This window comes from Synechococcus sp. GFB01 (genome assembly GCF_001039265.1).
Lineage (GTDB): Bacteria > Cyanobacteriota > Cyanobacteriia > PCC-6307 > Cyanobiaceae > NIES-981.
Window position 1 is genome coordinate 1 of the sequence record NZ_LFEK01000001.1, and the last position, 41,245, is coordinate 41,245.

Sequence of the window (41,245 nt, forward strand, 5' to 3'; positions counted from 1 at the left end):
CTGCCGGCCGCCAGCACCACCAGATCGGCGGGCCCACCGCAGCGCAGCACGCCATCCCAGGCCAGCCCCAGCACCGCGGCCGCAGCTGTGGTGAAGGGAGCGAGGCCGAGGCGCTCCCAGGGGTGCAGATGGGCCGCCACCACGCTGAAGCGCAACAGGTCGATCGGGTCGAAGTCACCGCCAGGAAACCAGGGATCCTGCACGTTGTCGCCACCAACCGCCACCGCCACCCCGGCCCGCTGCAGGGTGTGGATCGGCGCCTGGAGGCGCAGCAGCGGGGTGCGCCCGGCGCGTCGCCCGAGCAACCAGGCATTGGTGGTCGGCAGGGCCACCACAGTGATCCCGAGCTCGGCCAACTGCTCGGCCAGCTGTTCCTGGGAACGCTCCCTCATCAGGGACAGGCTGCTGATGTGGCTGCAGGTGATCGGCACGGTGGTCCGCAGTCGCCGGGCAGCAGCAGCCACCAGCGCCAGGCCGCGGCCGGGGTGAGACTCCGCCTCATCCACATGCACATCGATGCCGCAGCCAAACCTCTCCGCCAGACGCAGCAGCGCCTCGATCGCCGGGAGTTCCTGGCTGCCCGGGGCATAGGGCGGGCCGATCACACCGCCGAGCAGACCGCCATGGCCCGCCACCCTTTGAGCCAGCTCCTGGCCCGCGCCGGTGAGCCAGTGGTTCACCGGCGCAAGGGCGACCAGCTGCAGGTCCAACCGCTCGGCCCAGCGGCTGCGCAGCTCCAGGAGAGCCTCCCAACTGGCCTGTGCCGAAGGCCCGACGCTGTCGATGTGGCTGCGGAGGGCGCGCAATCCCTGCAGCCAGGCCCGTTGCAGGGCACGCTCGGCCCTCTCGAGCACGAGCTCCCGGGTGCGCGCCTCGTGCTCGCGCAGGTTGAGCGCCAGGGCCGCCGCCATGGTGCCCTCCCAGTTGGGATAGGCCTCGGCCGTGAAGCACTTGTCGAGGTGGGCATGGGGCTCCACCAGAGGCGTGAGGGCCAGCGGCAGCCGCTGCTGAGGCCAGCCGGGGGTGCCAGGCAGGGGCTGGAGTGCCGCGATCCGGCCGTGCCGCTGCTCCAGCCGCACGGCGACCAGTCCATCGGCACCCACCGGCCCCAGATCGAGGCGAGGATCGAGCAGCGCCCGGGGGAGCCGCAGATCCAGCGGGGTGGACAGCATCGTCATGGGGGCTGCCAGCCGAGTGGCCCTGCATCGTCGGTAGCGCCGGCCTCCTTCCCGCTGTCGAGATCCACCCACAGGGGCACGAAGCTGCCCGCCACACCGAGCACGAGGGAGCGCAGACGGGGCACCCGCCACTCGAGCACCCTCTGGCCGCCGATCTCGCTGCGGTAAAGGCTGAACAGGCCCAGATTGATGCGCCGGCTGTGCTGCCGCACCACGGCGGCCAGGGCTGCCCGCTGCTCGCTCACCATCCGCTCGCAGTCGGGCATCGCCAGGCGCAGCATCAGCGGCAGATCGGCCTCCCGGCAGAGCTCTTCGGCGATCTCATCCACCAGACGACCGGCCACGAACTCCTGGAAGTCGGTCATCTGCGGATTGCTGAAAACCAGCACCACGAGCGCCACCCCGGCAGCAGCGAGGGGCGTCGGTGGCAGACGGCGCACTGGGCTCACAGGCAGAGCCGACGAACGAGCAGGGATCCCTGCGAACAATGGCACCGGATCCCGCCCTCTGCAGCAATCGGGCGACGCCGGCCCGGTACCCCGGCTTGGTACATTGAGCGCACCGCGGCGGGCGTAGCCAAGCGGTTAAGGCAGCGGCTTGTGGCGCCGCCATTCGGGGGTTCGAATCCCCTCGCTCGCCCTCCCGATCCGGCCGCCATCGGCTGCCCTCCATTACCCCAGCAGGGCGTCCAGCAGGAGCTCGGCGCCTCCCCTCACGGCATCGGCACAGGGCAGTCTCGTGGCGCCGCTCAACTCGGCAACGGCACGCGCCGCTTCATCCGGGTCCAGATGAGCGGTATTGAGCGCCACGGCCCGCACCCGCGGCCGCAGGCCATCGGGGCGTCCCAGGGCCGCCAGGGCTTCCACCGCTGCGATCAGCTCCGGCAGGGGTGGGATCGGCAGCTCAGGCAGCCCCTTGAGATGGACCTGGCCGGCCCGGTGCACGAGCAGCAGGTCGGTGGGCTGACTGCCCCGCAGCAACGGCAGGGTGGCGGTGGAGCCGGGATGGGCCAGCGAGCCCTGGCCTTCCACCAGCAGCAGCCCAGCGGCGGGCAGACCCTGGGCGGCAGCCAGCACCGCCGCTTCCACCGCGCCGGCGGCGTAGTCAACGCGCACGGCGTCGAGGGCCACGCCCCCACCGCTGATCAGGATCCCGGCCTGGCCGGTCCCCACGAAACGCGCCGACAGGCTCGCCCGCGGGCCGCGGCCGTCAGCTCCAGGCAGGCGCTCATCTTGCCCACGGCCATGTCGGTGCCCACCGCCAGCCAGCGCCGGCAGGGCAGCGCCGCCGCCCGCCCCACCCCCACCGTGAGCCCGGCGGGCTCGCATCGCAGATCCCAGATCCAGGCGGGATCGCGCCGCAGCGCGGCCAGCTCCGGGTCGTCGCCGATGCGGCTGTGCAGGCCGCTGGCCACCGACAGCCCGGCCTGCAGCGCCATCACCAGGTCGGTCCGCACCGGCTCCGGCAGGCGCCCCCCCGAGGGGGCCAGTCCCACCACGGCCACGTCGGGGGAGTAGGGCAGTGCCTCGGCCAGCGAGGCGACCACCGGCACATCGCGTGCGATGCCCGTCACATCCTCGAGGGAACGGCCGGCATGGGCTGGATCCACCACCGCCGCCACCGGGCCGGGGCGGTAACGCAGCAGCGCCAGACCGGTCTTGCCGGACAGATCCGCCAGACCGCCGTGCAGCAGAACCACCACCCGATGCTCGGGCTTCAGCATCACCGCACCTCCTCGGCCAGAGCCGGCCCGGGGAGCACCCCCAGTCCCGGCCCGCTCGGCGGCAGCAGCACGTCATCGCGGCGGTCAAGGCCCAGGAAGGGATCGTCGATCAGGTTGAGATGGCTGTCCAGGTCGGGCCAGTGCACCAGCGGCAGCAGCTGCGCCGCCGCGCCGTTGAGCAGCGAGCCATCGGAGTAGCAGCCCAGCATCACCCCGAGGCCCAAGCGTCGGGCAGTGCGCGCCATCAGCAGGGCCTCCGCCAGCCCGCCGCTCTTGAGCAGCTTGATGTTGATGCCATCCACATGAGGCGCCAGCCGCAGCAGATCGGCCAGATCCCAGCAGCTCTCATCGGCCACCAGCGGCAGCGCACAGCCATGCTGAAGAGCGGCGAATCCCGCCGTATCGCGGTCAGGATCGGCGAGCGGTGCCAGCGGTTGCTCCAGCAGCACCACTCCGGCCCGCTGCAGCTGGGGGAGCATGGCATGGGCCACCTCAAGATCCCAGCCGCCATTGGCATCGACCTGCAGCTCACAGGGCGCGCCGGCGATCTGGCGGCGTTGCTCGAGAGCCGCCGCGACAGCCTCCAGGAGGGCCAGATCGTGAGCCAGGCCTGACGGGCTGCCGAGCTTGAGCTTGATGCGGCTGGCGGGGAGCAGCGCCCACCAGCGCTCCAGCCGGGCCACAACGGCCTCGGGCTCGCCGAGCCCGAGCGTGACGCTGGTGGCGACACAGGCTTCCGGATCCAGTCCCCAGAGCCGGTGCAGCGGGCAACCCAGACGCCGGCCCCACCAGTCGTGCAGCGCCAGATCCAGACCGCAGCGGGCCGGTGGGGAGAGAGCTGCCAGCCATGGCTCGAGCGACTGGAGCGGCTCGGGCGCCAGCGGCGCCAGTCGTGGGACCAGAGCCTCCAGTTCGGCGGCGATGGCATCGGTGTCGTGGTGGCGATGCCCGGTGTCGAACCCACCGGTCTCACCATGGCCGACCACCCCATCGTGCTCGATGGTCACCAGCAGGTGCTCCACGGTGCTGCTGACGCCGCGACTGATGGCCAGGGGCACAGCCTTGCGAAGGGGGAAGCGGCGCAGGCTGAGGCGCATCAGGCATGGGCGCTGGGCTGGCGGCTGATCCAGGCGCTGCCCTCAAGCTGGCATGGATCGCCAGCGGCGTCAGCGCCGCTGCGGTCGGCGACACCGACAAACTCTCACGATCCAGTCGATCTCCAAGCCCTTCGCCTACGACCTGGCTGTGCGGCGCCTGTCCGTGGAGGCTTTCATCGCGATCAGCCTCGATCCGCCATACAGCTGCTGTGGGCGCTCTCGGCCGAACTGGGCGGGCCTCTTGGCCGCACCAGTGACAGTTCAGAGTGATGGAGCACCGCTGATCCGCTGCTTCGCCACGGGCAGCGAGCATCACACCGCCGCCCCGCCATGGCCGACACTGGGTTCATGACGGCGACCTCACTGAGCGCAGCCACGGCTCCGGCGGCAGCCCAGGGATCATCCCCCGAGCGCGGCAGCTACTGGATCACCACCTTCGGCTGCCAGATGAACAAGGCGGATTCCGAGCGCATGGCCGGGATCCTGGAAGCGATGGCTACCGCGAGGCGCAGGCCGAGCTCGAGGCCGATCTGGTGCTCTACAACACCTGCACGATCCGCGACAACGCCGAGCAGAAGGTGTACAGCTATCTGGGCCGCCAGGCCCAGCGCAAACGCACCAACCCCAACCTCACCCTGGTGGTGGCGGGGTGCGTGGCCCAGCAGGAGGGTGCATCGCTGCTGCGGCGCGTGCCGGAGCTGGATCTGGTGATGGGCCCCCAGCACGCCAACCGGCTCGAGACCCTGCTGGCCCAGGTGGAGCANGGGCAGCAGGTGGTGGCCACCGAGGAGCACCACATCCTCGAAGACATCACCAAAGCCCGTCGCGACAGCCAGGTGTGCGCCTGGGTGAACGTGATCTACGGCTGCAACGAGCGCTGCACCTACTGCGTGGTGCCCTCGGTGCGCGGCAGGGAGCAGTCGCGCCTGCCCGAAGCGATCCGGCTGGAGATGGAGGGTCTGGCCGCACGCAACTTCAAGGAGATCACCCTGCTGGGCCAGAACATCGATGCCTACGGCCGCGACCTGCCGGGCATCACCCCCGAGGGGCGTCGCCAGCACACCCTCACCGATCTGCTGCAGTTCGTGCACGGCGTGGAGGGGATCGAACGGATCCGCTTCGCCACCAGCCACCCGCGCTACTTCACCGAGCGGCTGATCGATGCCTGCGCCGACCTGCCCAAGGTGTGCGAGCACTTCCACATCCCCTTCCAGAGCGGCGATGACGCCGTGCTCAAGGCGATGGCCCGCGGCTACAGCGTGGATCGCTATCGCCGCATCATCGAGCGCATCCGCGAGCGCATGCCCGATGCGGCGATCAGCGCCGACGTGATCGTGGCCTTCCCCGGAGAAACCGACGCGCAATACCGCCGCAGCCTCGATCTGATCGAGGAGATCGGTTTCGATCAGGTGAACACGGCCGCCTATTCACCGCGGCCCAACACCCCCGCCGCCGACTGGCCCGATCAGCTGCCGGAAGAGGTCAAGGTGGAGCGTCTGCAGGAGCTCAATGCCCTGGTGGAGCGCAAGGCCAAGCAGCGCAGCACCCGCTACGCCGGCCGCATCGAGCAGATCCTGGTGGAGGGCACCAACCCCAAGAACACCAGCCAGATGATGGGCCGCACCCGCACCAATCGGCTCACCTTCTTCCCCGGCCAGAGGCTCGATGGCACGGCGATCCAACCCGGAGCGCTGGTGAATGTGCGGATCGAGGAGGTGCGCGCCTTCTCCCTGAGCGGCACACTGGCCTGACCCTCCTTCCCCGACCGCAGCCCCGCCGGCCGGCCGCCCTGCCCGATGCCTGATGACTCCCACCGCGATCCGATCCGTGTCGGCCTGATCTTCGGCGGCGCCTCGGGAGAGCACGCCGTGTCGATCCGTTCGGCCACCACCGTGGCACGGGGCCTGCGCAGCGGGCCCAACGCGCGACGGTATGCGGTGCGCTGCTTCTACATCGATCCCCAGGGGCGCTGGTGGGGTCCGGAGCTGGCCGATACGGTGCTGAAGCAGGGAATCCCAGCCAGCGAACAGCAGCTGGCCGGGGCCGGAGCGACGGGTGCAGCCGGAGGGTTCCGCGGCTTTCCGCCCGGTGCACTGGAGATGGAGGTGTGGTTCCCGGTGCTGCACGGCCCGAACGGGGAGGACGGCACGATCCAGGGCCTGTTCACACTCATGCAGGTGCCGTTCGTGGGATCGGGGGTGCTGGGTTCGGCGGTGGGCATGGACAAGCAGGCCATGAAGGCCGCCTTCGCCGCCGCCGGGCTGCCTCAGGTGCCCTATGCGTGCGTCAATGCCGACGAGTTGAACGGTGATCCCACCGTGCTGCTGGATCGCCTGGAGCGGCAGCTGGGCTATCCCTGTTTCATCAAGCCCGCCAACCTGGGTTCCTCGGTGGGCATCAGCAAGGCCACCGATCGCGCCGGGCTCCTGGCAGGACTGCGCGAGGCGGCCGCCCTCGACCGGCGCATCGTGGTGGAACGGGGCGTGACGGCCCGCGAGCTGGAGTGCGCGATCAAGGGGGGCGGAGTCGAACCGCTGGAGGCATCGGTGCTGGGGGAGATCTGCTTCGATGCCGACTGGTACGACTACGCCACCAAATACAGCGAAGGGCGCAGCCATACCGTGATCCCCGCCGCGGTGCCGGAGCCGATCAGCGAGCGGGCCCGGGCGATGGCGATCCAGGCCTCCGCTGCGGTGAACGCCCAGGGCCTGGCCCGGGTCGACTTCTTCTACGACGAGGCCGCAGCTGAGCTCTGGCTCAACGAGATCAACACCCTGCCCGGCTTCACCAGCCAGAGCATGTACCCGATGCTCTGGGAGGCCAGCGGTGTTGCACTTGAAACGTTGGTGCACGAATTGATCGAGGCGGCGAGACAATGGCACCGCCGTTCCCCCCAAGGAGAGCCTCCGGCATGAGTCACGGCATGGCCTGGCTGCCGCTGCTGCTGGTGTTCGTGCTGCTCACCAGCCTGGGCTGGTTGGAGCGACGGCGTCAGCGACTCTTCCGGGAGTGGGCCGAGGGAGCCGAACTGGCCAAACTGGACGGCTGTGGTGCGGCGCGCCTGGTCGATGGGGTGCTGAGCTGGGCCCGTTTCGAGGCGGGACAGCTCAGGCAGGACGACTCCTTTGTGATCAAGCAGCTGGAGCTCGTCGAGTTGCTGGCGCTGCGTTCTGGTGAGGCACCCCTCACCGAGGAAGCTCAGGGTGCCTGTCGCCTGCGGCTGGTGGGTNGGGGCGAGCAGAAGGACATCCCCTTCGCCGATGCCGATCGGGCGCGCCGCTGGATCGCCGAGCTGATGGCCCGATCCCGCTGCGAGCTGTGACAGGAGCGGTTCGACCGCCGGGGGTCGAACGCCGCCGGCTGCTTCGCCAGCAACGCCGTCGCGAACGGCTGCGCAACCTCTGGCGATTGCTGGTGCTGCTGGCCCTGAGCGGGGGCCTCGGCTATGCCCTGCTGCGGCAGGGCTGGTCGCTCACCAACCCCGGCCAGGTGGAGGTGGTGGGCAGTCGGCAGGTGGGGCCTGAACAGGTGATCCAGGCGGCGGAGCTGAGCTTTCCGGTGTCGCTGCTGACGCTCCAGCCACGCCGCCTGGCGGCCGACCTGACGGCTGCCCTGCCGGTGGAGCAGGTGCAGGTGAGCCGGTTGATGGCGCCTCCGCGGCTGCGGGTGGTGCTGGTCGACAGGCATGCGGTGGCCAGGGCCCAGCGGGTGAGCAACCACGGTCTGGAGATGGGCTACGTGGATCGTCTGGGCAACTGGATGAGCAGCCGCCAGGGTCAGAATCTCGACGCCACCCTGAGCAGCTCGCTGCTGGTGCGGGGCTGGACCCCGCGGCAGCGTCCCAGCCTGGCTCTGGTGCTGAACTTCCGGCAGCGCCTGGGTGACGACCTGCGTGAGATTCGTTTCGAACCCGATGGCAACCTCTGGCTCCGCAGCGAGAAGCTGGGGCAGGTGCGCCTNGGGCCGCCGGATCAGCAGCTGCCGCGGCGGCTGGACGTGCTCGAACATCTGGTCAAGGAACTGCCGACCACCATCAAGGGCCGGCAGTTGCAGTCGATCGATCTCAGCGATCCCGAGCAGCCTGAACTGGGCGTGGTGGGGGGCAAACCCCCGAAACCCGCCGCTCCCTGAGGGCCTCTCGCATCGCCGGCACCAGCCCGGTTCCGGTGTGCTGTCCATCACCGCCGATTGCAGGACCTCGATGAAGAGGCCAAGGTGTGTGATCAGCCGGAGACGCGGCACCGCAACACCGACATAATGCAGCCTTTGATGGACGGCACCCCCAATCCCATGGAGCACGACGCCGGTCGCGAGCCTTTCCGGACAGCCGAAGTGCCATCCAGCAATGGCCAGCCGTCAACCCGCGCCGAATTCAGAGCCGCCCCCCGTGCTGACATGACCCAGTCCTCCAGCCAGCCTTCAGGAATCGTGCCCAGTCAGACGGCACGCATCGAAGTGATCGGCGTCGGCGGCGGCGGCAGCAACGCAGTGAACCGCATGATCGCCTCGGATCTGCAGGGCGTCGGCTACCGGGTGCTGAACACCGACGCCCAGGCCTTGCTCCATTCGGCCGCTCCGCAACGTATCCAGCTTGGCCAGAAGCTCACGCGAGGTCTTGGAGCCGGGGGCAATCCGGTGATCGGCCAGAAGGCTGCCGAGGAATCGCGCAATGAACTGCAGGAATCCCTGGCAGGATCGGATCTCGTGTTCATCGCCGCCGGCATGGGCGGCGGCACCGGAACCGGGGCGGCCCCGATCCTGGCCGAGGTGGCGCGGGAGGTGGGAGCGCTCACCGTGGGCATCGTGACCAAACCCTTCGGCTTCGAGGGCCGCAAGCGACTCCGCCAGGCCGAGGAGGGCATCGCCCGCCTGGCCGAGCATGTGGACACCCTGATCGTGATTCCCAACGACCGCCTGCGGGATGCGATCGCCGGCGCTCCGCTGAACGAGGCCTTCCGCGCCGCCGATGACGTGCTGCGCATGGGCGTGAAGGGGATCAGCGACATCATCACCCGCCCCGGCCTGGTGAACGTCGACTTCGCCGACGTGCGCTCCGTGATGGCTCAGGCGGGCACCGCCCTGCTGGGAATCGGGGTGGGTTCGGGCCGCAGCCGCGCCACCGAGGCCGCCCAGGCCGCCATGACCAGCCCGCTGCTGGAATCGGCCCGGATCGACGGGGCCAAGGGCTGTGTGATCAACATCAGCGGCGGCAAGGACATGACCCTCGAGGACATGACCACCGCCTCGGAAGTGATCTACGACCTGGTGGATCCGGAGGCCAACATCATCGTGGGCGCCGTGGTGGATGAACACCTCGAAGGCGAGATTCATGTGACCGTGATCGCCACCGGCTTCGAGAGCGGCACCCCCTACAGAAGCGAGCGTCGCGATGTTGCCAGCTTCATTCCCGGCAGCACCCTGATCCCGGAGCGCCATGAGCGCGGCGCCAAGATCCCGCCTTTCCTGCTCAATCGCCAGAACCGCGAGGAAAACGAGACCTGATCAGAACGGCTGGCTAGGAGCGACTGACTGCTGGGGCTCTGGCCCCGGCTGGGGGCTTGGGCCTCACGCGGTCTACGGATGAAATGGGTGACCCGGAGTCCACGCCTGCCCTGAGCATCCCGTGTGGCTGCTCCCTTCCGGTCCTGACCAGATTTGGGCGTCGGAGCCGCGTAGGTCCGAGTCGTTCGGATGCTAGCAATGGCATCCCCCGCTCCTGCCGCTGTGNCCCTGCGCCCCGCGGATCTGGCACGACGCAAGCAGGCCGCCCTGCCGATCACGGTGCTCACCGCCTGGGATGCGCTCTCGGGCGCATCGTGACCGAGGCCGGCGTCGATGTCGTGCTGGTGGGCGATTCGCTGGCGATGACGGTGCTGGGCCATCCCACCACCCTGCCGGTGACGCTCGAGGAGATGCTCCACCACACCCGCGCCACGGCCCGGGGCATCGCCAGCGTCTGCTCAGCGGGGCAGGAACCGCTGCTGATCTGTGATCTCCCCTTCCTGAGCTACCAGTGCAGCGCCGATGAGGCGGTCGCGGCGGCCGGTCGGGTCCTCAAGGAGACCGCTGCCTCCGGAGTGAAGCTGGAGGGCGCCGAGCCGGAAACCCTCTCCGTGATCGACCGCCTGGTGCGCAGCGGCATCCCCGTGATGGGTCATGTGGGCCTCACCCCGCAGTCGGTGCACCGCCTCGGCTATCGCCGCCAGGGGAACGATCCGGCCAGCCGTGAGCGCCTGGCCCGCGAGGCCCGGATGCTGCAGCAGGCCGGTTGCTTCGCCCTGGTGCTCGAACATGTGCCGGGGGATCTGGCCGANGGCTGTGAGCCAGACCCTCGCGATCCCGGTGATCGGCATCGGCGCCGGCGAGGGCTGCGATGGCCAGGTGCGCGTCACAGCCGATCTGCTGGGTCTCACCAGCCGCCAGCCCCCCTTCAGCCCACCGCTGCTGCACGGCCGTTCCCTGGCGGTGCAGGCGCTGCAGGGCTGGCTGGCGCAGCAGCGCCATCCCCGCTCCAGTGGTCCCACCACAGCAGACAATCCCGCAGCACCGCATTGCTCAGCGCCAGGCCAGCAGGATCGCTGAGCCGCCAGCGGGGGCCCTCCTCCAGCAGCACGCCCCGCTCGCGGAACCCGGCCAGCCGCCGGCGCAGATCGGCCAGGGCCCGTTGACCGTGGGGCTCCCGGAACGGGCCGCCCGCCTCGGTCAGGAGGCCGGGCAGATGCACCCCTTCCCGCCGCCGCAGTCCCACCAGCAGGCGCTCGTCGAGAGGCACCCCCGGGCCCGAAGCCACGGTGGGTGCCGTCAGGGCAGCGCTGCCACGGGCATCCGTCAGCCAGGCGGCATAGGCCTCGCGGGTACGGGGCCGGGCCTGCCGCGCCCCCCAGGGGGCCGCCGTGGCCCTCTGGCCGAAGCCCCACCAGCCGGCACCGCTCCAGTACACCCGGTTGTGGCGCGCGGCATGACCGGGCAGGGCGTAGTTGGACACCTCGTAGTGGCCGTAGCCGGCGTCTCCCAGCTCCCGGGCGGTGAGCTCCATCAGATCGGCCGCCAGTTCGGCATCGGGAAGAGCGAGCTCACCCCGTTCCTCGCGGCGGGCGAACACCGTGCCGGCCTCGATCGTGAGGTCATAGACCGACAGGTGAGGTGGCGCCAGGTCGATCGCCTGCCTCAGCTGTTGCCCCCAGCCCGCCAGGTCCTGACCCGGCACCCCCTGGATCAGGTCCAGACTCCAGCTGTGCAGGCGGCCCTGGCAGGCCGCCTCGGCCAGCCAGCCGGCCGCCTTCAGCAGATCCCCGCACCGGTGGCGCCGGCCTAGGGCATTGAGCACGGCATCGTCGAAGCTCTGGCCCCCCAGGCTGACGCGGTTGATGCCAGCCTCCAGGTATCCCCTCAACCGGGCCTGATCGAAGCTGGCTGGATCCAGTTCCAGGGTGATCTCGGCCGCCGGGGCGATGCCGAAATGGCGGCGCAGAGACGCCAGCAGGGCCGCCAGCTGCTCCGGAAGGAGCAGCGAGGGGGTACCGCCACCGAAGTAGATCGTGCTCAGGGGCGGGCCGGGCGGAGCACCGGCGATCTCCCGATGCAGCAGTTCCAGATAGGCCGCGATGGAGGCGGCCCCGCTCTGCCCGGGAGCGGCTCCGGCCCGATCGCCCAGGGGAACCACTGGAAAATCGCAGTAGTAACAGCGCCGATGGCAGAAGGGGATATGCAGGTAGGCGCTGCGGGGAGGCCAGGGCACGGCTGGGGGGCGTGACAGGTGCGGGAACCACCTCCGGCCAAAGCGACCGGAATCAGGCATGCTGCCTGGCTGAATGGATGGGCGGCTCCGACGACAGGCATGGTCGATGCCCTCATCCTGATCCTGTTTCTGATCTCCGGGGCAGCGGCGGGTTGGCTCGGGGTGGATCTCCTGCCCGAACGGCTCCTGGTGCAGGTGAACAACCCGGAGGGCCTGCGCACGGTGCTGGCGGGCTTCGGAGCGTTCTTCGGGCTGCTCGCGGGCTTCTTCTTCGGTCAGCTGCGGCGCCGNCTGATGGTCCAGGTGCGTTCGATGCCCACCGATCTGCTGGTGAGCCGGGCCGTGGGGCTGATCCTCGGCCTGCTGGTGGCGAACCTGCTCCTGGCACCGATCCTGCTGCTGCCACTTCCCTGGGAGGTGATCTTCGTCAAGCCGCTGGCAGCGGTGCTCAGCAATGTCTTCTTCGGGGTCTCGGGCTACAACCTGGCCGAGGTGCACGGGCGCACCCTGCTGCGCCTGTTCAGCCCCGCCAACGCCGAGGCTCTGCTGGTGGCCGAGGGGGTGCTGCAACCCGCCAGCGCCAAGATCCTCGACACCAGCGTGATCATCGATGGCCGGATCCGTGGCCTGCTCGATTCCGGCCTGCTGGAGGGTCAGGTGATCGTGGCCCAGTGCGTGATCGATGAACTGCAGGCCCTGGCCGATTCAGCCAACGGCGACAAACGGGGGCGCGGGCGCCGCGGCCTGCGGCTGCTCAGCGAGCTTCGCGAGCAGTACGGGCGCCGGCTGGTGATCAACAGCACCCGCTACGACGGCCAGGGAGTGGACGACAAGCTGCTGCGGCTCACGGGCGACACGGGCGGCACCCTGCTCACCACCGACTACAACCTGGCCAAGGTAGCGGAGGTGCAGGAGCTGCGCGTGCTCAACCTCAGCGAACTGGTGATGGCTCTGCGGCCGGAGGTGCAGCCCGGCGATGAACTGCAGCTCAAGATCGCCCGCGAGGGGAAGGAGGCCGACCAGGGCGTGGGCTACCTCGACGACGGCACCATNGTGGTGGTGGAGGGCGCCCGATCCCGCATCGGCGAGCGCCTCGGCGTGATCGTGACCGGTGCCCTCCAGAANCCCACCGGCCGCATCGTCTTTGCACGCACGGAAGCGAAGCCCGAGTCCCGCCCCGAGCCCGCCGCGCCCCCCCGCAAGGATGCACAGGGTGAGTCCGGGCAGCCGGGCAAGCGCAGGTCCAGGCCACCCCGCTAGGCTCAATTCCAGTGCTAGCCCAAGGTCTGCGGATGTCGGTGTCAGCCCCCTACTACGGCGATTCGGCCGTGCTGCGCACCCCGCCCCCCGATCTGCCCAGCCTGCTGCTAAAGGAGCGGATCGTCTACCTGGGCTTGCCGCTGTTCAGCGACGACCAGGCCAAGCGCCAGATGGGCATCGATGTGACCGAGCTGATCATCGCCCAGCTGCTCTACCTCGAGTTCGACAACCCCGAGAAGCCGATCTTCTTCTACATCAACTCCACCGGCACCTCCTGGTACTCGGGCGATGCGATCGGCTTCGAAACCGANGCTTTCGCCATCTGCGACACGATCCGCTACGTGAAGCCACCGGTACACACCATCTGCATCGGCCAGGCGATGGGCACGGCGGCGATGATCCTCTCCGCCGGCACCAAGGGCCATCGCGCCGCCCTGCCACACGCTTCGATCGTGCTGCACCAGCCCATCAGCGGCGCCCAGGGTCAGGCCAGCGACATCCAGATCCGGGCCAAGGAGGTGTTGCACAACAAGCACACCATGCTCGAGATGCTGTCCCAGAACACCGGCAAGAGTGTGGATCAGCTGGCCAGGGATTCCGACCGCATGACCTACCTGACGGCCAAGGAGGCCCGCGACTACGGCCTGATCGACCGGGTGCTCAGCAGCCAGAAGGAGCTTTCCGCCGCCGCCGTGGCCGCCGACCGCAGCCCGGCAGGCATCGGCTGAGGCCCTCCGCACCATCCGCCCCGCACTCCCCGCCATCCAGACCCATGCCCATCGGCACCCCCAGCGTTCCCTACCGCCTGCCCGGCAGCCAGTACGAGCGCTGGGTCGACATCTACACCCGTCTCGGCGTGGAACGGATCCTGTTCCTGGGTTCGGAGGTCAACGACGCGGTGGCCAACGCGCTGGTTGCCCAGATGCTCTACCTCGACTCGGAGGACAACTCCAAGCCGATCTACCTCTACATCAACTCCCCGGGTGGATCGGTGACCGCCGGCCTGGCGATCTATGACACGATGCAATACGTCAAGAGTGACGTGGTCACGATCTGCGTGGGCCTGGCCGCCAGCATGGGTGCGTTCCTGCTCGGTGCAGGCACCAAGGGCAAGCGGCTGGCCCTGCCCCACAGCCGGATCATGATCCACCAGCCCCTGGGTGGCACCAGCCGCCGCCAGGCCAGCGACATCGAGATCGAGGCGCGCGAGATCCTGCGCATCAAGGACATGCTCAACCGGTCGATGGCGGAGATGACCGGCCAGAGCTTCGAGAAGATCGAGAAGGACACCGACCGCGACTACTTCATGAGTGCGGCCGAAGCCAGGGAATACGGTCTGATCGACCGGGTGATCGCCCATCCCAGCGAGGCCTGATCCTGCAGCGCCGGGGGAGGGGCATCGTCCGAGCGGCGCTTGCGTAAGCTCGCCTCTTGCTCCCTGCCCGCACGCCCAGCCGGATGGCCCAGCTCTTCTACGACTCCGACGCCGATCTCTCGCTCCTGAGCGGCAGAACGGTGGCGATCATCGGTTACGGCTCCCAGGGCCACGCCCACGCCCTCAACCTCAAGGACAGCGGCATCGATGTGGTGGTGGGCCTCTACGAAGGCAGCCGCTCCGCCGACAAGGCCCGCGCCGATGGCCTCGAGGTACTGAGCGTGGCGGAGGCCGCCGCGCGGGCCGACTGGATCATGATCCTGCTGCCCGATGAGTTCCAGAAGGCNGTCTACGACGCTGAGATCGCACCACACCTCAAGGCCGGCAAGGTGCTGAGCTTCGCCCACGGCTTCAACATCCGCTTCGGCCTGATCCAGCCCCCCGCCGATGTGGACGTGGTGATGATCGCCCCCAAGGGCCCCGGCCACACCGTGCGCTGGGAATACCAGAACGGCCAGGGCGTGCCCTGCCTCTTCGCCGTGCAGCAGGACGCCAGCGGCAACGCCCGGGCCCTGGCGATGGCCTACGCCAAGGCGATCGGCNGCACCCGCGCCGGCATCCTCGAAACCAATTTCAAGGAGGAGACCGAGACCGACCTGTTCGGTGAGCAGGCCGTGCTCTGTGGCGGCCTGGCGGAGCTGGTGAAGGCCGGCTTCGAAACACTCGTGGAGGCCGGCTATCAGCCCGAGCTGGCCTACTTCGAGTGCCTGCACGAGGTGAAGCTGATCGTGGATCTGATGGTGAAGGGCGGCCTCACCGCCATGCGCGATTCGATCTCCAACACCGCCGAATACGGTGACTACGTGAGCGGTCCGCGCCTGATCACCGCCGACACCAAGGCCGAGATGAAGCGGATCCTCGCCGACATTCAGGACGGCACCTTCGCCCGCAACTTCGTGGCCGAGTGCGAGGCGGGCAAGCCGGAGATGAGCCGCATCCGCGAACGCGACAGCCAGCACCCGATCGAGGAGGTGGGCAAGGGCCTGCGCTCGATGTTCTCCTGGCTGCGCAGCGCCTGATCCTCAGGGCGCAGCGTGCCGGCATCCTGGGTCCGTGCCGCAGCGGCACGGACCTTTTTCTTTCATGCTCTGCCGATGCGTCCGTTTCTGCTCACCCTGCTCTGGGGCAGTGCCCAGGCCGGCAGCAGCCTCGCCCTGGCCTCCACGGCCTGGATGGTGAGTGGCCTCACCCCATCGCCTCTCCTGAACAGCCTCCTGCCAGCCCTGGTGACCGTGCCGGTGCTGCTGCCGCTGCGGCGGCAGCCGGCAGGTTACGGCCTGCAACTGGCGAGCGTGCTGCTGCTGTTCGGGGTGAGTGTGGCCCAGCTCTCCGGGAGTGTGGCCAAGGTCTGGCTGCTGATCCCCTCTCTTCTGGCGGTGCTGCTGTTCGGCATTGGCGCGGAGCTGAGCCAGCTGCCCCTCCAGCGCCGCCTACAGCGCCAGGGCGGCCTCACGATCGAGCGGCTGCGGCTGGGCAGCGATCTCGGCGNCCTGGCCGGCAATCTGCTCACGGCCCTGCTCNTTNCCGCCGTGCGGCAGNTCGCGCCAGCGCTGCTGCTGCTGCTCCCCCTGGGGAGCGCCGCCCTGCCGGGCCGTCAGGTCGACACGGTGCAGCCGGCCCCGCCGGAGGTTCCGNCCCCCCTGGATCGGCGCTGCGTGCTGCAGGGGATGCTGTTCGGCGGCCTGTTCGCGCTTCTNCCCCTCTGGGTGCGGGCCGTGGGGGCCGGCAACTGCTTTGATTTCGCCATGGTGCTGGCGGCGTACGGCGTGGGCCGCAGCCTCCAGGGACGCCTCCCCCCCCTGGGGGGCTGGCTCCGCTACGGGCTGATGGGGGTACTGCTGATGTTCACCCAGATCACACCGGGCTGGGGGTCGGTGCTGCTGTTCCTGCCCCTGGGGGCCCTGGCCGCTGCGGCCGACGGCACCCTGGTGGAACAGCTCGCTCCTCTGGGCGACGGGGCCCTGCGCTGGCAGGTGCTGCAGCGCAGCGGAGCGGTGGGGAGCCTGGCCGGCAGCCTCGGCATGGGCTTGCTCAGCCAGGTGCTCGGGCTGGCCCTGGCGGTGCCGCTGCAGGCGCTGGCCTTCGCGGGCATGGCCCTGCTGGCTGGCCGCGCCCGTCCCGCCGCCAGCTGAGGGATGGGGCCTGGCTGCTGGTGGTGGCGGCGGTGGGTCTCGACCGGCTAGTCGGCGATCCGCGCTGGTGCCCGCACCCAGTGGAGCTGATGGGCTGGGCGATCCAGCAGCTGCACGGGCTGGCGGAGGGCTGGGCGGGGATCGCCCCGGCCGGCTGCGGCTGGCCGGTGGGCTGCTCACGCTGCTGGTGGTAGGGGGCAGCGGCGGTGCCGGCTGGCTGCTGGAGCGGTTGGCCCTCACGCACCGGCTGGCGCTGCCGCTGCTGGTGATCGCCCTGGCCAGCGCCCTGGCCGGACGCAGCCTTGAGCAGGCGGTGCAGGCGGTGCTCGCCGCCCTGCCGGAGGAGCGGGAGGCCGGCGGGGCCAGGGGCCTCGATCCGGCCCGGCAGCGGCTCGCCTGGATCGTGGGCCGCGATGTGGCGCGGCTCGACCGGCAGGGACTGCTGAGGGCCGCAGCCGAAACCGCGAGCGAAAACGGCGTGGATGGGCTGTTCGCGCCGCTGTTCTGGATGCAGCTCGGTGCCCTGCTCTGGGACCTGGCCCCTGCAGCCGCGGCCTCGGGGCTGGTGGGGCCGCTCACCCTGGCCTGGGCCTTCAAGGCGGCGAGCACCCTCGATTCGATGCTGGGGTACCGCTGCGGCAGGCTGCAGTGGCTGGGCACCGCAGGCGCCCGCCTCGATGATCTGCTGGTGTGGGTGCCATGCCGGTTGGTGGCATTCAGCCTGCCGCTGGCGGCGGGCCGCAGCCCGCTGGCCAGCTGGGAACTAGGCCTGCGAGCCCTGCGCGACGGTCGCCCCGACCCATCACCCAATGCGGGCGTGTCCCAGGCCGCCTATGCCCATGCCGTTGGGGTGCAACTCGGCGGCCTGAATCACTACGGCGGCCGGAGCCGTGCCAAACCCCTGCTGGCGGCCGGCCAGGCGGAGCCGGACGTGGCGGCCGTGCGGCTGATGCTGGCCCTGAGCCGGCGCCTGGAGCTGCTCTGGATTGTGCTCGGCGCCACCGCTGGCACAGCGGTGGTCTGGTTCATCACGAAAGCTCTCAGCTGATTGCCCAACCCACGGCCCCTGCCGAAGCTTCTGGAGCGTTGCGAGGGCCATGCCGATTCGCGAACTGCTGGAAGAAGCGTTGAAGGAACCGGAGATCGGCCTCACCCCCCGCTTCCGCTGGCATGCCACGCCGGTTGGCATCGCAGCCCTCTGGCAGGCGGGGTCGGCACCATCGATTCCCCCGTTTGAGGATGCACTCAAGGAAGGGCTGCAGGTGGGGCTGGATCTGAGCCGCGAGGAGCGGGAATTCCATCAGCTGAGCTCGGGGCTGGTGCTGCTGTTTCACTCCTGAGTTCAGAGGCGCCGAAGACCGGCTGCCACTGGTGCAGCGTCCAGCGCACGCAGCCCTGCAGGATCAGCGGGTCCTGCTGCACCAGTTCCATGGCCTGCTGCCAGTCGCTGGCCCAGAACAGCAGCATGCCGCCGGCACCGTCCCCACTGCGGCCCTTGCGGTCAGCCCAATAGCCGCTGATCGGGCGGTGACCGGCCCCCTCGAGTTCCGCCAGCCAGGCCAGATGGGCCGGCACCACCGCATCGAAGCGGGGTTTGGGCACCAGTCCCTCCTCCAGCTTCACGAACCAGGCCATCAACCCGGCCTCCCGACCTCGAGCTCGGCCAGCAGTCCCGCCAGGCTGCCGCCGGATCCGGCGCCGCTGTGATCGGCCGGCCGACAACCAGATGGCTGGCCCCCGCCGCCAGAGCCGCCGCCGGGGTCATCACCCGCCGCTGATCGCCGCGCGGCGATCCGGACGGCCGGATGCCGGGAGTGACCAGAGCGAACGGATGGGGGTGGGCTGCCCGCAGGGCCGAGACCTCCTGGGGCGAGCAGACGCACCCGCCGATGCCGGCCGCCGCGGCAAGGGCGGCAAGATGGGGGACGTAGCGCTCCAGTGGTTCCCGCACCTGCAGTTCGGCGGCGAAGCGGACCTCTTCCCAGCTGGTCAGCACCGTGACGGCCAGCAGCGTGGGTGCCGGTCGGCCGGCGGCGGCCTCGATCACGGCGGCCTGGGAGACCTGGAGGGCCTCCCGACCGGCACAGGCATGCACGGTGATCAGCTCCGCCCCGAGACCGGCGGCACTGCGGCAGGCGCCGGCCATGGTGGCGGGGATGTCGTGGAACTTGAGATCGAGAAAGACCCGCAGTCCACGTTCCCGCAGCCGTGCCACCACCGCCGGGCCGGCCGTGACGAACAGCTCCAGGCCCACCTTCACCCAGCACAGCTCCGGAAGCATCGCCGTGAAGGCGAGGGCCTGATCGCTGTCCATGCCATCGAGGGCGACGATGACGCGATCGGCCGCGGGCACGGAATCGGGCAAGCAATCGGGCAAGGCGGGGGAACCTGATTGTTCCAAGGCTACGGACCGGCACCCCCGCAGTCGCCCGAACCACATCGGCGCGCGATCCAGGCGTCAGCGCGCAGCGGCCACGGACCCCAGGCTGGCGGCAGGCGCCCGACAGCCGGCATGCGTTCCGACTCCGATTCACGGCCTGTGATCCTGAGCCACGCTGGNCCCCCGGCCGGCCACTGGGCCGGCGCACAGGCCGAGGCCGACGAGGTCACCCCCAGTGCCGCCCCGGGCCACCAGGAGGATTCAGCCCAGAGGCCCCCGGCTTCAGGGCCACTGCTGCGCTGGGATGATCTGCTGGGCTTGCGCTAGGCGAGCCCGCCTGAACGACATCAGGGCAGCACCAGGCGCCTGAAGGTCTTCCTGCCGATCTGCAGCACCTTTCCGGCCAGTTCCTCGGGCGAGCCGAACTCGCGATTGGGATCGGTCAGCTTCTCACCCTCGAGCTTGACGNNCCCCCCCTGGATCTGGCGCCTCGCCTCGCTGCTGCTCGCACAGATCCCCACAGCACTCAACAGGTAAAACGCCTTCGCCGGGAACCTGACCTCCTTTAGCGAGGCCTCCGGGACCTCTTCCGCCACCGCTGCCGCGCCACCCACCAGCATGGCCGCATCGAGCTGGGCCCGGCGTGCTGCCGCCTCCCCATGCCGACCCTGGGTCACCGCCAGGGCCATGGCTTTCTGACGCTCGCGCGGATTGAGGGGCAGGTCCTCCAGCTCGAGATCGGTGAGCAGGGTGAGGTAGTCGTCGACCACGGTGTCGGGCACCTTCTCGAGCTTGGAGTACATCGACAGGGGATCCTCAAGCAGACCCACCGTGTTGCCCAGGCTCTTGCTCATCTTCTGCACGCCATCGAGCCCCGGCAGGATCGGCAGCAGCAGGCCGAACTGGGGTCGCTGACCGAAATGGCGCTGCAGATCGCGGCCCATCGCCACATTGAACTTCTGATCGGTACCGCCGAGTTCCACGTCGGCGCGCACCTGCACCGAGTCGTATCCCTGCAGCAGGGGGTAGAGAAATTCATGCAGCGAGATGGGTGTGCCGGAGCCGTAGCGGTTGGCGAAGTCCTCCTTGGCCAGCATCTGGCCCACGGTGGCGGTACCGAGCAACTCGATCACCTGCGGCAGATCGAGTGCGGCGAGCCACTCGCTGTTGCGGCGCACCTCCAGGCGACCGGGGGTCTCGAAATCGAGCAGGGCCCGCTGCGGATCCTGGCCCAGACCGAGCTGCAGCAGATAGGTGTCGGCATTGGCCTCCACCTCGGCTGCGCTGAGCTGCACGCGGGTGGCGCTCTTGCCGGTGGGATCGCCGATGCGGGCGGTGAAGTCGCCGATGATCAGCACCGCGGTGTGGCCCGCGTCCTGAAAGGCCCGCAACTTGCGGAACAGGATCGAGTGGCCGAGATGGATGTCAGAGCCGGTGGGATCGATGCCCAGCTTCACGCGCAGCGGCCTTCCCTGCCGCTCCACCTCGATCAGCCGGGCCGCCAGCTGCNNNTNNNGATCAGGATCCGGGCCCGATGGGAACAGATCGGCCACACCGCGCTGCAGTGCCTGCGGTAATCCCCAGTCCAGCGGCATGCACACCTCCTTGCCAGGCCGGATCGTAGGCAGCGGCANGGACCCGGCACCGAGACGGGAACGGCCCTCAGGCCTCTGCCTCCAACTGGCCCTTCATCCGGTCGAGAGTCTGGCGCATCTGGTTGAACATCTGATCCGGGGTGAGGCCGAACTGGCCGAGCTGGGTGCGCAATTGCTCGATCGTGAGCTTCGCCTGAAAGTCCTCGGAAAGCTCGAAGCGCTTCATGAACACGCGATAGCGGTCCATCATGTCCTCCATCCGTTCGATATAGAGCTTCTTGCCCTCCCGATCGAACTTGCCGTAGTCACTGCCCAGCTGCATCAGCTGCTGATAGTCAACAAACAAGCGCCTGGCCTCGTCCTGAACGATCTCGGAGTCAAAGAACGCCATCAACAAGCACGGCGGACGCTGACAATTCTGGGAAACGCCCGGTGATCTGGGGAGTGCGGATCCACGCATCCCGTGAATGCGGGGTGCAGCCACCGCGCCGCTCCGTAGCCAGCATGAGAGTCCATCCCGGTTCCGTGAACTTCGCTCCCCTGCTGGCTGAGCTCCGCAAGCGCCCCAGCCAGATCGCCGCTGCCCTCGACGGAGCCAGCCTGGCCTTCTGCTCGGGCAGCCGGGCCCTGCTGGGGGCCTGGCTGAACCTCTTCCAGGAGGTGGGTTCCGTGAACCTGGTGGGGGCGGTCACCACCGCGGACGAAGCCCTCTGCCTGGTGCAGCAGCAGCGGCCCTATCTGCTGGTCTGCACCGACCGGCTGGAGGAGGGCGATGCAGTGAACCTGGTGGAGCGGGTCAAGCGAGACCATCCCGGTACCCACACCCTGCTGCTGGTGAGTGAGGAGCGGCGGCTGCAGCCACTGCGCCGGGCTCTGGCCGCCGAATGCGACGGCATCTGTCTGGATTCGCGCGTGGGCCAGGGCACTCTGCTGGCGGCGGTTCAGAGCATCCGGGCCGGCGGGCGCTACATCGACAGGTCCCTCAACACCCTGATCCGGCAGCTGGCCGGAGGCGGTTCCGCGAGAACCGAACCCTTGCTCAGCACACGGGAACGCCAGGTGCTGGAGGGCCTGCAGATGGGACTCACCAATCGGGAGATCGCCAGCCAGCTCTTCCTCTCCGTGGAGACGGTGCGCAGCCACGTCCGCAGCCTGCTGCAGAAGCTGGGGGCCCGTGGCCGCGGCCACGCGGCCGTGATCGGCCTGCACCGTGGCCTGATCGACTAGCGGGACGACTGAAACTGCCGCTAGGTTCGGGCCCGTCGCCCCGCCACCGCCAGCAACCATGGCCCAACGGCACTGGTTGGATCCGCTGGCCCGGCGCCTGCTCCAGGCCATCGGCCAACTGCCACCCAATCCGGCTCGGCCCCGTCCCGCAGCCAGCGCCGCTGCATCGCAGCCGTTCTGGCCCAGCGACCACGACAGCACGGTGGAACGGGATCTGCTGGTGCTGAAACTGCGCCAGAACCCATCCCTGAAGCTATCCAGCGCCGAGGAGGTGCGCCATCTGGCGGCCCTGGGCTGGGAACTGGATGTGAATCGCGCCAGCCGTCGGGACTGGCTGCGGCTGCCGGGGATCAAGACCGATCAGGTGGATCTGCTGATGCGTCTGCAGGCCGGCGGTGTGCAGCTCTCCGGCATCGATGACCTGCAGCGACTGCTGGAGCTCGACGACACCATGGTGGCCTGCTGGCAGCCGGTGCTGACCTTCCGCTGGTATGGCCAGCCCCCTGGCACGGATCCCGCAAGAGCACCACTCGATCTCAACCGTGCCACGCAACGGCAGCTCAGCGAGCTGGGGCTCTCCGCGGAGCGCTGCCAGCGGCTGCTGCGAGAGCGGGCCCGCCAGCCATTCCAGGACCTGGCGGATCTGCAGCAGCGCCTGCAGCTTCCCGCCGCGGTGGTGGAATCCTGGATCGGCAAGGTGCGCTTCAGCCCCGGGTCGGGGGGGCCGGTGNCTACCCCCGCCCCTGCGGCGCTGAAGCGTCGCACGCGAGACCATGCGTCAGGGAGAACTGTTCCACGCATCCATCCCGGCGGAGCAAAGGCAGCCGAGCTGCCCATGCGCCGCGAGCAGCTGCTCCACTGGCAGCAACGGCTGGCGGAGGTGCAGGCGCCCCTGTTCGACCGGAGCGGCAGCGGCTGCGGGCCGTCCGGCACCCACCAGGGGGAGCTGTTCGGTTGCGAACCGGACGCGAGCGGGCTCGAGCGGCTCAATCCGCTCGAGTTGCGGCCCCAGCCCCTCAGCTTCTGGCGCTGGCCCCAGCCCTCCCAGCAGGGAGCGGCGCTGTATTTCGTGATCGATCAGCCGCCGCGGCTGGCGAGCCCCCTGTTGCTCTACGTGGGCGAAACGGCCCGGGCGGATCGACGCTGGAAGGGCGATCACGACTGCAAGAGCTATCTGGCCGCCTACGGCGAAGCACTGCAGAAGGCGGGCCTGGAGGTGCGACTGACGATCCGCTTCTGGCTCGATGTGCCGACTGCGGTGAGACCGCGGCGGGCCCTGGAGCAGGCCCTGATCCGGCGCTGGCAACCCCCCTTCAACAAGGAGACGCGAGCTCGCTGGGCCACCCCCTTCCAGGCTGAGCCGTCCTGAGCAGAACAGCTCGGGCGCGCTGGCTACGATCCCCACGCGTCCGAGCGGATCCAACCGGGCCGTCTCGATCCGGTGCCGAACGCCTCTGGGCCGTTCAGCTGGCCGACCCAGCGCGATGTCCCAGCGGCCACTTCCAGGGGCCAGCCAGTTCCACAACCCCGCCGTGCAGCCCACCATGCAGTTTCAGTGCCTTCCCCTCGATCTGGCAGCCGCCCGCAGCGGCTGGCAGGGTGACTGCCTGGCGGTGGGCCTGCTGGCCCGCCCCGACGAAGGGAAGGATGGTTCACAGCATCCCTTCTGGGATGTGCTGAGCGGCTGGTTCGGCCCAGTGCTGGCGCAGCGCCTTGAACAGCGACGCTTCAAGGCGAAGCCCGGCGAGTGCGTCAGCTTCGAGCAACTGGATGGGTGTCCAAACAGCCTGGTGCTGGTGGGCCTCGGACCTGCCGCCGAGCTGGATCAGGCGGGACTGCGTGTGGCGGCCGCCAGTGCCGCCCGCGCCGCTGCGGCCAGCGGAGCCGCTTCGGTCGGTCTGGCCCTGCCGATCGAGGGCCTGGATGCAGGTGCGGCAGCCCGAGCCATGGCCGAGGCGGTGCAGCTGTCTCTCTACAGCGATCAGCGTTTCAAAGGGGAGCCCGAGCCTCAGCCGCTGCCCACGCGGATCGATCTGCTGGGCATCAGCGGCGATGGCGACGCGGCTCTCGCCGCCGCCGCGGCAACCTGCGCCGGCATCGAGCTGGCCCGCCAGCTGGTGGCCGCCCCACCCAATGTGGCCACGCCTCAGCATCTGGCCGACACGGCCTCCCGGCTTGCCAGCGAGCACCAGCTGGAGCTGCGCCTCCTGGAGCGGGCCGACTGTGAGGCTCTGGGAATGGGAGCCTTCCTGGCGGTGGCACAGGGCTCGATCCTGCCACCCAAATTCATCCATCTCACCTACCGCCCTCAGGGCCCGGTGAACCGGCGCGTGGCGCTGATCGGCAAGGGTCTCACCTTCGACTCAGGCGGATACAACCTCAAAACCGCAGGGTCTCAGATTGAGATGATGAAATACGACATNGGGGGCAGCGCTGCAGTTCTCGGCTCGGCCCGCGCCATCGGCGAGCTGCGGCCCGAAGGGGTTGAAGTGCATGTGATCGTGGCCTCCTGCGAGAACATGATCAGCGGCGGGGCCCTGCATCCGGGTGACATCGTGACCGCTTCCAATGGCAAGACGATCGAGATCAACAACACCGACGCCGAAGGGCGGCTCACCCTTGCGGATGCCCTGGTCTACGCCTGCCGGCTGGAGCCCGATGCGGTGGTGGATCTGGCGACCCTCACCGGTGCCTGCGTGATCGCCCTGGGCGAGGAGATCGCCGGACTCTGGTCGAACCACGACGGTCTGGCCGAGCAACTGCTGGATGCCAGCCGGGCCGGCGCGGAAGACCTCTGGCGCATGCCCCTGCGTTCCTCCTACAAGGCCGGGCTGNAAAGCCCATTTGCCGATCTCAAGAACACCGGCCCCCGTCCCGGTGGATCGATCACAGCCGCCCTGTTCCTTCAGGATTTCGTGACCAAGGGCCTGCCCTGGGCGCACCTGGATATCGCCGGCACGGTGTGGAGCGAGAAGGGCCGCGGCGCCGATCCTGCCGGCGCCACGGGCTTCGGGGTGCGCACGCTCGTGCACTGGGTGTGCAACGGGGCCTCCACCTAGGTTGGGGCCTGCCCGCAGGAACGCCGCCATGGCCGTCAAGAAAATCCGCTGGTATGTCAAGGCACAGTTGGGCGTTCTGCTCCTGCCTGCGGGCCTGTGCCTCTTCGGCGAGGCGGTGATCCGCAAGGGGCTGGAGGAACTGGCCAAACGCGCCGATCTCGCCAGCCAGGCCGGGGCCAGCCTGCCGCTCCGCTTCCTTCATGCGCCGGGACCGTGGTTCTGGTATGGCACGTTCGGATTGATCCTGATCAATGCCGGCGTGGGGCTGATGATCGAAAGCGGTCTGCTGCGAGGCTACCCGCGGCAGCCCTGAGCACCGCTGCAAGCGGCTCAGGCCGCCAACTCCAGGCCGGCCAGCAGCTCAGCCGGGGACTCCTGCGCATGGATCTGCCAGCGGACGCGGTCATCGCAGCGCTGAAGGAGCCGATCCAGATCATCGGCAGCCTGTTTGGGACTGCTGTACGGCCCGATATGGCGGGTCTGCAGACCGTCCCGGATGGTCAGCAGATACATACGGGGGATCATCACTCCAGATCACTCTGCAGGTTAGGGAGGCCGCCGCGATCTGCATAGGCGGGAAATCCGCTCAACCCGCGACACCTGCGGCGATCCACACGCGGATCAGCGCCAGGGGGATGAGCTGCGGGCCCGGGCGCCCCAGAGCTGATCCAGCCGTCGGTCGCGCCCACAGGCCCAACGGTAGTAGTTGTACTTCAGGGGTTCGCGGCGAGCGTAGTTCTGGTGGTAGGCCTCCGCCGGCCAGAACCGCTGCAGCGGCTGAATCCGCACCGCCAGAGACTCCAGAGAGCGGCCGAGCTCCCCGGCCGCGGCCCTGCGGCTGGCCTGGGCAGCCACCCTCTGCTGTTCATCGGCGGTGAAGATCACCGGTCGGTAGGAATCGCCGCGATCACAGAACTGGCCGCCGCCATCGAGGGGATCGATGTTGCGCCAGTAGACCCGCAGCAGAGTCGGATAGCTGAGCCGCCGGGGATCAAAGCGCACCCGCACCGACTCCTGATGGCCGCTGCCCCCTCCCGAGACCTGGCGGTAAGTNGGATTGGCGAGCCGGCCGCCGCTGTAGCCGCTCTCCACATCCAGCACACCGGGCAGCTTCTCCAGGTCATGCTCCAGGCACCAGAAACAGCCGCCGGCAAGCACGGCTTCGGCGGACTCGCCGGCCAGGGCCGGCAAAGGCCACCACCACAGGGCGGCCAGCAGCAGTGGCAAGGCCAGCAGAACCCCTGGGCGAATCCTCATCCCGCTGAAGCCGCCAGTACCTGATCCAGAATCGCAGCAGCAGCGCGCCGGGTCACGCCCGGTTCGCCGAGCTCCCGACGAAGCCTGCCGTAGCCCTCGAGCATGGCGCAGCGGGCCGCGCCGCTGGCATCCAGCAAGGGCAGAGACTGGGCGACGATCGCGGCTGGGGTGAGATCAGCCTGCAGCAGTTCCGGCACCAGCCGCTCCCCCAGCACCAGGTTCACCGGCGAGATGTGCGGCACGCTGAAACGCAGGATGTGGTGCGCCACCCAGGCCGTGGGCCGGCTCACCCGGTAGACCACCACCTGGGGGACACCCCGCAGAGCCAGCTCCAGGTTCACCGTTCCGGATTTCGCGACAGCCAGATCAGCCGCGGCGCAGAGCACGGGCTTGAGNCGATCGGCATCGGAAGCGGCGATCACCTGTCCTCGTACCCCAGCCAGTTCAAGCTGGCGGGCCAACCGGATCTCGAAGTCGGGAAGGCCCGCCGGCACCACCACCTGCAACCGGGGCAGACGACGCTGCAGCTCGGCGGCGGCAGCCACGATGTGGGGGAGCATGTAGCGGAGCTCCTGGCGCCGCGAGGCCGGCATCAGCAGCAGCACCGGCGCGTCCTCCCGTAGGCCCAGCTGCCGGCGCGCCTCGGCCCGGCTCGGCATCACCCCGATCGTGTCGAGCAGAGGATGGCCCACATAGGTGACCTGGGCCCCGCGGCAGCGGTAGTAGCGCGCCTCCTCCTGAAAGATCGCCAGGATCTGGTTCGTGAAGCGGATCAGGTTGGTGCGACCCTCCGAGCCGAACTTGAACGCCCACTCCTGCGGAGCGATGTAGTAGGTGATCGGAACCCAGGGATAGCGGCGCTTGAGCCGCAGACCCAGACTCACGTTGGGGCCCATGTAGTCGATCAGCACAACCCCATCCGGGGCCTCACCCTTGAACCAGCGCTTCAGTCGCCGCTGCAACAGCAGGGTGGGCAGGACGAAAGGGATGGCCTCCAGCAGCCCGATCGCCCCCATCCGGCTGGTGTTGGCCAGCAGGCTGGCGCCTGCACGCTCCATTCGCTCACCTCCCAGGGCCACCACCTCAAGTTCAAGACCACNGCGACCGGCTTCCTGGTGCAGGGCCTGCACCAACAGNCCCCCCTGCAGGTCGCCGGAGACCTCCCCGGTGCTGACCAGCAGTCTCAGCATCAGCGTGCTCCGGGGATCGGTCCGCGGCGGCCGGGAGAAACAGAGGCTTCCAGAAACCGCACCAGCTCGTCGGCCGTGGCGGAGAGGGTAAGGCGGCGCAGTTCGGCGAGAGCCTCTGCCAGCGGCAGGCCAGAGCGGTAGAGATGACGCCAGGTCTGGCGCAGATCGGCGACGTCGTGCCCATCGTTGCGCTCGGCCAGGCCGCTGCGCTGCAGACCCACCTTGTTGAGGGCGCGCACCCGGGCCGGATGGCCCTCCACCAGGCAGAAGGGCGGTACATCGCGCTCGATGCGGCTCATGCCACCCACCATCGCCAGGGTGCCCACGTGCACGAATTGGTGAATGCCGAGCACCCCTCCGATCACCGCCCGGTCACCGATCACCACATGCCCGGCCACGGCGACGCCGTTGGCGATCACGATGCGATCCCCGAGGCGGCAGTTGTGGCCGAGGTGGCTGTAGGCCATCAAAAGGTTGTGGCTGNCGATCCGGGTCTGCTCCGAGCCGTTGGTGGCACGGTTGATCGTGACGCACTCGCGGATGGTGTTGGCATCACCCAGCACGACCTCGGTGGGGTCGCCGGAATACTTGAGATCCTGCGGCTCCAGGCCGATGCAGGCCCCCGGGAAGATGCGGTTGCCGCGGCCCATCCGCACCACGCCATCCAGCACCACATGGGGGCCGATCCAGCAGTCAGGCCCGATCCTCACCTCCGCGCCGATCACGGCGTAGGGGCCCACCTCAACGCCGGCGGCCAGCTCCGCCCTGGGATGGACGACGGCGGTGGGGTGAATCGTGGTGGCCATCAGTCCACCAGGGAGAACATCAGTTCCCCGGAGCAGACCAACTCCCCATCCACGCGGGCCTCGGCGCTCACCTTGCCGAAGCGTTTGCGCTTGAAACTGAGCAGCTCGCAGCGGATCAGCAGCTGATCACCGGGCACCACAGGCCGGCGGAATCGGACGCCGTCGATGCCGGCAAACACGAACAGTCCCTTCGGCAGGTCGGGCATCTGGGTCACGATCAGGCCGCCCACCTGAGCCATCGCTTCCACGATCAGCACCCCGGGCATCAGAGGCCTGCCGGGGAAGTGGCCCTGGAACTGGGGCTCATTGATGGTCACGTTCTTGATCGCTACAGCCCGCTTACCGAGCTCGTGCTCGATCACCCGGTCCACCAGAGCAAAGGGGTAGCGATGGGGCAGCAAACCCTGGATCTGCTCCGAACTGAGCACCACAGGGGAGGCGGCGGACGCCTGGGCTTCCGGCTGGCCTGAGGAGCTGCTGGACTGGATCACGGGGATCAGGCGAGAGAACGGGGCAGGTGGGCCAGGGCGGCGGCCAGGGCGGTGTGGAGGGCGTGGGAACCGCGATAGGCAAACACCTGAGCCCGCGGCAGACCAACGAGGGCCAGATCGCCGATCAGGTCAAGGAGTTTATGGCGCACCGGTTCATCGGCGAAGCGCAGGGGCGGATTCATCCAACGATCGCCATCGCAGACCAGGGCATTGTCGAGGCCACCGCCCTGAATCAGGCCGGCGGCACGCAGCTGCTCCACCTGAGAACGCAGACCGAAGGTGCGGGCCGGGGCGATCTCGCTCACGAACAGCTGGGGAGTGAGCTCCAGCGAGAACAGCTGCCGGCCGATGGCTGGCTCCTTGAATTCGATGGCGGCAGCGATCTGCGGCCGATGCGACGGCAGGACCGTGACAAAACTGCTGNCCTGGTGGAGGGTGAGGGGCTCAGCGGGAGCAGGGGCCGCAGGCCGGCCCGCAACCGGGGTCAGGCCGACCTCGGCAATCGCCTCCACCCAGGGCAGCGCCGAGCCATCAAGAAGGGGAATCTCCGGCCCATCCACCCAGATCTGAGCCTGGCTGATGCCGGTGCCGGCCAACGCCGCCAACAGATGCTCCACGGTGGCCAGACGACGATCCTCCAACGCCAGTTCCGTGCACAGGCGGGAATCGACCACCTGCTCAGGGCTGAGGCGCTGCAGGGGCCGCTCTGGCTGATCGAGCCAGCCGAGCCAGTAGCCCGGCTGCTGAGCCGGGGCCAGGCGCACCGTGGTCACGACGCCACTGTGCAGGCCAACCCCGCTGCGCTCGAGCTCAGCCGCCAGAGTCCAGCCGCGGCTGTAATCCTCTGGCCAGCCGGTCACTAGAACTTCCAGCCCACGCCCAGATTGAAGCGCCAGTCGCCGGTGAAATCCTGGCTGGCTACCTCAAGGCGGANGGGGCCCACCGGCGTGGTCACGATCAGACCGGCACCCACCGAGTAACCATCGCCAGGCTTGCCCAGCAGACCGCCGGGATTGCCCGGCACCTGGGACTGAGTACCGAAGGTGGTACCGGCATCGAAGAACAGGGATCCGCTGATGATGCTGAAGATCGGGAACCGGTATTCGGCGGTGAACTCACCGAAGCTCTTGCCGACACCGAGATCACAGTCTGCATAGCCGCGCACGGAATTGCCGCCGCCCATGCAGAAGGCTTCATAGGGGGGGATGTCGCCTCCGACGAGAGTGCCGCCTGAAACCTGGAATGCCAGAGCCTGCTTGCAATCAAAGGTATCTCCGGGCTTCGGCCTGCAACCTTTGTAGAGCTTCAGCCAGTTCACCGGAATGAAGTGCGTGAAATTACCGCGAAGCCGGTTGAAAGTCGGCGAATTGTTTCCCACAGATACGAATTGCTCCGTTCCCAAGCTGAGGAAGTTCCCCTTCGTAGGGTTCCTCGGATCGTCGAGGGTGCTGTAGGTGGCGCCGACCCTGAAACTGAGCAACTGATTTTCGGAAGCACAGTTATAGGCCAGGCAGATCACATTGTTGGCCGAGACCTGGTTGGGTGACACCCGGTTATTGATGGCATCATTCACAACACCAAACGGGTTCTTGTCACCGGAAAAGTCCATGGGAGTCACCTCCTGACCCCCAAAAGCAAGGATCAGGCTCCAGGGCGCCTTCTTGTAGGGGTTGCCACCATTGAGCGGACGCACGATCTGAACGCTGCCCCCAACACGCTGAAGCGCAACGGAGTTGTTGGTCAGCCGGATGGAAGGATTGCCAGCCTCCCGATCAGCCCGATATTGATTATCACTTTTTGCAACATTGACAATCTGATCCTCATTGCCGATATCAACACTCTTGGTGACTTTGGAAACAGTGCGGAATTCACCATCGTTTTCGCTCTGGAAGAGCTGCGGAATCTCCCGGCTGAAGAAGGCCCGAACCCGGAAGGAGGTGCGGTAAGGGTTGCCCTTGACCCATGGGTCCGTGAATGTGATGTCGCCCAGGCCACCGTACTGGCCATAGGAGAAGTTGGTACCCAGATCCCAGGCCCGGCCGAACAGGTTGCTGTCCTGCAACTGAATCTGGCCGAACACCCCCTGGGTCTGGCTGTAGCCGACACCGCCGGAAAGCGAGCCACTCGACTGCTCCACGACCCCCAGCACGATCACCACCTTGCCGGGTTCAGCGGGAACCGGCCGGAGCGTCACCTTCACATCGCTGAACAGACCGGTTCCGTAGATGCGCTTGATGTCTTCTTCCAGGTCTCGCCGGTTGAACACCTGACCCGGCCGGAGCGAGACCTCCCGGGTCACGACCCATGACTTGGTCTTGCCGCGGATCGGCTCACCCTTGTCGTTGGTGCTCTCGCCCTCCTTGTTGACGAACTGAACCTCAACCCCCTCAACGGTGCCTTCGCGCACGAGCAGCTCCACCACCCCATCCGGGCTGACGCGCGTGGGCCCTGTGATCCGGGCCAGGGAATACCCCTGGTCGGCATACCACTTCTGCAGCGCCTGCATGCGGGTCTGCAGGGCGTTGAGGTTGAGGGTCTGCCCGTAGTCGGCTGCGAATGTGTCCTTGAGCACCTGCTCCGGCAGCTTCAGGTCGGCGGGATCGAGGCGCACGCTCTGAAGCACCGGATTGGCCACCACGGTGACCACGAGGCGCACACCAAGGGGGCCATCGACCGGCTGGATCCGCACATCCGAAAACCAGCCGCTCGCATAGATGGCCGACAGATCCGTCTGCAGTTCGCTGCGGGTGACGCGGCTGCCCGGAGTCGCTGCCATGGCGGCATAGGCGGCCAGCTCCAGGCGGTCGCGCTCAGGGTGCCCCTCCAGCCCCTCGATCACCACCTCCGAAATCAGAACCCTCGGCTCGGCCGGCTGCTGAGGCTGAGGCTCCTCTGCCCGGGGCTCGGGCTTCTGCTGGGGCTGCTGGGCAGGGGTCTGGGGCGCGGGGTGTCGCCGGCGGGCGTGGGCGTCTCGCGGCGGGCGCCGGCTGAGGACTGGCGAAGGGGTTGTCGATCTGCTCGGAGAGCGGTTTGCCGGAGCCTCCTGCGATGAGGGCTTGGCAGGCTGCTGGGCCAGGGCCGGAGCGGCGGAGAAGAGGGAGCAGCCCAGCAGGGTCAGGGCGAGCTTGGTACCCAGCGAGCCAGCCATCAGCCTCGGGAATCGGATGCGGACGAGCCGCGGTTCCGGAGACCTTACCGGTAGACGCGAGGTTGCGGGCATGTGTCATGGACCCGTTTGAGAACCTCCCCGTAGGCCTCCACCACGCCGCCGAGATCCTCTCGGAAGCGGTCCTTGTCGAGAATCCGGTCCCGCTGATCGGTCACTGCCATGTCCCAGAGGCGGCAGGTGTCAGGACTGATCTCATCAGCCACCACCAACTGTCCGTCGATGGTGGTGCCGAGTTCGATCTTGAAATCCACCAGATCCAGACCGACCCCGGTAAATAGGCTGCATAGGGCATCGTTGACCCGACGCGCCAGCCTCTCCAGCTCCAGACGCTCCGCGGCCGTGAGCAGACCAAGCCGTTCGAGCCGGACCTCGGTGAGCAGGGGATCACCGAGGGCGTCGTCCTTGTAATAGAGATCGAGCAGCGGCGGATCGAGGGGGGTACCGGCGGCGATCGGCATCTGGCGGCAGAGCGAACCGGCGGCGCGGTTGCGGATCACCACCTCCACGGGAATGATCCGGACCGGCCGCACCAGCATCCAGGTGCCGCCGCGCTCCCCCTCGGCCAGACCCAGGTAGTGGGTGGGTATGCCGCAGCGGCCGAGATGCTCGAACAGCCGAGCCGCGATCTGGCAATTCAGCGTTCCCTTCCCGGACAGAAGGGCCTTCTTCTGGGCGTTGAAGGCCGTGGCATCGTCCTTGAATTCCACGGCCACCAGATCGGGCTGATCGGTGCTGAAGACCCGTTTGGCCTTGNCTTCGTGGAGCAGCGGCCCGACCGAATAGGACGTCATGGCAAGGCGGGAATCACAGGTGTGGGTGCATGGCCGCCGGGGGAGCGCGGCGAGCGCAGCTGCCGCTCCAGCTCGGCAAGGGTCGGCTGGGGCTCCGCCAGGCGTCGGCGCAGCCGCCATTCACCGTAGGCATCATCAATGCGGCCGCTGAGCCGCAGGCGCCGCTGCACGGCCAGGTCGCTGGCGGCGAGCTCCGCCTCGCTCAGTCCCGCCCATTGCTGATCCAGCAGATCAGCCACCAGCCCCCAGGCGCCGACCTCGGCGGCCTGCTCCAGAGCCCGCTCCAGCAGACGCTGGCGCTGCTCCTGCGGCAGATCCTCGGCCAGGGCCAGGGCCCGCCCGAGCCGGGCGGCTGCAGCCGCATCGCGCCCCTGACCGCTGAGCAGGACCTCCGCCGCCTGCTGCCGCCAGCCCAGGGATTCAAGATGGTCAGCCAGCAGGTCGAGAGCGGAACGCCGGACCGGGCTGCCGAGGACCACGGGCAGCTGCAACGCTTGAAGGCCGGCTGGATTGCCCTCGGCCAGCCGCACCAGAGAATCAGCAGCCAGACGGTGGTCGAGCGCCCCCGCCGCCGCCTGCCAGCGCATCAGCAGCCAGGCCCGCCGATCCGGCCCAGGCGCCGGGCTGAGGCGATCGAGCACCTGCAGGGCGCCATCGGGGGCACGGCAGCTGAGCAGCAGCTCGGCCCGGGCCAGCAGAGGCACGAGGGCTTCGGGCCGCGCGGGGCGTTGAAGCAACGTCTGCTGCAGCTGGCGCAGGGCGAGCTGGTCGCTGGCGGCCAGCGCGGCGGCACAGGCGTCGGCGAGGGCCGCTGGGTCCGCCGCCGCGGACGGGACCGCCCCCTCGGCTCGGCCGGAAGGTACCAGCAGCGTCAGCATCAGCAGACCGAGCGGCAGGGCGAGGCCCACGCCCACAGGCCCGGTGACGAGGGATCGCCTGACGGCGTGGCTGGAGAATGGACGGAAGGCGACCGTCATGACCAGACCCTGGGCTTGCGGCCCGCGCGACGGCGCTCAACCTAGGGGAGCCACGCCAGCCGGCTCATCCCTTCACCCAACCCTCCCAGCACCCCTCCCAGCACCCTGCGATGAGCTCCGCGCCGGCCCCTGCGCCCCTGTCCAGCCCCGAACGGATCCTCGTGGTGGGCGGCGGTGGCCGCGAGAACGCCCTCGCCTGGGCCCTGGCCCGCTGCCCTGGCGTGCAAGGGGTCTGGGTGCGCCCGGCAACGGCGGCACCTCGGAGCTGGCCGGCTGCCATCAGCTGGAGATTCGCGAGAGCGACCCTGACGGCCTGCTGGAGACCTGCCTGGAGCACCGCGTGAACCTGGTGGTGGTGGGTCCCGAAGCCCCCCTGGCCGAAGGCCTGGCGGACAGGCTGCGGGCCGCGGGCCTGGCGGTGTTCGGCCCGGGCGCCGACGGGGCCCGACTGGAGGCCAGCAAGCATTGGGCCAAGGCCCTGATGCAGGAGGCGGGTGTGCCCACGGCGGGCTACTGGCCCGCCGGCAGCCGCGAGGAAGCCCTGGCGGTGCTGGAGGCGCAGGGTCGGCCGCTGGTGGTGAAGGCCGACGGCCTTGCCGCTGGCAAGGGCGTGACCGTGGCCGACACTGTGCTGGAGGCCCGTGAGGCGATCGAGGCGATCTTCAGCGGCCGCTTCGGCACGGCCGCCGGCAGCTCCGTGGTGCTGGAGGAGCGCACCCACGGGCCCGAGGTGTCGGTGTTCGCCCTCACCGACGGCGAGCGCATGGTGCTGCTGCCCCCCGCCCAGGACCACAAGCGCATCGGCGAGGGGGATACGGGTCCCAATACCGGTGGCATGGGGGCCTACGCACCGGCACCGCTGCTCGACCGGGACGGGCTCGAGCAGGTCCGAAGCCTGGTGCTGGAGCCCACCCTGGCGTCACTGCGGGCCCGTGGCATCAGTTACCGCGGCGTGATCTACGCCGGTCTGATGCTCACAGCCAGCGGTCCCAGCGTGATCGAGTTCAACTGCCGCTTCGGCGATCCGGAGTGCGAAACCCTGATGCCCCTGCTCGGGCCTGAGCTCGCGGCGGTGCTGCTGGCCTGTGCCCTGGGCCGACTCGACCGGGCGCCACGGCTCACGATCCAGCCTGGCTGCAGCGCCTGCGTGATCGCCGCAGCCGAAGGTTACCCCGGCAGGATCCGCAGGGGCGATGCGATCGAGAGCAGCCTTTGCACCAGCGACACCCTGCAGTTGTTCCATGCCGGCACCGAGCGCGATGCCGACGGACGCTGCCGCACCAGCGGCGGCCGGGTGCTTGCGGTGGTGGCCCAGGCCGGCGACTTTGATGCCGCCTTCGAACGGGCCTACGACGGCCTGGCCCAGGTGAGATTCGAGGGCATCACCTTCCGGCGCGACATCGGCCACCAGGTGCGCAGCCGATGAGCGAGGCCGCTCCCGCCAACACCAACCCCGACTCGGGCCCCCGCCCGTGGCGCCAGCGCCTGGAACGCTGGTGGGCCGAATTCAGCCTGCAGACCAAGCTGCTGGCCGTGGCCACCCTGGTGGTGAGCCTGCTGATGACCGGCATCACCTTCGGTGCCCTCAACGGCATCCAGCGTGACGCCCGCATGAGCGACACCCGCTATGCCCGCGACCTGGGGCTACTGCTCGCCGCCAACGTCACCCCCCTGGTGGCCGAGGGCGATGACCGCCAGCTCGCCACCGTGGCCGAGCGGTTCTGGCAGACGAGCCGCAGCCTCCGCTACATCTTCTTCGCCGATCCCGAGGGGATCATCTACCTGGGCATCCCGATCGATACGGGCAGCAGGAGCGGCACGAGTAGCGCCCCCAGTAGCAGCTCCAGCAGCAGTGAATTGCTCTTGAGCCGCCGTCTCGAGCTGCCTGCCGACCTCCAGAAACGTGTCGACAGCCCCCTGGTGCGCCAGCACCTCACACCTGACGGGCAGGTCACGGATGTCTTCGTCCCCCTGGTCAGCGAGGGGCGCCAGCTCGGTGTGCTGGCACTCGGGATCAATCCCAACGAAACGCTGATCGCCAGCGCCGCCCTCACCAGGGAGGTGACCGTGGCGGTGTTCATCTCGATCTGGGTGCTGGTGATCCTGGGTTCGGTGTTCAACGCCCTGACCATCACCGAGCCGGTGAAGGAGCTGCTGCGGGGGGTGCGGCAGATCGCCGGCGGCAACTTCGAGGCTCGCATCGCCCTGCCGGTGGGGGGCGAGTTGGGCGAGTTGCTGGACGGTTTCAACACGATGGCGGCCCAGCTGGAGGCCTACAAGGCGGCCAACATCGAGGAGCTCGAGGCGGAGCAGGTGAAGCAGCAGTCGCTGATCGCCACCATGGCCGATGGCGCCGTTCTCCTCGATGCCACCGGCGCGATCGTGCTGGTGAATCCTACCGCCCGGCGTCTGTTCCGCTGGGAGGGCCGCAATCTCGAGGGCAATGACCTGATCGGGGAACTGCCGGAGCGGGTCGCCCTGGAACTGCAGGCCGCGCTGGAGAGCGTGATCAGCAGCGAGCGGGACACGACCGACGTGCGCTGCAGCTTCGGCGAACCGCCTCGCACCCTGCGGATCGTGCTCCAGGCCGTCCGCGATGTGAGCGGCGAGAGCCTCAAGGGGATCGCCATGACCGTGCAGGATCTGACCCGGGAAGTGGAACTCAATGCCGCCCAGAGCCGTTTCATCAGCAACGTCTCCCATGAGCTGCGCACGCCTCTGTTCAACATCAAGAGCTACGTGGAGACCCTGCACGATCTGGGCGACCAGCTCAGCGAGGCGGAGAAGCGGGAGTTCCTGGGCATCGCCAATGCGGAGACCGACCGGCTCACCCGCCTCGTCAATGATGTGCTCGATCTCTCAAGGCTGGAGTCTGATCGGCAGTGGAACTTCGAGCCGCTTGAAATCGCGCCTGCAATCGAGCAGACCCTGCGCACCTATCGGCTCAATGCCGACGACAAGGGTGTGAGCCTGGAGCACAGCCTCGACCCCCAACTGCCGCGTGTGCTCGCCAACTGGGATCTGCTGCTGCAGGTGTTCGACAACCTGGTTGGCAATGCCCTCAAGTTCACCCCACCGGGAGGCCGGCTGCAGGTGCGGGCCTACCCCTGGCCCGACCGCTGCGCCTGATACCCCCTCAACCGGGCAAGACCGAGCATCCGAGCTGCATGCTGAGCGGCTCGCTGCCGCGCCTGCGCATCGAGATAGCCGACACCGGCTGCGGCATCGCCGAAAGCGATCAGCAGCGCATCTTCGAGCGCTTCTTCCGGGTCGAGAACACGGTTCACACCGAGGCCGGCACCGGACTCGGGCTGTCGATCGTGCGCGGGATCCTGGAGAAGCACGGCAGCAGCGTGCGGATGGTGAGCGAACCGGGCGTGGGCACGACCTTCTGGTTCGATCTTCCCCTGGAGCATTCCGATGGTGACGAACTGCGGCTGCTGGCGGAACGCAACAAGGGGAGGTCGGAGAGCGGCGCGACCTCGATCTGACCGGGCCAGACCGGGTGCCCCGGGCTCAGTCGGCCTCCACACCCCGCACGATCCGGGCGAGTTCACTGCGTTCATCGATGCTGATGCGGTGGGGCACGCCGGAGATGATGCGCTCGAAGTTGGAGAAGGAATCCTTGATTTCCGGACCGTTACTGGTGATCACGAACTCTCGGATACCCTTGTCGTGCCAAGATCCGCGCATTTTGAACACGTTCANGGCGCGCGCCATCTCGCCACGGATCTCCACATACTGCAGCAGCAGGATCGTGTCGGTGATTGTGGAGATGTGGGAGTCGGTGATCGAGTGGCTGCCCATGAACTCCTCTGAGGTGTTCGTGAAGAAGCCTGCGATCTCCTCCTGCTTGGCATAACCGGTCACACCAATCACAAACTGACGGAAGGCATTGTGGCTGACGCCTCGGGCCAGAGCACTGAGCGAGTCGATCGCCATTCGAGAGGGCTTGAACTGACTGATCTCGGTCTTGATGATCTGCAGGTGATCCTCGAGTCCGGTTGATTCGGGATANGCGCAGATGATCTTGAGCAAACCGTCCTGCTCCATCTGCTCAAAGTCGATGCCCCAGCTGGTGGCGTTGCGCAGCAGCTGGGCCCGGGATTCCTCATAGGCGAACAGCATGGCGCGCTCCTTGCTGCGGCAGGCATCCTCCACGAACTTCGAGACCAGCAGGGTCTTGCCGGTGCCGGTGGCGCCCGTGGCGAGGATGATCGAATCCTTGAAGAAGCCACCCCCGCACATCTCATCGAGCTTGGGTACTCCGGAGCTGAGCCGCACGTTGGAGCTGCGCTGGGTGAGGCGCATCGCCCCGAGGGGGAAGACGCTCATGCCATGGCTGCCCATCGTGAAGGGGAACTCCCCCTTCATGTGGGTGGTGCCGCGCAGCTTGAGGATCTCGACGGTGCGCCGCCGCCGCTCTCCCTCCAGCACGTTGCGCAGGATCACCACATTGTCGGACACGAACTCCTCAACGCCGTAACGGGCGATCGGGCCGTATTCATCGATCCGCTCGGTGGTCATCACCGTGGTGACGCCGATCTCCTTGAGCCGCGCGATCAGTCGGAAGATCTCACGCCGCACCACAGAGACGGCGTCATACTGCTGAAAGACAGCGGTGATGGAATCAATCGCGACCCGCCGCGCCTTGTATTTGCGAATCGCGTAGTTGATCCGCTCAATCAAGCCGGAGAGATCGAAGCTGCCTGCTACATCCTGACCCTCCGGGTCTGGCGAGGCATCAAGGATGAACAGCTTGTCCTGCTCGACCATCTCCTGCAGATTCCAGCCGAAGCTGGCGGCATTGCGCAGGATGTCGAGCGGCGACTCCTCGAAAGTGACAAGGATACCTGGTTCATTGTATTGGCGAATCCCGTTGTAGAGGAAATTCAGCGACAACACGGTCTTGCCCGTACCGGAGGTGCCGCTGACAAGCGTGGAGCGCCCGATCGGCAGGCCGCCATGACAGACGTCATCAAAGNCCTCGATTCCGGTGGGCAGCTTCTGCACCTGCATCAGCGGGGCTGGGGTGGCACTGGTATCCGTCATGAACGCGGCAGGATGGAACGGGCGATGGAAGACAACAAGGGGCAGATGACGGCCGAGCTATCCCGTTGGCTCCTCCGAGGCGGGAGCTGCGGTGGAGCTGTCGGGGACATGCAGGTCCTGGGCCAGCAGAGCGTCATCGGAAAGCTCCTCATAGAGCAGGTCCAGACCGATGAGAACGCGCTCACGGTCACTGAGATCGCCGATGATGCGCCGCACCGGTGGCGGCAGGATCTTGGCCAGGGTGGGCGTGGCAAGAATCTTGTCCTCCTCGGCCAGCTGCGGATTCTTGAGAACGTCAATCACCTTGAGGGCATAGACACCCTGAAACTCTGTTTCCAGGATGTTGCGCAGTGTTTTGAGCGCACGCATCGAATTGGGCGTGTTGCCCGCCACATAAAGCTTCAGGATGTAGGTTTTGCGTGGTGACATCGATCAGGCCTCCATTCAGGCTAGAGATGAATCGGCGCCGGACATCAGCGGCAGACCCGGGATCGGCGCATCGGGCGGAATGGAACGCCGATACATCTCACAAAGGTGGGCCATCACATCCAGAAGGGCGAGCCGGTAATCCTGAAGAAACTCGATCTTGTGCCCTTCCAGCTTGAGCTGCTTGGCAAAATCATCAATGAGATTCATGTGAATCTCAACAGTCTTGGTGATCGGCAGATCGCTGAAGAAGGCGGTGTTCACGAAACTCTCAAGGGCCTGGTTGGCGGCTGCGGGATCACGGAAGTAGCTCAGCAGCAGGTCCCGGTAGGTGCGCTTCAGGGAGCGCACCAGGTCGTCGCTCTCGCCGCTGGGCAGGTTGCGCAGGAAGCGCGAGGGATCGCGCTTGTAGAACACGCCCAGGAAGCCGAGGCGATCCTTGAGGCGATTGGCCAGCTTCCAGCGCTCGGGCGTGCCACTGCCCGACTCGGCACCACTGTCGGACGGGCTCCCGGCATCGACGCCGGGACCATGGCGCAGGAAGCGGGACACCGCCGCATCCAGGCTGTAGCTGAGCTGCTCGAGCTGATCCGGCGGCAGATGCACCTCAGCGCCGTGCAGCTCGGTGCTGCCGCTCACCTCCCCGATCACCACGACCGGCAGCAGCAGGCCGATCTCGCGCAGAGCCTGGCAGGCATCCGCCTGCAGCAAACCCTGCTCCAGCAGCAGGGCGTCGAATTCATCACGGCGCCGCTCCAGATCCCGCACCGGGTCACCCGAGACATCCACCGGTTCGAGCCNGCAACGGCCTCCCTCCAGCCAGCGGGTGCAGGCGGCCAGCAGTCGGGGATTGCGGATCAGGGCTGCAACCGTGAGAGCCGGTTCGGTCATGGACCGCGCCAGGGACCTTCAAATGTTGACGAAAGGAAGGCTGGAAGCGGAGGATTGTTGTTTGTCTTCCGTTTGTGCGTCAGGCCCAATGGAGCGCTCCCAATCCCGGGACTGCGCACCTGCCTGACCACGCCCAGCTCCCCATGAGTTCCGCCACTCCCTCCAGCAGCGCCCCGAGCGTCGAGGCCGGGCCCTACGCGATCGTCGAGTCCTCCGGTCAGCAGTTCTGGCTGCAACCCAACCGCTACTACGACCTCGACCGGCTCGCGGCCGAGGTCGACAGCACCGTGACGCTCGACAACGTGCTGCTCGTGAACGACGGCAAGGCGGCCACCCTCGGCCAGCCCTACGTCAGCGGGGCCAGCGTTGAACTCAAGGTGATGGCCCACCGCCGCGGCCCCAAGATCATCGTCTACAAGATGCGTCCCAAGAAGAAGACCCGTCGCAAGAATGGCCACCGCCAGGAGCTCACTCGCGTGATGGTGCAGTCGATCAGCCTCGGCGGCAAGAAGCTGGGCTGATCTCCCGACCGGTTCCGACGTTTTCCTTCCCAGATTCCCCATGGCCCACAAGAAAGGCACAGGTTCCACACGCAACGGCCGCGACTCCAACGCCAAGCGTCTCGGCGTGAAGCGCTACGGCGGTGAGAGCGTCAGCGCCGGCTCCATCCTCATCCGTCAGCGCGGCACCTCCGTGCTGCCCGGGGACAATGTGGGTCGCGGCTCGGACGACACCCTCTACGCCCTGGTGGATGGGGTGGTGAGCTTCGACACCATCAAGCGCGGCCTGCGCAGCCGCAAGCGCATCAACGTGGCCCTGGGCTGAGCAGGCGTTCAGGGCATCAGCCGATAGGCACGCGTGGTGATCAGAAAGGGGTGAAACACCTCGAGGAAGCGGCTCTGGAGGATGCGGAAGAACCGCTCCACCAGGGCCGGATCATCGAAGTGGAAGGGGTATTCACCGTTGAACCCCTTGAAGAAGTACCAGTTGAGCAGTGCAATCGCCCCGGGATTCATCCTGGCGGCGAACTGTTCCAGTTGGCCGCCAGGATCGCTGAGATGCTCAAGCACATCGAGGCACACGATCGTGTCGAAGCGATCCGGCAGCCCCTCAGCCTCCAGATCGCGGAAACAGCGCAGTTTCGCGCTGAGGCCGAAGGTCTCGGCTCGGGCGACGACGAAGGCGCGGTTGTGGGGGTTGAGGTCCACGAACCAGACCGCCTCCACCTCGGGAAGGGCTGCAGCAGCCAGGGCATGGCTGCCGATGCCCCCACCGAAATCAAGCACCTGACCACGGGCGAACCGCTGCTGCAGGCGGAGCGTGTCGGCGATGTAACCGGCGCTGNCGAGGTGCCAGGCCGCCAGCTCGAGC

34 protein-coding genes, 1 tRNA gene, 1 other RNA gene and 8 pseudogenes are annotated in these 41,245 nt (G+C 68.1%); 21 read left to right on the plus strand and 23 right to left on the minus strand.

Annotated elements, in window-relative coordinates; translation table 11 throughout:
- Both SYNGFB01_RS00005 and SYNGFB01_RS00010 read right to left on the minus strand, forming a co-directional pair.
- Positions 1 to 1,178 (minus strand): cytosine deaminase (locus SYNGFB01_RS00005; RefSeq protein WP_048016437.1); only part of this gene is annotated, 1,178 nt, incomplete at its 3' end.
- Complete coding sequence (locus SYNGFB01_RS00010; protein ID WP_053068225.1) at positions 1,175 to 1,618, minus strand: DUF4359 domain-containing protein; 444 nt, start codon at positions 1,616 to 1,618, stop codon at positions 1,175 to 1,177. The genes SYNGFB01_RS00010 and SYNGFB01_RS00005, both read right to left, overlap by 4 nt.
- A gap of 126 nt (positions 1,619 to 1,744) precedes the next feature.
- Between SYNGFB01_RS00010 and SYNGFB01_RS00015 the strand changes: the two genes are divergently transcribed.
- Positions 1,745 to 1,817, plus strand: a tRNA-His gene (locus SYNGFB01_RS00015).
- Positions 1,818 to 1,849: 32 nt separating this feature from the next.
- On the opposite strand, the pseudogene SYNGFB01_RS00020 reads toward SYNGFB01_RS00015, so the two are convergent.
- Together SYNGFB01_RS00020 and SYNGFB01_RS00025 are read right to left on the minus strand one after the other, a co-directional pair.
- Positions 1,850 to 2,901: pseudogene (locus SYNGFB01_RS00020) on the minus strand (DUF1611 domain-containing protein).
- On the minus strand, positions 2,901 to 3,998 hold the full coding sequence (locus SYNGFB01_RS00025) for a dipeptide epimerase (protein ID WP_048016410.1): 1,098 nt from the start codon (positions 3,996 to 3,998) through the stop codon (positions 2,901 to 2,903). The pseudogene SYNGFB01_RS00020 and the gene SYNGFB01_RS00025 overlap by 1 nt, the downstream one beginning before the upstream one ends.
- 348 nt (positions 3,999 to 4,346) lie before the next feature.
- Here SYNGFB01_RS00025 and miaB point away from each other — a divergent pair.
- The 5 genes and pseudogenes from miaB to ftsZ all read left to right on the plus strand — a co-directional run bounded on the left by miaB (position 4,347) and on the right by ftsZ (position 9,500).
- Positions 4,347 to 5,749 (plus strand): annotated as a pseudogene (miaB, locus tag SYNGFB01_RS00035) (tRNA (N6-isopentenyl adenosine(37)-C2)-methylthiotransferase MiaB).
- 45 nt (positions 5,750 to 5,794) lie between these two features.
- Positions 5,795 to 6,913, plus strand: a complete 1,119-nt coding sequence (locus SYNGFB01_RS00040; protein ID WP_048016412.1) for a D-alanine--D-alanine ligase family protein — start codon at positions 5,795 to 5,797, stop codon at positions 6,911 to 6,913.
- Positions 6,910 to 7,320 carry a hypothetical protein gene (locus tag SYNGFB01_RS00045; RefSeq protein WP_048016413.1) on the plus strand — a complete coding sequence of 137 codons (411 nt, stop codon included), beginning with the start codon at positions 6,910 to 6,912 and terminating at the stop codon, positions 7,318 to 7,320. The genes SYNGFB01_RS00040 and SYNGFB01_RS00045 overlap by 4 nt, the downstream gene beginning before the upstream one ends.
- On the plus strand, positions 7,317 to 8,129 hold the full coding sequence (locus SYNGFB01_RS00050) for a cell division protein FtsQ/DivIB (RefSeq protein ID WP_048016414.1): 813 nt from the start codon (positions 7,317 to 7,319) through the stop codon (positions 8,127 to 8,129). The genes SYNGFB01_RS00045 and SYNGFB01_RS00050 overlap by 4 nt, the downstream gene beginning before the upstream one ends.
- 264 nt (positions 8,130 to 8,393) lie before the next feature.
- The gene (gene ftsZ, locus SYNGFB01_RS00055; RefSeq protein WP_048016439.1) at positions 8,394 to 9,500 is read left to right on the plus strand and encodes a cell division protein FtsZ; all 1,107 of its coding nucleotides are present in this window, start codon (positions 8,394 to 8,396) and stop codon (positions 9,498 to 9,500) included.
- A gap of 86 nt (positions 9,501 to 9,586) precedes the next feature.
- Here the strand turns inward: ftsZ and ffs are convergent.
- Positions 9,587 to 9,683: signal recognition particle sRNA small type (gene ffs / locus SYNGFB01_RS12725), an RNA gene on the minus strand.
- Between the two features lie 45 nt (positions 9,684 to 9,728).
- On the opposite strand from ffs, the pseudogene panB reads away from it, so the two are divergent.
- Positions 9,729 to 10,553: pseudogene (gene panB, locus SYNGFB01_RS12730) on the plus strand (3-methyl-2-oxobutanoate hydroxymethyltransferase); the annotation flags it as partial.
- Here the strand turns inward: panB and SYNGFB01_RS00065 are convergent.
- Positions 10,447 to 11,736 (minus strand): annotated as a pseudogene (locus tag SYNGFB01_RS00065) (coproporphyrinogen-III oxidase family protein); the annotation flags it as partial. The pseudogenes panB and SYNGFB01_RS00065 overlap by 107 nt on opposite strands.
- Before the next feature lie 99 nt (positions 11,737 to 11,835).
- Between SYNGFB01_RS00065 and SYNGFB01_RS00070 the strand changes: the two are divergent.
- From SYNGFB01_RS00070 to SYNGFB01_RS00100, 7 genes and pseudogenes are all read left to right on the plus strand, one after another.
- Entirely contained in the window at positions 11,836 to 12,996 is a 1,161-nt protein-coding gene (locus SYNGFB01_RS00070; RefSeq protein WP_048016417.1) for a PIN/TRAM domain-containing protein, read from the plus strand.
- Positions 12,997 to 13,028: 32 nt separating this feature from the next.
- Complete coding sequence (locus SYNGFB01_RS00075) at positions 13,029 to 13,724, plus strand: ATP-dependent Clp protease proteolytic subunit (RefSeq protein ID WP_048016418.1); 696 nt, start codon at positions 13,029 to 13,031, stop codon at positions 13,722 to 13,724.
- A 44-nt stretch (positions 13,725 to 13,768) separates the two neighbouring features.
- Positions 13,769 to 14,371 (plus strand): ATP-dependent Clp protease proteolytic subunit, encoded by a 603-nt coding sequence (locus tag SYNGFB01_RS00080; RefSeq protein ID WP_048016419.1) that lies wholly within the window; start codon positions 13,769 to 13,771, stop codon positions 14,369 to 14,371.
- An 83-nt stretch (positions 14,372 to 14,454) separates the two neighbouring features.
- Positions 14,455 to 15,450: a ketol-acid reductoisomerase gene (ilvC, locus tag SYNGFB01_RS00085; protein ID WP_048016440.1), complete on the plus strand. Its 996-nt coding sequence runs from the start codon at positions 14,455 to 14,457 to the stop codon at positions 15,448 to 15,450.
- Positions 15,451 to 15,525: 75 nt separating this feature from the next.
- On the plus strand, positions 15,526 to 16,563 hold the full coding sequence (locus tag SYNGFB01_RS00090) for a hypothetical protein (RefSeq protein WP_048016420.1): 1,038 nt from the start codon (positions 15,526 to 15,528) through the stop codon (positions 16,561 to 16,563).
- A 20-nt stretch (positions 16,564 to 16,583) separates the two neighbouring features.
- A pseudogene (gene cbiB / locus SYNGFB01_RS00095) lies at positions 16,584 to 17,611 on the plus strand (adenosylcobinamide-phosphate synthase CbiB).
- 49 nt (positions 17,612 to 17,660) lie between these two features.
- Complete coding sequence (locus tag SYNGFB01_RS00100; protein WP_048016421.1) at positions 17,661 to 17,903, plus strand: hypothetical protein; 243 nt, start codon at positions 17,661 to 17,663, stop codon at positions 17,901 to 17,903.
- On the opposite strand, the gene SYNGFB01_RS12735 is transcribed toward SYNGFB01_RS00100, so the two are convergent.
- The 4 genes and pseudogenes from SYNGFB01_RS12735 to SYNGFB01_RS00115 form a co-directional block, all read right to left on the minus strand.
- Complete coding sequence (locus SYNGFB01_RS12735; RefSeq protein ID WP_082325769.1) at positions 17,809 to 18,198, minus strand: YciI family protein; 390 nt, start codon at positions 18,196 to 18,198, stop codon at positions 17,809 to 17,811. The two genes, SYNGFB01_RS00100 and SYNGFB01_RS12735, sit on opposite strands and share 95 nt — an antisense overlap.
- A 31-nt stretch (positions 18,199 to 18,229) precedes the next feature.
- Positions 18,230 to 19,003 (minus strand): annotated as a pseudogene (pyrF, locus tag SYNGFB01_RS00105) (orotidine-5'-phosphate decarboxylase); the annotation flags it as partial.
- 287 nt (positions 19,004 to 19,290) lie between these two features.
- Positions 19,291 to 20,538, minus strand: a complete 1,248-nt coding sequence (gene tyrS / locus SYNGFB01_RS00110; RefSeq protein WP_048016422.1) for a tyrosine--tRNA ligase — start codon at positions 20,536 to 20,538, stop codon at positions 19,291 to 19,293.
- 67 nt (positions 20,539 to 20,605) lie between these two features.
- Entirely contained in the window at positions 20,606 to 20,929 is a 324-nt protein-coding gene (locus SYNGFB01_RS00115; protein ID WP_048016423.1) for a DUF1825 family protein, read from the minus strand.
- A 134-nt stretch (positions 20,930 to 21,063) separates the two neighbouring features.
- Between SYNGFB01_RS00115 and SYNGFB01_RS00120 the strand changes: the two genes are divergently transcribed.
- From SYNGFB01_RS00120 to SYNGFB01_RS00140, 3 genes are all read left to right on the plus strand, one after another.
- The gene (locus tag SYNGFB01_RS00120) at positions 21,064 to 21,765 is read left to right on the plus strand and encodes a response regulator transcription factor (RefSeq protein WP_053068226.1); all 702 of its coding nucleotides are present in this window, start codon (positions 21,064 to 21,066) and stop codon (positions 21,763 to 21,765) included.
- A 1,544-nt stretch (positions 21,766 to 23,309) separates the two neighbouring features.
- Positions 23,310 to 24,824, plus strand: a complete 1,515-nt coding sequence (locus SYNGFB01_RS00135; RefSeq protein WP_048016444.1) for a leucyl aminopeptidase — start codon at positions 23,310 to 23,312, stop codon at positions 24,822 to 24,824.
- 28 nt (positions 24,825 to 24,852) lie between these two features.
- Positions 24,853 to 25,137: a hypothetical protein gene (locus SYNGFB01_RS00140; protein WP_048016424.1), complete on the plus strand. Its 285-nt coding sequence runs from the start codon at positions 24,853 to 24,855 to the stop codon at positions 25,135 to 25,137.
- Between the two features lie 17 nt (positions 25,138 to 25,154).
- On the opposite strand, the gene SYNGFB01_RS00145 is transcribed toward SYNGFB01_RS00140, so the two are convergent.
- The 9 genes from SYNGFB01_RS00145 to SYNGFB01_RS00185 form a co-directional block, all read right to left on the minus strand.
- Positions 25,155 to 25,337 (minus strand): hypothetical protein, encoded by a 183-nt coding sequence (locus SYNGFB01_RS00145; RefSeq protein WP_048016425.1) that lies wholly within the window; start codon positions 25,335 to 25,337, stop codon positions 25,155 to 25,157.
- A gap of 108 nt (positions 25,338 to 25,445) precedes the next feature.
- Complete coding sequence (gene msrA, locus SYNGFB01_RS00150) at positions 25,446 to 26,081, minus strand: peptide-methionine (S)-S-oxide reductase MsrA (RefSeq protein WP_053068227.1); 636 nt, start codon at positions 26,079 to 26,081, stop codon at positions 25,446 to 25,448.
- Entirely contained in the window at positions 26,078 to 27,271 is a 1,194-nt protein-coding gene (lpxB, locus tag SYNGFB01_RS00155) for a lipid-A-disaccharide synthase (RefSeq protein ID WP_048016426.1), read from the minus strand. The genes msrA and lpxB overlap by 4 nt, the downstream gene beginning before the upstream one ends.
- Positions 27,271 to 28,077, minus strand: a complete 807-nt coding sequence (lpxA, locus tag SYNGFB01_RS00160; RefSeq protein WP_048016427.1) for an acyl-ACP--UDP-N-acetylglucosamine O-acyltransferase — start codon at positions 28,075 to 28,077, stop codon at positions 27,271 to 27,273. The genes lpxB and lpxA overlap by 1 nt, the downstream gene beginning before the upstream one ends.
- Complete coding sequence (gene fabZ, locus SYNGFB01_RS00165) at positions 28,077 to 28,565, minus strand: 3-hydroxyacyl-ACP dehydratase FabZ (protein WP_200900028.1); 489 nt, start codon at positions 28,563 to 28,565, stop codon at positions 28,077 to 28,079. The genes lpxA and fabZ overlap by 1 nt, the downstream gene beginning before the upstream one ends.
- Before the next feature lie 8 nt (positions 28,566 to 28,573).
- Positions 28,574 to 29,428, minus strand: a complete 855-nt coding sequence (gene lpxC / locus SYNGFB01_RS00170) for a UDP-3-O-acyl-N-acetylglucosamine deacetylase (protein WP_048016428.1) — start codon at positions 29,426 to 29,428, stop codon at positions 28,574 to 28,576.
- Entirely contained in the window at positions 29,428 to 31,716 is a 2,289-nt protein-coding gene (locus SYNGFB01_RS00175) for a BamA/TamA family outer membrane protein (protein ID WP_048016429.1), read from the minus strand. Before SYNGFB01_RS00175 ends, lpxC begins: the two co-directional genes overlap by 1 nt.
- A 44-nt stretch (positions 31,717 to 31,760) precedes the next feature.
- A complete protein-coding gene (purC, locus tag SYNGFB01_RS00180; RefSeq protein WP_048016430.1) occupies positions 31,761 to 32,528 on the minus strand; it encodes a phosphoribosylaminoimidazolesuccinocarboxamide synthase in 768 nt (255 codons plus the stop codon).
- The gene (locus SYNGFB01_RS00185) at positions 32,525 to 33,505 is read right to left on the minus strand and encodes a hypothetical protein (RefSeq protein ID WP_152669439.1); all 981 of its coding nucleotides are present in this window, start codon (positions 33,503 to 33,505) and stop codon (positions 32,525 to 32,527) included. Before SYNGFB01_RS00185 ends, purC begins: the two co-directional genes overlap by 4 nt.
- Before the next feature lie 110 nt (positions 33,506 to 33,615).
- Here SYNGFB01_RS00185 and purD point away from each other — a divergent pair.
- Positions 33,616 to 34,931, plus strand: a pseudogene (purD, locus tag SYNGFB01_RS00190) (phosphoribosylamine--glycine ligase).
- Positions 34,928 to 36,996, plus strand: a pseudogene (locus SYNGFB01_RS00195) (ATP-binding protein). The pseudogenes purD and SYNGFB01_RS00195 overlap by 4 nt, the downstream one beginning before the upstream one ends.
- 25 nt (positions 36,997 to 37,021) lie before the next feature.
- Here the strand turns inward: SYNGFB01_RS00195 and kaiC are convergent.
- Genes kaiC through SYNGFB01_RS00210 form a run of 3 tightly spaced genes read right to left on the minus strand, consistent with a single transcriptional unit; the run spans position 37,022 to position 39,874 of the window.
- Positions 37,022 to 38,557 (minus strand): circadian clock protein KaiC, encoded by a 1,536-nt coding sequence (kaiC, locus tag SYNGFB01_RS00200; RefSeq protein ID WP_048016431.1) that lies wholly within the window; start codon positions 38,555 to 38,557, stop codon positions 37,022 to 37,024.
- Between the two features lie 57 nt (positions 38,558 to 38,614).
- Complete coding sequence (kaiB, locus tag SYNGFB01_RS00205; RefSeq protein ID WP_048016432.1) at positions 38,615 to 38,986, minus strand: circadian clock protein KaiB; 372 nt, start codon at positions 38,984 to 38,986, stop codon at positions 38,615 to 38,617.
- A 15-nt stretch (positions 38,987 to 39,001) separates the two neighbouring features.
- On the minus strand, positions 39,002 to 39,874 hold the full coding sequence (locus SYNGFB01_RS00210; RefSeq protein ID WP_048016433.1) for a circadian clock protein KaiA: 873 nt from the start codon (positions 39,872 to 39,874) through the stop codon (positions 39,002 to 39,004).
- Between the two features lie 143 nt (positions 39,875 to 40,017).
- On the opposite strand from SYNGFB01_RS00210, the gene rplU reads away from it, so the two are divergent.
- Both rplU and rpmA read left to right on the plus strand, forming a co-directional pair.
- Positions 40,018 to 40,395: a 50S ribosomal protein L21 gene (rplU, locus tag SYNGFB01_RS00215; protein WP_048016434.1), complete on the plus strand. Its 378-nt coding sequence runs from the start codon at positions 40,018 to 40,020 to the stop codon at positions 40,393 to 40,395.
- 40 nt (positions 40,396 to 40,435) lie between these two features.
- A complete protein-coding gene (gene rpmA / locus SYNGFB01_RS00220; protein WP_048016435.1) occupies positions 40,436 to 40,699 on the plus strand; it encodes a 50S ribosomal protein L27 in 264 nt (87 codons plus the stop codon).
- Between the two features lie 8 nt (positions 40,700 to 40,707).
- Here the strand turns inward: rpmA and SYNGFB01_RS00225 are convergent.
- Positions 40,708 to 41,245: bifunctional 2-polyprenyl-6-hydroxyphenol methylase/3-demethylubiquinol 3-O-methyltransferase UbiG (locus tag SYNGFB01_RS00225; RefSeq protein ID WP_048016436.1), on the minus strand; the 538-nt coding region annotated here is incomplete at its 5' end.

Bases quoted from the DNA above. Each gene is read 5' to 3' on its own strand.
- SYNGFB01_RS00025 (WP_048016410.1), bottom strand. From the start codon at position 3,998: ATGCGCCTCAGCCTGCGCCGCTTCCCCCTTCGCAAGGCTGTGCCCCTG.
- SYNGFB01_RS00040 (WP_048016412.1), top strand. From the start codon at position 5,795: ATGCCTGATGACTCCCACCGCGATCCGATCCGTGTCGGCCTGATCTTC.
- ftsZ (WP_048016439.1), top strand. From the start codon at position 8,394: ATGACCCAGTCCTCCAGCCAGCCTTCAGGAATCGTGCCCAGTCAGACG.
- SYNGFB01_RS00080 (WP_048016419.1), top strand. From the start codon at position 13,769: ATGCCCATCGGCACCCCCAGCGTTCCCTACCGCCTGCCCGGCAGCCAG.
- SYNGFB01_RS00100 (WP_048016421.1), top strand. From the start codon at position 17,661: ATGCCGATTCGCGAACTGCTGGAAGAAGCGTTGAAGGAACCGGAGATC.
- SYNGFB01_RS12735 (WP_082325769.1), bottom strand. From the start codon at position 18,198: ATGGCCTGGTTCGTGAAGCTGGAGGAGGGACTGGTGCCCAAACCCCGC.
- SYNGFB01_RS00115 (WP_048016423.1), bottom strand. From the start codon at position 20,929: ATGGCGTTCTTTGACTCCGAGATCGTTCAGGACGAGGCCAGGCGCTTG.
- SYNGFB01_RS00140 (WP_048016424.1), top strand. From the start codon at position 24,853: ATGGCCGTCAAGAAAATCCGCTGGTATGTCAAGGCACAGTTGGGCGTT.
- SYNGFB01_RS00145 (WP_048016425.1), bottom strand. From the start codon at position 25,337: ATGTATCTGCTGACCATCCGGGACGGTCTGCAGACCCGCCATATCGGG.
- SYNGFB01_RS00185 (WP_152669439.1), bottom strand. From the start codon at position 33,505: ATGACGGTCGCCTTCCGTCCATTCTCCAGCCACGCCGTCAGGCGATCC.
- kaiB (WP_048016432.1), bottom strand. From the start codon at position 38,986: ATGTCACCACGCAAAACCTACATCCTGAAGCTTTATGTGGCGGGCAAC.
- rplU (WP_048016434.1), top strand. From the start codon at position 40,018: ATGAGTTCCGCCACTCCCTCCAGCAGCGCCCCGAGCGTCGAGGCCGGG.
- rpmA (WP_048016435.1), top strand. From the start codon at position 40,436: ATGGCCCACAAGAAAGGCACAGGTTCCACACGCAACGGCCGCGACTCC.